51 protein-coding genes (2 of these 51 running past the window's edge) are annotated in these 57,671 nt (G+C 48.3%); 41 read left to right on the top strand and 10 right to left on the bottom strand.

Going from position 1 to position 57,671, the window contains the following annotated elements; all coding sequences use genetic code 11:
- The 6 genes from MHB80_RS21760 to MHB80_RS21735 all read left to right on the top strand — a co-directional run.
- A protein-coding gene (locus MHB80_RS21760; protein ID WP_341278940.1) for a glycosyltransferase family 1 protein crosses the window boundary here: on the top strand, positions 1-860 show its 3' portion. It extends 322 nt beyond the left edge of the window; 860 of the gene's 1,182 nt are visible here — the last part of the coding sequence; the start codon falls outside the window, past its left edge; the stop codon is at positions 858-860.
- A gap of 339 nt (positions 861-1,199) precedes the next feature.
- Positions 1,200-2,438 (top strand): glycosyltransferase family 2 protein, encoded by a 1,239-nt coding sequence (locus MHB80_RS21755; RefSeq protein ID WP_341278939.1) that lies wholly within the window; start codon positions 1,200-1,202, stop codon positions 2,436-2,438.
- A 240-nt stretch (positions 2,439-2,678) separates the two neighbouring features.
- Entirely contained in the window at positions 2,679-3,260 is a 582-nt protein-coding gene (gene infC, locus MHB80_RS21750; protein ID WP_341283046.1) for a translation initiation factor IF-3, read from the top strand.
- Positions 3,261-3,280: 20 nt separating this feature from the next.
- Positions 3,281-3,481, top strand: coding sequence for a 50S ribosomal protein L35 (gene rpmI, locus MHB80_RS21745; RefSeq protein ID WP_046232963.1), 201 nt, complete (start codon positions 3,281-3,283; stop codon positions 3,479-3,481).
- A 50-nt stretch (positions 3,482-3,531) separates the two neighbouring features.
- A complete protein-coding gene (gene rplT / locus MHB80_RS21740) occupies positions 3,532-3,891 on the top strand; it encodes a 50S ribosomal protein L20 (protein WP_338552495.1) in 360 nt (119 codons plus the stop codon).
- A 192-nt stretch (positions 3,892-4,083) separates the two neighbouring features.
- Entirely contained in the window at positions 4,084-4,431 is a 348-nt protein-coding gene (locus MHB80_RS21735; RefSeq protein WP_341278938.1) for a hypothetical protein, read from the top strand.
- Positions 4,432-4,464: 33 nt separating this feature from the next.
- Here MHB80_RS21735 and MHB80_RS21730 read toward each other — a convergent pair whose 3' ends face one another.
- Positions 4,465-4,911 (bottom strand): GNAT family N-acetyltransferase, encoded by a 447-nt coding sequence (locus MHB80_RS21730; RefSeq protein WP_341278937.1) that lies wholly within the window; start codon positions 4,909-4,911, stop codon positions 4,465-4,467.
- A 508-nt stretch (positions 4,912-5,419) separates the two neighbouring features.
- On the opposite strand from MHB80_RS21730, the gene ilvB reads away from it, so the two are divergent.
- From ilvB to MHB80_RS21645, 17 genes are all read left to right on the top strand, one after another.
- Complete coding sequence (gene ilvB / locus MHB80_RS21725) at positions 5,420-7,165, top strand: biosynthetic-type acetolactate synthase large subunit (RefSeq protein WP_341278936.1); 1,746 nt, start codon at positions 5,420-5,422, stop codon at positions 7,163-7,165.
- Positions 7,162-7,647, top strand: a complete 486-nt coding sequence (gene ilvN, locus MHB80_RS21720) for an acetolactate synthase small subunit (RefSeq protein WP_341278935.1) — start codon at positions 7,162-7,164, stop codon at positions 7,645-7,647. The genes ilvB and ilvN overlap by 4 nt, the downstream gene beginning before the upstream one ends.
- 141 nt (positions 7,648-7,788) lie before the next feature.
- Positions 7,789-8,781, top strand: a complete 993-nt coding sequence (gene ilvC / locus MHB80_RS21715) for a ketol-acid reductoisomerase (protein WP_341278934.1) — start codon at positions 7,789-7,791, stop codon at positions 8,779-8,781.
- Between the two features lie 177 nt (positions 8,782-8,958).
- Positions 8,959-10,503: a 2-isopropylmalate synthase gene (locus tag MHB80_RS21710; RefSeq protein WP_341278933.1), complete on the top strand. Its 1,545-nt coding sequence runs from the start codon at positions 8,959-8,961 to the stop codon at positions 10,501-10,503.
- A gap of 196 nt (positions 10,504-10,699) precedes the next feature.
- A complete protein-coding gene (leuB, locus tag MHB80_RS21705; RefSeq protein WP_341278932.1) occupies positions 10,700-11,782 on the top strand; it encodes a 3-isopropylmalate dehydrogenase in 1,083 nt (360 codons plus the stop codon).
- A gap of 143 nt (positions 11,783-11,925) precedes the next feature.
- Entirely contained in the window at positions 11,926-12,471 is a 546-nt protein-coding gene (locus tag MHB80_RS21700) for a peroxiredoxin (protein ID WP_056043169.1), read from the top strand.
- A 173-nt stretch (positions 12,472-12,644) separates the two neighbouring features.
- Positions 12,645-13,061, top strand: coding sequence for a hypothetical protein (locus MHB80_RS21695; protein ID WP_341278931.1), 417 nt, complete (start codon positions 12,645-12,647; stop codon positions 13,059-13,061).
- Positions 13,062-13,184: 123 nt separating this feature from the next.
- Entirely contained in the window at positions 13,185-14,033 is an 849-nt protein-coding gene (gene sigI / locus MHB80_RS21690; RefSeq protein ID WP_341278930.1) for an RNA polymerase sigma factor SigI, read from the top strand.
- Positions 14,030-15,466 carry an anti-sigma factor domain-containing protein gene (locus MHB80_RS21685; RefSeq protein ID WP_341278929.1) on the top strand — a complete coding sequence of 479 codons (1,437 nt, stop codon included), beginning with the start codon at positions 14,030-14,032 and terminating at the stop codon, positions 15,464-15,466. Before sigI ends, MHB80_RS21685 begins: the two co-directional genes overlap by 4 nt.
- A 132-nt stretch (positions 15,467-15,598) precedes the next feature.
- The gene (locus MHB80_RS21680) at positions 15,599-16,978 is read left to right on the top strand and encodes an ATP-binding protein (RefSeq protein WP_341278928.1); all 1,380 of its coding nucleotides are present in this window, start codon (positions 15,599-15,601) and stop codon (positions 16,976-16,978) included.
- Between the two features lie 81 nt (positions 16,979-17,059).
- Complete coding sequence (locus MHB80_RS21675) at positions 17,060-18,577, top strand: leucyl aminopeptidase (RefSeq protein ID WP_341278927.1); 1,518 nt, start codon at positions 17,060-17,062, stop codon at positions 18,575-18,577.
- 308 nt (positions 18,578-18,885) lie between these two features.
- A complete protein-coding gene (locus tag MHB80_RS21670) occupies positions 18,886-20,241 on the top strand; it encodes an MFS transporter (protein ID WP_341278926.1) in 1,356 nt (451 codons plus the stop codon).
- A gap of 174 nt (positions 20,242-20,415) precedes the next feature.
- Positions 20,416-22,248 carry a PAS domain S-box protein gene (locus tag MHB80_RS21665; protein WP_341278925.1) on the top strand — a complete coding sequence of 611 codons (1,833 nt, stop codon included), beginning with the start codon at positions 20,416-20,418 and terminating at the stop codon, positions 22,246-22,248.
- 209 nt (positions 22,249-22,457) lie between these two features.
- A complete protein-coding gene (locus MHB80_RS21660; protein WP_341278924.1) occupies positions 22,458-23,486 on the top strand; it encodes a helix-turn-helix domain-containing protein in 1,029 nt (342 codons plus the stop codon).
- Positions 23,487-23,694: 208 nt separating this feature from the next.
- Complete coding sequence (locus MHB80_RS21655; RefSeq protein WP_341278923.1) at positions 23,695-24,489, top strand: SDR family NAD(P)-dependent oxidoreductase; 795 nt, start codon at positions 23,695-23,697, stop codon at positions 24,487-24,489.
- Between the two features lie 755 nt (positions 24,490-25,244).
- Positions 25,245-26,225 (top strand): aldo/keto reductase, encoded by a 981-nt coding sequence (locus tag MHB80_RS21650; RefSeq protein ID WP_341278922.1) that lies wholly within the window; start codon positions 25,245-25,247, stop codon positions 26,223-26,225.
- A gap of 73 nt (positions 26,226-26,298) precedes the next feature.
- Positions 26,299-26,700, top strand: a complete 402-nt coding sequence (locus MHB80_RS21645) for a MerR family transcriptional regulator (protein ID WP_341278921.1) — start codon at positions 26,299-26,301, stop codon at positions 26,698-26,700.
- 66 nt (positions 26,701-26,766) lie between these two features.
- Here MHB80_RS21645 and MHB80_RS21640 read toward each other — a convergent pair whose 3' ends face one another.
- The gene (locus MHB80_RS21640; RefSeq protein ID WP_341278920.1) at positions 26,767-27,114 is read right to left on the bottom strand and encodes a metalloregulator ArsR/SmtB family transcription factor; all 348 of its coding nucleotides are present in this window, start codon (positions 27,112-27,114) and stop codon (positions 26,767-26,769) included.
- A 133-nt stretch (positions 27,115-27,247) separates the two neighbouring features.
- Between MHB80_RS21640 and MHB80_RS21635 the strand changes: the two genes are divergently transcribed.
- Positions 27,248-28,309, top strand: a complete 1,062-nt coding sequence (locus MHB80_RS21635; RefSeq protein ID WP_341278919.1) for an NAD(P)/FAD-dependent oxidoreductase — start codon at positions 27,248-27,250, stop codon at positions 28,307-28,309.
- A 132-nt stretch (positions 28,310-28,441) separates the two neighbouring features.
- Here MHB80_RS21635 and MHB80_RS21630 read toward each other — a convergent pair whose 3' ends face one another.
- Positions 28,442-29,455, bottom strand: coding sequence for a LacI family DNA-binding transcriptional regulator (locus MHB80_RS21630; protein ID WP_341278918.1), 1,014 nt, complete (start codon positions 29,453-29,455; stop codon positions 28,442-28,444).
- Between the two features lie 219 nt (positions 29,456-29,674).
- On the opposite strand from MHB80_RS21630, the gene MHB80_RS21625 reads away from it, so the two are divergent.
- The 16 genes from MHB80_RS21625 to MHB80_RS21550 all read left to right on the top strand — a co-directional run bounded on the left by MHB80_RS21625 (position 29,675) and on the right by MHB80_RS21550 (position 48,097).
- Positions 29,675-31,465, top strand: coding sequence for an L-fucose isomerase (locus MHB80_RS21625; RefSeq protein WP_341278917.1), 1,791 nt, complete (start codon positions 29,675-29,677; stop codon positions 31,463-31,465).
- A gap of 194 nt (positions 31,466-31,659) precedes the next feature.
- Entirely contained in the window at positions 31,660-32,319 is a 660-nt protein-coding gene (locus MHB80_RS21620; protein ID WP_341278916.1) for a class II aldolase/adducin family protein, read from the top strand.
- A gap of 39 nt (positions 32,320-32,358) precedes the next feature.
- A complete protein-coding gene (locus tag MHB80_RS21615; RefSeq protein ID WP_341278915.1) occupies positions 32,359-33,885 on the top strand; it encodes a rhamnulokinase family protein in 1,527 nt (508 codons plus the stop codon).
- A 28-nt stretch (positions 33,886-33,913) separates the two neighbouring features.
- A complete protein-coding gene (gene fucU, locus MHB80_RS21610; RefSeq protein WP_056043218.1) occupies positions 33,914-34,342 on the top strand; it encodes an L-fucose mutarotase in 429 nt (142 codons plus the stop codon).
- A 322-nt stretch (positions 34,343-34,664) separates the two neighbouring features.
- Positions 34,665-36,353 carry an S-layer homology domain-containing protein gene (locus MHB80_RS21605; RefSeq protein ID WP_341278914.1) on the top strand — a complete coding sequence of 563 codons (1,689 nt, stop codon included), beginning with the start codon at positions 34,665-34,667 and terminating at the stop codon, positions 36,351-36,353.
- Positions 36,354-36,515: 162 nt separating this feature from the next.
- Entirely contained in the window at positions 36,516-37,181 is a 666-nt protein-coding gene (locus MHB80_RS21600) for a polysaccharide deacetylase family protein (protein WP_341278913.1), read from the top strand.
- A 236-nt stretch (positions 37,182-37,417) separates the two neighbouring features.
- Positions 37,418-38,308 carry a LysR family transcriptional regulator gene (locus MHB80_RS21595; RefSeq protein ID WP_341278912.1) on the top strand — a complete coding sequence of 297 codons (891 nt, stop codon included), beginning with the start codon at positions 37,418-37,420 and terminating at the stop codon, positions 38,306-38,308.
- A 230-nt stretch (positions 38,309-38,538) separates the two neighbouring features.
- Positions 38,539-39,399, top strand: coding sequence for a transporter substrate-binding domain-containing protein (locus MHB80_RS21590; RefSeq protein ID WP_341278911.1), 861 nt, complete (start codon positions 38,539-38,541; stop codon positions 39,397-39,399).
- 48 nt (positions 39,400-39,447) lie between these two features.
- Complete coding sequence (locus MHB80_RS21585; RefSeq protein WP_341278910.1) at positions 39,448-40,215, top strand: amino acid ABC transporter permease; 768 nt, start codon at positions 39,448-39,450, stop codon at positions 40,213-40,215.
- 5 nt (positions 40,216-40,220) lie between these two features.
- Positions 40,221-40,931: an amino acid ABC transporter permease gene (locus MHB80_RS21580; RefSeq protein ID WP_341278909.1), complete on the top strand. Its 711-nt coding sequence runs from the start codon at positions 40,221-40,223 to the stop codon at positions 40,929-40,931.
- Entirely contained in the window at positions 40,928-41,680 is a 753-nt protein-coding gene (locus MHB80_RS21575) for an amino acid ABC transporter ATP-binding protein (protein ID WP_341278908.1), read from the top strand. Before MHB80_RS21580 ends, MHB80_RS21575 begins: the two co-directional genes overlap by 4 nt.
- 40 nt (positions 41,681-41,720) lie before the next feature.
- Positions 41,721-42,737, top strand: coding sequence for an LLM class flavin-dependent oxidoreductase (locus MHB80_RS21570; protein ID WP_341278907.1), 1,017 nt, complete (start codon positions 41,721-41,723; stop codon positions 42,735-42,737).
- Between the two features lie 89 nt (positions 42,738-42,826).
- The gene (locus MHB80_RS21565; protein ID WP_341278906.1) at positions 42,827-44,002 is read left to right on the top strand and encodes an amidohydrolase; all 1,176 of its coding nucleotides are present in this window, start codon (positions 42,827-42,829) and stop codon (positions 44,000-44,002) included.
- A gap of 208 nt (positions 44,003-44,210) precedes the next feature.
- On the top strand, positions 44,211-44,741 hold the full coding sequence (locus MHB80_RS21560) for a GNAT family N-acetyltransferase (protein ID WP_341278905.1): 531 nt from the start codon (positions 44,211-44,213) through the stop codon (positions 44,739-44,741).
- Between the two features lie 25 nt (positions 44,742-44,766).
- Positions 44,767-46,098: an LLM class flavin-dependent oxidoreductase gene (locus MHB80_RS21555; protein WP_341278904.1), complete on the top strand. Its 1,332-nt coding sequence runs from the start codon at positions 44,767-44,769 to the stop codon at positions 46,096-46,098.
- A gap of 229 nt (positions 46,099-46,327) precedes the next feature.
- The gene (locus tag MHB80_RS21550) at positions 46,328-48,097 is read left to right on the top strand and encodes a glycoside hydrolase family 2 TIM barrel-domain containing protein (RefSeq protein WP_341278903.1); all 1,770 of its coding nucleotides are present in this window, start codon (positions 46,328-46,330) and stop codon (positions 48,095-48,097) included.
- Positions 48,098-48,817: 720 nt separating this feature from the next.
- Here the strand turns inward: MHB80_RS21550 and MHB80_RS21545 are convergent.
- The 6 genes from MHB80_RS21545 to MHB80_RS21520 all read right to left on the bottom strand — a co-directional run bounded on the left by MHB80_RS21545 (position 48,818) and on the right by MHB80_RS21520 (position 54,158).
- Positions 48,818-49,303, bottom strand: coding sequence for a hypothetical protein (locus MHB80_RS21545; protein ID WP_341278902.1), 486 nt, complete (start codon positions 49,301-49,303; stop codon positions 48,818-48,820).
- Between the two features lie 86 nt (positions 49,304-49,389).
- Positions 49,390-49,587 carry a DUF6199 family natural product biosynthesis protein gene (locus MHB80_RS21540; RefSeq protein WP_341278901.1) on the bottom strand — a complete coding sequence of 66 codons (198 nt, stop codon included), beginning with the start codon at positions 49,585-49,587 and terminating at the stop codon, positions 49,390-49,392.
- A 155-nt stretch (positions 49,588-49,742) separates the two neighbouring features.
- Positions 49,743-50,825 carry a Gfo/Idh/MocA family oxidoreductase gene (locus MHB80_RS21535; protein ID WP_341278900.1) on the bottom strand — a complete coding sequence of 361 codons (1,083 nt, stop codon included), beginning with the start codon at positions 50,823-50,825 and terminating at the stop codon, positions 49,743-49,745.
- Between the two features lie 219 nt (positions 50,826-51,044).
- Entirely contained in the window at positions 51,045-52,136 is a 1,092-nt protein-coding gene (locus tag MHB80_RS21530; protein ID WP_341278899.1) for a Gfo/Idh/MocA family oxidoreductase, read from the bottom strand.
- An 18-nt stretch (positions 52,137-52,154) separates the two neighbouring features.
- The gene (locus MHB80_RS21525; RefSeq protein WP_341278898.1) at positions 52,155-53,102 is read right to left on the bottom strand and encodes a helix-turn-helix domain-containing protein; all 948 of its coding nucleotides are present in this window, start codon (positions 53,100-53,102) and stop codon (positions 52,155-52,157) included.
- 54 nt (positions 53,103-53,156) lie between these two features.
- Positions 53,157-54,158: a Gfo/Idh/MocA family oxidoreductase gene (locus tag MHB80_RS21520; protein ID WP_341278897.1), complete on the bottom strand. Its 1,002-nt coding sequence runs from the start codon at positions 54,156-54,158 to the stop codon at positions 53,157-53,159.
- A 273-nt stretch (positions 54,159-54,431) separates the two neighbouring features.
- Between MHB80_RS21520 and MHB80_RS21515 the strand changes: the two genes are divergently transcribed.
- Positions 54,432-57,137: a P-loop NTPase fold protein gene (locus tag MHB80_RS21515; protein WP_341278896.1), complete on the top strand. Its 2,706-nt coding sequence runs from the start codon at positions 54,432-54,434 to the stop codon at positions 57,135-57,137.
- Positions 57,138-57,211: 74 nt separating this feature from the next.
- On the opposite strand, the gene MHB80_RS21510 is transcribed toward MHB80_RS21515, so the two are convergent.
- Positions 57,212-57,671, bottom strand: partial view of an AraC family transcriptional regulator gene (locus MHB80_RS21510; RefSeq protein ID WP_341278895.1) — the 3' portion only. Its footprint extends 392 nt past the window's final position; the window shows 460 of its 852 coding nt (coding positions 393-852); its start codon lies off the right edge, out of view; it ends in the stop codon at positions 57,212-57,214.

Genomic DNA, 57,671 nt, shown 5'->3' with positions numbered 1-57,671 from the left:
CCCGCAGACATCAAATTCCGCTGATCGCATCGTATCACACTAATTTTGATCAATATTTGCCGTTTTATAATTTGCAATGGATGGTAAAGATGTTAAGTAGGTATATGGAATGGTTTCATCACGACTGCAAAAAGATATTTGTGCCTTCCACATCTACGCTGCAGGATTTGACCAGGAAAGGATGGGATGCGGAGCGGCTTTCCGTGTGGAGCCGGGGCATAGACACGAGCTTGTTTCATCCCCGGGTTAACCGGGAGCAGCTGCTGGCGCAGCATGACATAAACAACGAATGTTTTGTCGTTTTTTATGCAGGAAGGCTTGCGCCGGAGAAAGATGTCGAAACAGCAATTGAGGCTTTCTCCTCATTCCAAAAGCAAACAAATGCACAAGTAAAGCTGGTGCTGGCAGGTGATGGTCCTTCGTCAGAGGCGCTGCAGCAGCAATGTGCAAGAAGCGGCGTAGCTGCAACCTTCCTTGGCTTTCAAACGTCAGAGGAGTTGCAGAGGTGGTACGCCGCTGCTGATCTTTTTCTATTTCCGTCGGCGACGGAAACGTTCGGCAATGTTGTGCTTGAGGCGATGGCATGCGGTACACCTGTCCTTTGTGCGAACAAGGGCGGCGTGCTCGATTCCGTCTCTCATGGACTGAACGGCATGCTGTGCGAGGCGGGAAGTCCGGCAAGCTTTGCTGCTGCACTTGCGCTTCTGCACGTGGATGAGGAGCGCAGAAGAAATTTGGGCATCAGTGCAAGATTGTTCAGTCTCCGAAAGTCTTGGGATACGATTTTTGATGGTCTTCTTGCGGAATGCGAGTGGCAGTCCGCGCAGGGGAGTTCACCAGTCAGCCACATTATGAGATAAATTTAACGGAAACATTTTCGCGTTTTTTATCGTAAGTAAGGTCAGAAGTGCTAAAAATTCAGCAAATGGATGAAAATAAGGGTGACGCGCCGCAAAAGGAGGTAATGCAGTCATTGGTTAACCATGGTAGCGCTTTTCCGGCTGGAAAACGCTCAATTAAGCTTTTGACAAAAGGAAGCAATGTGTGGAGAATCAAGTAAGGTCAGGGACGCTTTCAGAAAAGCGCCCGTAAACAAGAGAGATATAAAATAACCGCCTGAACGATGAACGTATGCTTGGTCGGCTGCGCCACTCAATTTGGCAAATCAAAAAAAGGGGTCTCAAGGGGGCAGTACCTAAATGTTCAATTCAATTATGTTTGTTGTGCAAATTTTATTTGCAATGCTTGGCCTGTATCAATTGTTTCTGACGTTTTTCGGATGGCATCGCAGAAAAGAGGATTTGTCGCATAAGCCGCAAAAGTCTTTCGCTTTGTTGATCGCCGCTCATAACGAAGAGCAAGTAGTTGGAGCCTTAATCGAGAATTTGCAAAAAATGAAATACCCGCGCGAGCTGTACGATATTTTCGTCATCTGCGACAACTGCACGGATGGAACCGTCGACGTTGTAAAAAGCTATGACGGCGTATACGCCTGCGTTAGGGAAAATCCGACCCAACGCGGTAAAGGCTTCGCGGTGGAATGGATGCTTAAAGAACTGTGGCAAATGCCGCGCAGCTATGATGGCGTTGCGATTTTCGATGCTGACAATCTGGTGGCAACGGACTTCCTGCAATATATGAACAATGATCTGTGCAACGGCTTCCAGGTTGTACAAGGTTATCTGGATACGAAAAATCCGAATGATTCTTGGGTCAGCTCGGCTAATGCCATCAACTACTGGTTCTGTAACCGTCTATGGCAGCTGCCGCGTACGAACCTAGGGCTTGCGAACTTTCTCGGCGGTACGGGCATGGTGTTTGATTCCAAGCTGCTGCAGGAAATGGGCTGGGGAGCTACGAGCCTTGTTGAAGATTTGGAATTTACCGTTCGCTGTATTAAGCGCGGCATTTACCCGAAATTCAACTTTGAAGCTAAAGTATTCGACGAGAAGCCGATTACGTTCCAAGCTTCTGCCCGTCAGCGCCTGCGCTGGATGCAAGGCCACTTTGATGTAACGCGCAAGCATATGCTGCCGCTGCTTTGGCAGGGCATCAAGGATCGCAGCTGGACGAAGATTGACGCTGCTTTGTATGTCTTTAATGCTTACAATTATCTCGCGGGCTTCTTTATAGCCGCTATCATTTGGGGCGACATCTTCCTTTCGGGAGGAGAGCGGGTAACATCCGTTTACAATATGCTGCCGATTTGGGTGTCCATCCCGTATATGCTTTACATTTTCATTCAAATTCCGCTTTCTATGTATTTGGCCAAAGTAAACTGGAAGCTGTACCTGCGCATTCCGACGTTCTTGCTTTTCACCCTGTCGTGGTGGCCAATTACGGTTCATGCCTTCTTTACGCAAAACAACAAGAAGTGGAGCCATACGCAGCATACCCGCGTCATCCGGCTTGAGGAAGTGCAGAGCAAGCAGCTTTAAAACCGCATTTGTGTATGAGGGTCACAATAAGACTTTAAAAGTGTTGACACTGCACTTTCGGCTGTGATATAGTAAGTCGGTAGTGTTTAGGAAACAAATGATGAAATACTGTAACGCACAAGCAGAAGCACCCGCTTCTCACCTTTCGGCTCGCGCTGACCGGTTTGCGATAATCGACTAAGCTTATCTTTTGTGTCTCCTTGTGAGATGAAGGGAATAGCAGCAAACAACGGTTATGGGATGCGGGTTCAATTGAGCCTGTATCCCTTTTATTATGCAAGTATACTCTTTTGGAGGTGGCACGTTATTAGCAGAGAACATCAAATCAATGATGAAATCCGGGCCAGAGAAGTACGTTTAGTTGGTGCGGAAGGCGAGCAAATCGGTATTAAACCCATTCGTGATGCCTTGCAAATGGCCATAGACTTAAGCCTGGATCTGGTGAACGTAGCACCGACGGCTAAACCGCCGGTATGCCGGATTATGGATTACGGAAAATTCCGCTATGAGCAGCAAAAGAAAGAAAAAGAAGCTCGGAAAAACCAAAAGATCGTTGATCTTAAGGAAGTTTGGTTCCGTGCAAACATCGATGAGCACGATTATCAAACGAAATATCGCAATGTTGTGAAATTTCTGGGTGAAGGCGATAAAGTTAAAGCTTCTGTCCGGTTCCGTGGTCGTGAAATTGCGCACGCGTCGCTTGGTCAAAAGATCTTGGATCGTCTCGCTCAAGAGGTTGCCGAAATATGCAGCGTAGAACGCGCTCCTAAGCTGGAAGGCCGGAGCATGATTATGATTTTGGCACCAAAAAGCAACACTTAATTTAAGGGAGGATAATTGACATGCCTAAAATGAAAACACACAGCAGTCTGAAAGACCGTTTCAAAATTACGGGTACTGGTAAAGTAAAGCGTTATAAAGCTTACAAAAACCACTTGCTTTCCCACAAATCCGGACGCCAGAAGCGCGTTCTTGCTGGTCAACCACTGATGGCTGCTGGCGACGTTAAACGCCTGCAACAAGGTCTTAACAATCTTAAATAAGCACGTTTTGCAATAAATACTAATTAGAAACTTTCAGGAGGTCAACACTCATGGCAAGAGTTAAAGGCGGATTTGTCCGCACTCGTCGTCGCAAAAGAATTTTGAAACTGGCAAAAGGTTATTTCGGCTCGAAGCATCGCCTGTTTAAAACAGCGAAGGAGCAAGTAGGCAAGTCCTTGATGTATGCTTACCGCGACCGTCGCAACAAAAAACGTGACATCCGCAGACTGTGGATCGTTCGTATCAATGCAGCAGCTCGTATTAACGGACTGTCATACAGCAAATTCATGTACGGTTTGAAGCTTGCTGGCGTTGAAGTAAACCGCAAAATCCTTGCTGACCTGGCTGTTAACGATCTCGCTTCGTTCAACTCCCTTGCTGGCGTGGCTAAACAAAAAATCAACGCTTAGTAACTGAAGCGTTATAGATGAGGCTGTCCCTTAGGGGGCAGCCTCATTATGATTTATAAAGCTTATTCGTTCCTTGCTTCGATTGGAGGGGTGTACATTTAAGCGTCTAATTCCGGCGGCAGAGGACAAACAAACAGGCGGCTGCTTCTTTCCTGAATAAACTAAAGAACAACGGGAAAGGAGGGATTTTGCATGGGTAACATTACCAAAGAGCAGGCGCGTAAGCTCGCGGGCAAATCCATCTATGCAGTACGCAAAGACGGCTCTGTCGTTACGGGCAAGCTCGTTCGGATCCAGGGCAACAAGCTGACGCTTGCGCCAATTGGCAAAGACAAGGGCAAGTCGGTCAAAACAAAGGCGCTGCTGCCTCTAGTTCTGTTTGATTTGCTGGCAATCGGCACACTTCCATTCTTCGGAGCAGGCTTCGGTGGCGGCTACGGTGGAGGATATGGCGGTGGTTACGGAGGTGGCTATGGTGGCGGTTACGGCGGCGGCCAATGCTGTCCGAACCAAGGCTACAACTATGGTGGCTACTACTAAGTATTTAGTGGAAGAGAGCTGCTGTTTTCAGTATTAAGCAAGCTCTTTGATCATTTCGTAGCAGCGAAGCTCGGGATAATATCGGATGGTCTGATATCCGAGCTTCGTATAAAAATGGCGGGCCTTATCGTTGATTTGATCAACGAACAGGCGGCCCATCGTACAGGAAGCTGCCAAGCCATGAGCTTCGGCTGCTGCCATCAGCTTTGTGCCGCAATGGCGGTTGCGATGCTGGGGGTGCACGGCAAGCATGGAAAACATCAGAATGTCGCCCACCGTTTCAAAATGGATAAAGCCATAGGGCGCAGCTGTTTTTCCTGCTGCCGCAACATAGGTTACGCCGCGGCGAAGGCGCAGAGGCAGCTCGCGTATGACTGTGGCGTCATGTTGATGAGTCGTCCATGATAATGGCATAAGCTCTGACTTGATGAGTCTGATGATTTCTTCATCATCGGTTCGGGCGTTGCGCTCTCGTATCATTAAGATCATTCCTGACTGCATGAGTTTGCCGAATGGTGGCTATTCTAATATATGAAGCGGGGCTGTGCCGTGCGCCCTATTTTTGCTAATATGCTGTTACGGTTTCTTCTTGACTAACGAATAATGTCAGCTTATAATAAAGAAAGTCTTATTCAAACATATGTCATCAGCAATGATGAGGACGAAGTGTTAAGGGCTCTTTTGCTCAGAGAGCGGATGGATCAGCTGCAACCATCGCCAAAACCCCTTTTCTACGAGCTCACCTCGGAGCTGTTTTCCTGAAAAGCACGTCAAGTGGTTATTAGGGAAAATCGCAGGGCACGCGTTACAGTGCTAAAGGTATGGACGGTCAGTGCGCACACGTTCTTACCTGTGGAGGTTATACATCGCAAGATGTGTAACGAATTTGGGTGGTACCACGGAAGTTAAACCTTTCGTCCCTCGATGCTTCTTCTAGAAGCAGGAGGAGCGAAAGGTTTTTTTGTTGTTTTCGAGAGGAGGATGACCGATGGTCACGCAAAATGCAACACTGAAGTCAAAAGAAGAATTAATGGAGAAGCTGAGGCAGCCAGAAGTAATTACGGGTTCTGAAATTTTACTTCGCAGCTTGGTGCTGGAAGGCGTCGATTGCGTATTCGGGTATCCGGGTGGCGCAGTGTTGTACATTTACGATGCGATGCACGGTTTCTCTGATTTCAACCACGTGCTTACCCGCCATGAACAAGGTGCAATTCACGCAGCCGATGGTTATGCTCGCGCAAGCGGCAAGGTAGGGGTTTGTATTGCTACCTCGGGCCCTGGCGCCACCAACCTGGTAACGGGTATTGCTACCGCTTATATGGATTCGGTTCCGTTGGTTGTCATTACTGGTAACGTCATATCGAGCCTGATTGGAACCGACGCGTTCCAGGAAGCTGATATTACAGGCATTACGATGCCGATTACGAAGCACAGCTATCTGGTACGGGATGTAGATGATCTGGCCCGTATTATTCATGAAGCTTTCCATATTGCTAATACAGGACGCAAAGGACCTGTTCTTATTGATATACCGAAAGATATTTCCGCTAACAAGACGCTGTTCAAGCCAGTAACGGATGTCAGCATTCGCGGTTATAGCCCAACTGTATCGCCGAACAAGCTGCAGGTGGACAAAATGATTAAAGCGATCACGGAAGCGGAGCGTCCGCTTATCCTTGCAGGCGGCGGCGTTATTTACTCCGGTGGACATGAAGAGCTGCATGAATTTGTGAAGAAAACCGATATTCCGATTACGACAACGCTGCTTGGCCTAGGGGCGTTCCCAAGTGGAGAAGACTTGTTCCTTGGCATGCCAGGTATGCACGGCACCTATACAGCGAACAAATCGATTCAGAAGGCCGATTTGCTGATTAATATCGGCGCTCGTTTTGATGACCGAGTAACGGGCAAGCTGTCTGGGTTTGCGCCGCATGCGAAGATCATTCATATCGATATCGACCCTGCCGAAATCGGCAAAAACGTGCCAACGGATATTCCGATTGTAGGCGACGTGAAGACAGTGCTGCAAATCGCTAATTTGCAGGCCAAGCGTGCTGACAAAGCGGATGCATGGCGCGCTGAGCTGCTGGCTTCGAAAGCACAATATCCGTTTAGATACAAGGATTCGGAAGATGAGCTGAAGCCGCAATGGGTCGTGGAAATGCTGCACGAGACGACGAACGGCGATGCTATTGTAACAACGGACGTTGGCCAGCATCAAATGTGGGCAGCACAGTTTTACAAGTTCAACAAGCCGCGTTCATGGGTAACCTCCGGCGGCCTTGGAACAATGGGCTTTGGTTTCCCTTCGGCAATCGGTGCTCAGATGGCGAACCCTGACCGCCTTGTTATTTCAATCAATGGCGATGGCGGCATGCAGATGTGTGCGCAGGAGCTGGCGATTTGTGCAATCAACAAGATCCCGGTCAAGGTTGTTATTTTGAACAATCAGGTGCTGGGAATGGTGCGCCAGTGGCAGGAGCTGATTTACGATAATCGCTACAGCCACATTGACCTTTCGGGCAGCCCGGACTTTGTGAAGCTGGCGGAAGCGTATGGTGTGAAAGGCTTCCGCGCGACAAACAAGGAAGAAGCAAAAGCAGTATGGGAAGAGGCACTGCGTCACCCTGGTCCTGCAGTTGTGGAGTTTGTCGTTCGCAAAGAAGAAAATGTATACCCGATGGTCGCACAAGGTAGCACGATCGACGAAATGATCATGGGGGATGCGGAATGATTAAACATACAATCGCAGTAATCGTTAACGACCAGCCTGGCGTTTTGCAGCGTGTGTCCGGTTTGTTCGGCCGCCGCGGCTTCAATATTGAGAGCATCACAGTGGGTACGAGCGAAGAGGTTGGCCTGTCCCGCATGGTCATCGTCACATCTGGCGATGAGCAGACGCTTGAGCAAATTACGAAGCAGCTTTATAAGCTTATTGATGTTATCAAAGTCATTCATCTTAGCTCTAACCCTATTGTTGCCCGCGAGCTGGCGCTTATTAAGGTAAGCGCTGAGCCTGCGACGCGTCCGGAAATTTTCGGAGTAGTCGAAACATTCCGCGCAGCAGTTGTGGATATTGGCACTCATTCCGTTATGGTACAGGTTGTTGGCGATACCGAGAAGATTGATGCAATGGTTGAATTATTGAAGCCTTACGGTATTCGCGAGCTGTCCCGCACCGGTGTAACGGCACTGAACCGCGGCAACAGCCGCTAGCGCTTGAACGCAAGCTTTACTGAAAAATATGGATTCACCCCGCTTTGAGCGGGAGTTTAAGCGGAGAACCGCGGATTAACGCGTCATTCTCTACTTAAACACCCGTTCAAAAGGGTCAAAATAAAGGAGGCAATTATTCAAATGGCAGTTACAATGTATTATGAAAAAGACGCTGATCAAAGCGTACTTCAAGGTAAAACAATTGCAGTAATCGGTTATGGTAGCCAAGGTCACGCACAAGCGCAAAACCTTCGCGATAGCGGACTTAAAGTTATCATCGGTCTGCGCCCAGGTAAATCCGCTGACGCAGCAAAAAAAGACGGTTTCGAAGTATTGACCGTTGCTGAAGCAACTAAAGTAGCAGACGTTGTTCAAATCCTGCTGCCTGATGAAACACAAGCACAAGTATACAGCGAGGAAATCGCACCGAACCTGAAAAAAGGCGCGGCGCTGATGTTCTCCCACGGCTTCAACATTCACTTCGGCCAAATCAAGCCGAGCAAAGATACAGACGTATTCCTGGTTGCTCCTAAATCGCCAGGTCACATGGTTCGCCGTACGTATGAAGAAGGCTTTGGCGTACCAGGCTTGATCGCAATCGAGCAAGATGCTTCCGGCAATGCAAAAGCAATCGGTCTTGCTTATGCTAAAGGTATCGGCTGTACACGTGCAGGCGTTATCGAAACAACTTTCAAAGAAGAAACAGAAACAGATCTTTTCGGTGAGCAAGCTGTTCTTTGCGGCGGCGCATCCGCGCTTGTACAAGCTGGTTTTGAAACGCTTGTTGAAGCTGGCTACGCTCCAGAAATGGCTTACTTCGAGTGCTTGCACGAGCTTAAGCTGATCGTTGACATGATGTATGAAGGCGGCATCTCCTCGATGCGCGATTCCATCTCCAACACAGCTGAATACGGCGACTATGTAACGGGTCCTCGCATTGTAACAGCTGAAACGAAAAAAGAAATGAAGCGCGTATTGGAAGATATCCAATCCGGCCGTTTCGCTCGCGATTTCATCCTGGAAAACAAATCAGGACAAGCAATGATGAACGCTACTCGTCGCAACGAGGCAGCTCATCCAATCGAGCAAACAGGCAAACAGCTTCGTGAGCTTATGCACTGGATCAAGAAGTAATATCTTTTAACTTGGGCGTATCTTCAAATAGGTGTTTAACCTTGCGAAGATGCGCCCCCATAGCATGAAGCGATGAAGACATAATCCCGGTTCACCGGCGGAGGAGCTGCGCGCAGGCGCAGTCTCAGGGCTGTCCGTGCGTACCGGGATCATTCTGTTCCCGGAGGTGCAAGGAAAATGCGTAAAATTTATATTTTTGACACAACATTGCGTGATGGGGAGCAGTCTCCAGGCGTCAACCTGAACACGAAGGAAAAGGTGGAAATCGCGCTCCAACTGGAAAAGCTGGGCGTTGACCGGATTGAAGCTGGTTTTCCTGCGGCATCGCCCGGTGATTTGGCAGCGGTTAATGCGGTAGCGACAGCTATCAAAAATGCAACGATTATCGGCCTGTCGCGCTCGCGCGAGCAGGATATTGACGCGGTACGTGAAGCGCTTAAAGGCGCGCAGGACCCGTGCATCCATCTATTCCTGGCGACAAGCCCGATTCACCGCAAGCACAAGCTGCGGATGGAGAAGGAGCAAGTGCTGGAAACAGCAGAGTGCGCTATTCGTTATGCGAAGAAATATTTTGATAAAGTCGAATTCTCGCCTGAAGATGCTGGGCGCACAGAGCTTGATTTCCTTTGCGAAGTAACGGATATGGCGATTCGCGCGGGAGCGACAGTCGTTAATATTCCGGATACCGTCGGTTATTTGAATCCACAGGAATTCGGCAACATCTTCAAAACGCTGAAGCAAAACGTTCCGAACATCGAGACGATCCAGCTCAGCGCGCATTGCCATGATGATTTGGGCATGGCAACAGCCAATGCACTGTCTGCTATACTTAATGGCGCCGATCAAGTAGAGGGTACGATTAATGGTATCGGCGAACGCGCCGGAAATACCGCAATCGAGGAAATTGCCCTTGCGCTTGCAACGCGTGCCGATTATTTTGGCGCGACGACGACACTGAACCTGAAAGAAATTGCCAAGACGAGCCGCTTGGTGAGCAAGCTGACGGGCATGGTTGTACCAGGCAACAAAGCGATTGTAGGCGCCAATGCCTTCGCGCATGAGTCCGGCATTCATCAGGACGGCATGCTCAAGGAAAAAACAACGTATGAAATCATCTCGCCTGATACAATCGGCCTAAGAGAGTCCTCGCTCGTACTAGGCAAGCACTCCGGCCGTCACGCATTCCGCGAGAAGCTGATTGATATGGGCTATGAGCTGAATGAAGAAGCGGTGAACGTGGCCTTCGCCAAGTTCAAAGACTTGGCTGACCGCAAAAAGAATGTCACCGACGAAGATATTCGTGCATTTTTAGAAGAAAAGCTCATTGATACGCCGGAAGTATTTACGCTTGAGACGATTCAAGTGAGCTACGGCAACCAATCGACGCCTAGCGCTTCGATTATTATCCGCCAAGCGGATGGAAGCGTTAGCGAAGGAACAGCGGAAGGCAATGGCTCGGTTGACGCCATTTACAATGCGATCGATAAAGTGACTGCGGAAGCTGTGGAGCTTGAGGATTATTCGATCAAATCGGTATCCCAAGGCAAGGATGCGCTTGGCGAAGTGCATGTTGTACTGAATCAAAACGAAGTATCTGCGCAGGGCCGCGGCCTTAGCACCGATATTTTGGAAGCGAGTGCACGTGCCTACATCGACGCGCTCAACCGACTCATTGAGAAACGCAAATCGCCAGGTCGTCGCGATAAAATGAGCTTGATTTAGTTAGCTTAGGGGGAGCGGAAGCTCCTCCTTTATTTGATTCTGGCATGCGCGATATGTGTGTCCAATAGCCTTTATAAGCAATGCCTATAAAGACCATAGATTTTATATCTTTGTTTTCGGCTCTGAAATATGGTACAAATGATAACAGAATGAGAATAGCTCATCCGAGCTCAAAAATAAGGAGTGTTACACAACAATGTCAGAAGTTAAAAAAATTGCAGTAGTTGCCGGCGACGGTATTGGTCCAGAGGTTGTAGGCGAAGCGCTTAAAGTATTGAAAAAAGTAGAAGAGCTGTATGGCTATCAGTTCGAAACCGAGCACGGCCTGTTCGGCGGAATTGCCATTGATGAAAAAGGAACACCATTGCCGCAGGAGACGCTTGATCTTTGTAGAAATGCTGACGCTGTATTGCTCGGCGCTGTTGGCGGCCCGAAATGGGACAACAACTCGAAGGAGCTTCGTCCTGAGACTGGCCTTCTCGGCATTCGCAAGGCGCTGGGTCTGTTCTCCAACATTCGTCCGGCAACTGTATTTGACTGCTTGAAAGAGGCTTCCACGCTTAAGCCAGAAGTGCTGGAAGGCACTGACCTGATCGTTGTGCGCGAGCTGACAGGCGGCATCTACTTCGGCGAGAAATTCCGTCGTGAAGGCGCAGGCGGCGAAGAAGCGGTTGATACTTGCGTATACAATGTACAAGAGATTGAGCGTATCGTTCGTCAAGCGTTTGACATTGCGATGACTCGCAGCAAGCGTCTGGCTTCCGTTGATAAAGCGAACGTGCTGGAAACTTCCCGTCTGTGGCGAGAGGTGGTTAACCGGATTGCGCCTGAATACCCAGAGGTTGAGCTGGAGCATGTGCTTGTAGACAACTGCGCGATGCAATTGCTGCGCCGTCCATCGAGCTTTGACGTTATCGTAACGGAAAACATGTTTGGCGATATTTTGAGCGATGAAGCAGCCATGCTGACAGGTTCTATCGGCATGCTTTCCTCCGCTTCGCTGGGCGAAGGCAGCTTCGGCCTTTACGAGCCGGTACACGGTTCCGCACCTGACATTGCTGGACAAGGCATTTCGAACCCAATCGCAACGATTCTTTCGGTTGCATTGATGTTCCGTCTGACTTTCGGCTACCACGATGCAGCGAAAGCGATTGAGGATGCTGTTAAAGAAGTGCTGGATGCAGGACACCGCACAGGCGATATCGCGGTTGACAAGAGCAAAGCTATTGGTACAACGGCAATGGGCGATTTGATCATTGCAGCACTGAAAAAAGCTTAATTATAATAATTATAAAAAAATATTGAATACAATCTTGACTTCAATATAATCTAGTGATAATATTTATCAATAGATAGCGATATTCACCGATGTTAATGCATCGATACATGCTCATCATTAAAACTCAAGGAGGATTTCAAATTATGGCAGAACGTTTGGTAGGTTACCCAGCTCCAGATTTTACAGCAGAAACAGCAATCGGTGATGGTTCCGGTTTCGGCAAAGCATCCCTTGCAGACTACAAAGGCAAATGGTTGGTATTGTTCTTCTATCCACTTGACTTCACTTTTGTTTGCCCAACTGAAATTACAGCTTTGAGCCTTGCTGCTGATGAGTTCAAGAAGCTTAACACTGAAATTCTTGGTGTGAGCGTAGACAGCCAGCACAGCCACAAAGCATGGATTAATACATCCGTTAACGATAATGGTCTTGGCAAGCTTGAGTTCCCTCTTGCTGCTGATATCACGAAGAAAATCGCTAAAGATTATGGCGTTCTGATTGAAGAAGAAGGCATCGCGCTTCGCGGCCTGTTCATCATCGATCCAGAAGGCGAAGTTAAATACCAAGTCGTTAACCATAACGATGTTGGCCGCAGCGTAGACGAAACGCTTCGCGTATTGCAAGCTTTGCAATCCGGCGGACTTTGCCCAATGAACTGGAAGCCAGGTCAGCAAACGCTGTCTGTTTAATCCAAATCGACTTCTCATTAGCAGAAGCCTGAGACGAAGAGCCCGTGCCAAATATTGGCAGGGGCTTTTCTATTTCGCAAAAAGCAGGAATTGTACAGGTATAAAGCGAATAAGTTTATGTCAAACGAAACGTGCTTGCTGCGAACTGGCAACAGCTAAGGAGGTCGTCGTCGATGAGTTTTTGTTGTGGAGCTAGTATGATTGGTACCAAAGGGACATTAAAGCATTTTCGGACACATATCCATAACGTGCCTATTTTGTTCTGCCCGGTATGCAACCGTGTGGAAATTCACCACTTGGTAGAAAATGAGTATGAAATATTGGCTGAATACGCACATGGAGACGGCGCCGCTGAGGTTGATTTTCAGGAGTATGTGGAGCAAGAAGGCAAGGCACTGCGGGAAAATTGCGTGAATCATGAAAGTGAAGATCCGATGGACGTCGTACTGAGTCAAATTGACATATCGCTTGATTTGCTCAGCTTTGCGAAACAAATTGACGACATCGCATGGCAAGGTGAATTAAAGAAGCGTCTGGCTATATTAAGCAGTCGGCGCAATAAGCTTAAAGAGCGGCGAACATCAGTCTAAAATGAATCATTTTATGAAATGTGGCCTCCGTTTGGGGGCTTTTTCATTTTTCTCATAAATTTCGGGGCCTACCCCCTCAAGCAACACAGATTGACCGAAAACTATGAATGAGAGGTGGAACGGTTGCTACTTGTATTATTCAAGCGTTTCTTGCGGAAAACCGTGCCCACCGACACCGTAGAAGCGAACACGAAGGAACCATTATTCAAAAATACGAAAACAAAGCCATCCCTGTCGCCGGAGCAGACGGTTCTGCAAATTCAGCAAGGAGACGCGCTGCTGCGGGAGCGGTTTATTGCAAGCTATAAGCCATACATTGCAAAAGTGACAAGCCGCTTCTGCAAACGTTATGTCCATGCGAGCAGGGATGATGAATATAGCGTGGCCTTAATCGCCTTTAACGAGGCCATTAATCAATTTTCGCCGGAGTCTGGCAGATCCTTTCTCGGCTTTGCCGAGACGGTCATCAGACGCCGTCTAATTGACTATGTGCGCCGTGAGCAGCGGCATCTATCCTCAGTTCCATATAGCACATTCGAGCGTTTAGACGATGAGGAGCAGCTTTACAACCCTGTTGAGCTGAAGCAGGCGATGGCTGCATATGAGCTGAACAGTACGGCGGATGAGCGCCGGCTGGAGATGGGCGAATTTAATCAGGAGCTGCTGAAATACGGCGTATCGTTCGCCGAGCTGGTCGAAGCTTCACCCAAGCATGCGGATTCACGCAAAATGCTGATGCGTACAGCAGCAATATTAGCAGAGGATGACGCGATGTTTGGCCAATTAAAGCTGACGGGCAAGCTGCCGGTCAAAGCATTGACGGAGGCGAGCGGCTTGTCCCGTAAGACGATTGAACGCAATCGCAAATATATGATTGCCATTGCATGTATTTTACGGGGAACGTACCCGTTTTTGAAAGATTACCTGGATCTGGACGATTGGCAGCGAGAAGCGAGCAAGGAGGCAGAATGATGAACCGTGGCGTCGTAATGCAGATACAAAAGAATAGGGCAGTTGTGCTGACGGCGGATGGCAGATTCATCAATACCGAGCTTCCTCGCAACGTTCAGGTTGGCGATGAAATTGTGATCCAGCAGGAGGAGAGGGCAAGGCGCAGGAGACCCAAAGCGCTGCTGTGGAGAACCGGAGTGGCTGTGGCTATCGTGCTGCTTATTTTGCCTGTGCTGCTGTATGTTCAGAGCGGCAAACATCCCGTAGTGGCTTATTTCAGTATGGACATCAATCCAAGCATTGAAATCGGCATTGACAGCCGTGAGCAGGTGCAGGAGCTTCATGCGTTCAATGAGGCGGGCAAGCAGGTCATCGCCGGAGTGTCCTACAAAAATAAATCGCTTGCGCTGGTTACAACGGCTATTATGCAAAAAATTGCCGGCATGCACTATTTTGACGATAAGGTGCAGGATATTGTAGTTACGAGCGTAGTCGTTGGCGGTGATGATCCGCAGATGGATGTGTTATTTTCAACTAAGCTTAATAAGGCTTTGACAGATATGGTCGCGGAAGGGCATATGCAGGCGGCTGTAGAAATTCTGACGCTGTCCGCCCCGGTAGAGCTGCGGGATGCGGCGGAGGCATACGGCTTGTCCTCTGGCAAGATGGCGGTTTATTTGATGGCCAAGGATGAAGGTTATGCTCTTGAGCTGGAAAACTTCCAGCAGCATTCCATCAGCATGATAGCCGAGCCGCTTGGCGGTGTAAAAACGATTGTGAAGCATGCTGATAAAACGACCAAAGAAAGCCTGAGAAGCTTGCTTGAGGCGGAGACAAAGCAAGATGCGGTGCAATCCTCCTCCGTACCGGTTGTGGATAGCGCTTCTGCTGAGCCAGCAGCTACTCCAACTCCAACTCCAACTCCAACTCATGCGCCTGTGCTTGTAAGCTCAGTGACGAACGCTGAGGCTTCTTCGAAGCCCGCAGAGACAGCTACCCCGGAGCCTAAGCCGACTGCTGGGACAGCTGTCAAGGAGACGCCAGCGAAACAAAAGGATAACGAAAAAAACGGGCAGCATGGCAAGGATAATGAGAAAGACAAAGTTAAGGATAAGGATAAGGATAAGGATAAGGATAAGGATAAGGATAAGGATAAGGATAAGGATAAGGATAAGGATAAGGATAAGGATAAGGATAACAACAAAGACAAGGAAAAAATTAAGAATAAAGACAAAGATAAGAACAAAGATAAAAACAACGATAAAAATAAAAACGATGGCAGAAACAATACCCATAAAGACGTTAAAGACAGGGATACGGGTAAAAATAAAGACAAGGACAATTGCAAGAAGAACAGCGGGAAAAATAAAGGGAAGACCATTTGGGACGACCAAAAACGTTTTAGCTATCGAACAAACGTGGAAAATACATACAGCTGGCAGAGGTCTGCTTAGGATTCGTCCAAATCATTGCAAAAATACCATTTTTCGACAAATATTCTCATTGACATGAAGGACATCCAAAATCTATGATGAGTATAGCTTGAATTAGCGTTGTCCATTGATGCTGCCGGGGGGGAGTAGAGGATGCAGATGATGCGAAAGCGTTATTTCCCGGCACTTGCCGAATACATACGAAGTGATAAGGAAAGTTCTCTTTATCAAGCAGCAGAGCTAGGCAAAGAGTTAACGGGAATTCAACTTGATGATGTCATTGCGATCCATGAGGATTGCATGCAGACATTAGTATCGAATGTGGACTCGGAAGAAGCAGTCAAATTGTACAATCGTTCGTTCATTTTTTTAATCGAATTTATGGTTGCTTATCGTTCTCATTTGCTGGCGAATCAAACCAATGATCAGAAGTTTACGGAAATGAGGGAAATGCTGCTACGTTCCAATCGTTCATTTGAAATGGTCAAAAATAAGTATGAAAATGTGCTGCAGCATATGGACAGCGGCATCGCATTATTTGACAGTGAAGGCATCTTGACATTCATTAATTTGCAAATGGCGAAGCACCTAGACATTCCCCGCAAAACGCTGGTGGGCTGCAATTTGCCTGAAATTTTGCGGCATCCGCAGCTAAGCAGGTATACCCGAAAAATGGTTTTACGACTGTACAAGGAAATGCTGCTTCGGCGCATGCGGAATTATGAGTTTCAGGATAGGGATGGCAATCATTTACTCGTAACGGTCACCTACGGCGATCAGCTTGAAGGTGATTTTCTATTCAGCGTCAAAGATGTGTCGGAGTATAAACAGATTGAGCAAACGGCTTTGCAAAATGACAAGCTAGCCATGCTTGGCCGAATTGCGGCTGCCATCGCGCATGAAATTCGCAATCCACTGACGTCGATACGCGGTTTTATCCAGCTGCTGCGCCCGTATTTGCTGCAAATGGGCAAAGAGGAATATGCCCGAATTATTTTAGCCGAAATCGATCGTGCCAATGATATTATTTACGAGTTTTTGAACTCGTCCAAGCCGTCAGCTCCATTAAAGAAAGCGTTTTCTATTAATTTACTACTTAAAGAAGTTGCGCTGCTTACGGAGAGCGAGGCGCTTATGCGCAATTGCCAGATCGAGCTGCAGCTCGAAGGGGATGAATATGCACTCGTCGCTTCGATCGACATGAAGCAGATTAAGCAGGTCATTCTCAACATTGTGAAAAATTCACTCGATGCGGTAGCGGAACGGAAAAGCGATGATATCGGCATTATTGAGCTGTCAACGAGAGCCGATGGTTCTTATGTGGAGATTACGATGAAGGATAACGGGAAAGGCATGGATAAGGCAACGCTGACTCGATTGTTTGATCCTTTTTTTACGACCAAGGAAGAAGGGACGGGCCTTGGCTTATCCGTCAGTTACCGGATTATCCGCAATCATGGGGGCTCTATTCGCGTCGAAAGCGTCGTAGGCAGCGGCACATCATTCATTATTTATTTGCCATTAGCGGAATAAATGATTAAAATCGGGGGTATGCCCCCCGATTTTTTTTCATCTTTATGGCGGGAGGCGCCAAAAGGAGAGGAATGATTAACCATGAGTACATTATTTACATACGGAACGCCAGGTGCTGAACCAATAGATGCAGTCGTTCGTTTCATTAGCGCGCGTGAGCTTAGCGATGCTTCAGCCGAATGGCTGCTGCCGCAAATTGATCAGGCTATTCGCAGCCTATTTACCAAAGGGCTGTTCAAGGGAGAGGCGGAGCAGGCTCATGTCATGCAGACGCTTAGCTTGTATCCTGCTGCCGAGCATGTAATAGCGGTCGGCTATGAGGAGCAATCTGGCGCAGACGGCTTGCGTCTAGCAGCAGCAACTGCGGCAAGAGCATTGAAGCGCATAAAAGCGCAGTCGGTGCATGTGGTGCTGCCGCTGTCAGCGGTGAAAGCGGAAGGACTTTCCCAGCAGCAAGCGGCTCAGGCGCTGACTGAAGGGCTGAAGCTGGCGGTGCATGACCGCCTGCCAGAGAAACGTGAATCGAAGACGCGTTATGCAATCGGTAAAGTGTATTTCTCCATCGCGGGGACTGAAGCGGAAGGTGCTGCTTCTGATTTCAGCGAGCAATGGATCGCAGGGATTACACGCGGCGTTGCCTGTGCCGATGGCGTAATCAGCGCCCGTGATTTGACGAATATAGCGGGCAATAAGCTCGTGCCGGAAGGTCTTGCTGCGTATGCTGAGGAGCTTGCCCGGCAGTATGATTTTGACATTGAGATTATCGACGAGTGGACGGCAGCCGAGCAGGGCATGGGCGGCTTGCTTGGCGTTGGCCAAGGCAGCATCAACCCGCCGCGCATGATTGTGCTGCATTATAAGGGTGCGCCAGGCGATCAGGCAACTTGGGGCCTAATTGGAAAAGGCATCACCTTTGATACTGGCGGCATTTCGCTCAAGCGGGCGCCTGGCATGGAGGAAATGATTGCCGATATGGGCGGCGCAGCGGCCGTGCTTGGCGCTATGCAGGCGATTGGCGAGCTCAAGCCGGCAGTAAACATTATTGCGGTCATTCCATCGGCGGAAAATATGCCTTCGGATCGCGCGCTTAAACCGGGCGATGTCATTACGATGATGAACGGCCTGACGGTGGAAGTGGTGAATACCGATGCCGAAGGCCGGCTGGTGCTTGGCGACGGGCTCACGACGGCCATTCGCCGCGGAGCAACGAAGCTGGTGGATGTCGCGACGCTGACAGGAGCGGTATCGGTGGCGCTCGGCTCACAAGCGACGGGAGCGGTGACGAACCATGATGGGCTCATGCAGCAGGTGCGCGAAGCATCTGAGCGGGCAGGCGAGCGCGTATGGCAGCTTCCGGCCTATCCGGAATATAAGAAGCAAATTCGGAGTGAAGCGGCCGATTTGAAAAACAGCGGCGGCCGTGAAGCGGGTACCATTACCGGCGGATTGTTCATTGGCGCATTCGCTGAGGAGCTGCCTTGGGTTCATCTCGATATAGCGGGCGTGTCGTTCCGCGAGTCGGCGAAGGTGCTGGAGCCGAAAGGCGGCACAGGCGTTATGGTGCGTACGCTCGTCGAGCTGATGTACGCTAAGGTGTAAGTAAAGCGGCAGATGAAGCGGGTATCGATGGACAGCAGTAAATGGGCTTAAACTAAAGCAACGACCGAAGCAGAGGGCGATCCTCGGCTCCGGTCGTTGCTTCTCTTTTTCCATCCTCCTGCCTTCCAAAAAATAAATAGCATGACCAACTACGTAAATGTTACTATATACAAGGTGAAACGGCTGTCGCCATCCTCTGGCGGCGCGGCGCGTTTCAGTCCAAGAAATATAAGCCTAATATAAGAGTAGACCATATACATGCTTATATTTTAAAAAATAAAGCAGTGGATGAGGAGTTTTGAAGCAGCATGAATAACGGAGAAGCAGGCCTGAAAAAAGAAGGTCTGGTCATTTTAATACTTAGCTTTGCTTTAACGCTGGTTGTTATGAATACAATGATGTTTAATCTTGCGCTGCCGGATGTGGAGAAGCAATTTTCCCTCACAGCGATTGCGACCTCATGGATCGTAACCGGTTATTCCATTATGTTCGCGATTGCTTCCATTACGTACAGCAGGCTTTCCGATTTTATACCGATGAAGCTATTGTTTCTCATTGCGCTTTCTTCCCTTAGCGTGGCTTCGATTATCGGATTTTTCAGCAATAGCTTTATATTGCTTATGGCGGCACGTCTTATTCAAGCTACTGGAGCAGGAGCGATTGCCGCGCTTGGCATCGTGCTCGTTACACGGTTTATACCCGCTGACCGCCGGGGCCGGGCAATGGCGCTTATTATGTCGGCAACGTCGCTTGGGCTTGGACTGGGGCCGGTTATCGGCGGTGTTATCGTCGAATATTTGGGCTGGCATTATTTATTTGCGGTTACGGCTATTATGATTGTGCTCATTCCCATGTTCTACAAAATGATTCCGGCCGAAAGCCGCAAAAGCGGCACATTCGATGTAGCGGGAGCCTTGCTCATCGGGATCGGAACGACGGGACTCCTGCTCGCCTTGACCAGCAGAAGCCTGATCGCCTTAATCATTGGTGTTGTCGCCGTGGCCTTATTCTGGTGGCGAATCCACAAGGCTAACGATCCATTCGTTCAGCCGGATCTGTTCCGAAATAAGCCTTACATGCTGCTCGGCATGCTGGGCGTTACCTCATACATGAACAACTTCGCCGCGTTATTTCTCGTTCCGCAGGTGCTCGCTGGCGTGTATCATTTAACACCTGCCCAGTCCGGCTTGATCGTATTCCCAGGCTCGCTGGCGACGATGGTTGCCTCAAGATACATTGGCAGTACGATCGACCGCCTTGGCAATCGTTTCTTTATTCGTCTGGCGCCGATCGGTCTGCTCATCGCCTCGCTCGCCCTAGCTTTTAGCGCGGTGCATTCGTATTGGGCGATTCTCATTATCTATATGCTGCTTAGTGTAAGTTTCTCTGCCTTAACGAGCAGCGTATCCAATGAGATGTCGAGGCTGCTGCCGCAAAAGGAAATTGGAGCGGGAATGGGATTGTTCCAGCTTGCCCAGTTTTTCAGCGGCGCATTGACTGCCGCTTTGATAGGCAGCGCCATCGTATGGCAGGCACAGCTGGCGAAATCAGAGGCCTTCAATCATATTTTATGGGGTATGTCCGTTATTGTCCTGTGTACGGTCGTCAGTTCGCTGCTTTACACACGCAGTGCTGCTCGAAAGGCATCACGTCAAGCAGCATAATACGTGTCGTGAAACCTATCACGTCTTTCTAATTTTTTATAAAAGAGTAAACGTATTACAGGGAGGAATATATTTATTTTCCAATAAATCTAGATGTACTAGCAGGGAAGTTAACAACCAATGTTGAATTTACAAATTATGAGGACGGAATAGGGCTGAAAGTGGAGGGTTCGGATGAGCGACTATGTAAGTGCGGACTTGTATCATACCTATATGAACTCCATTTGGGAAGAGACAACAGATGGTATTGTTATTGTCGATTTGCAGCGCATCGTGCTGGATGTCAATCCAGCTTTTGAACAGATGTACGGCTGGACGAAGGAGGAGCTGGTAGGCAGGAAGCTTCCCGTCGGTCCAGCTCATCTGTATAAGGAGTTTGCCAGGCTATACGATCAGGTGATTGAGGGCAAGAAGGCAGCCGCAGCGGAATATCCAAAGCTATGCAAGAACGGCAAGCATCTGCATGTGAGCATTACCCTGTCGGCTGTTCGAGACAGCAGCGGCAAGATAACCGGAATCGTGGCCATTGAGCGGGATATTACGAAACGAAAGCATACCGAGAAGGCGCTTCGGGAGACGGAGCAGCTTTACAGCCATCTGACGCAAAATGTGCTAGCCGGCGTTTTTGTCAGGCAGGATCGCAAAATTGTATATATTAACTCGTATATGTCGGCCATGCTCGGCTACACGAGAGAGGAATTTGTTACGCTGAAAACCGCCGACTACATTGATGCGATTGAGCTGTTCACCATTAAGCGGCAGGTAGCGGAAATTTTGATCAAAAAGCGTGAGCCACGCTATACCGTTACCGTACGCGGCAAGAAGAAGGATGGCGGCTTCGTTTATTTGGAGGTCAATCTCTCGCTCATTATGTACAAAGGCAGAACCGCGATGCTGGGCTCAGCCAAGGATGTGACCTCATCGGTTGCGCTTGAGCGTTCCTTGCGGGAAAGCGCCGAGATGTACCAGCGTGTCATGAAGCTGCTGCCAGAGCCGATTGTGCTAAGCGATCACGGGATTATTATTTACGCCAACAATTCAGCAATCAAGCTCGTTGCGGCCGATGACAAAAACGAAGTGATTGGGCACTCGATATTTGAATATATTCATCCTGACTATCATGAGGAATCGCTTAGAAAGATGGACCTCATTATGTTCGAGGAGGAGCCGAGTCAGTTTGAGGAGCGGCAAATTATATGCAGAGATGGGCAAACGATAGATATTGAGATGTCGAGCATTCGTGTCAATAACTATATGGGAAAACGGGTTATTTTAACGGTAATCCGGGATTTAACTGATCGCAAGCGATCCGAGGATATGCTGGTGCGCTCCGAGAAGCTGTCGGTTATCGGCCAGCTTGCGGCGGGCGTTGCCCATGAAATTCGCAATCCGCTAACGGCGCTCAAGGGTTTTACGCAATTGCTGAAAACCAAAAACGAAGGTTATGGCTCGTATCTCGATATAATGTCCAATGAGCTGGATCGAATTAACTTAATCGTCAACGAATTTATGACCTTAGCGAAGCCGCATTTTACCAGATTCAACGATGAGAATTTGGTACATATTTTGCGCGGCGTTATTTCGGTGCTGGAAACACAGGCGATTATGACGAATGTGGATATTGAGACGCAGGTGGAAGACAGCCTAATGATGATTCATGCGGATGCCAATCAGCTCAAGCAGGTTTTCATTAATGTCATCAAAAATGCGATCGAAGCGATGCCAGATGGTGGCCGCGTTACGATTGCGATTCGCTCAAACGTTCCTGACAGCGTTTGCTTGACCATCCGCGATGAGGGGATCGGGATGACCGACTCTATTATTGGGAAAATTGGACAGCCCTTTATTACGACAAAAGAAAAAGGCACGGGCCTTGGGCTGATGATCAGCTCCAGAATAATTGAGGCCCATCATGGTACACTACATATCGTTAGTCGACATGGCGAAGGCACGGAGGTACAAATTACGCTGCCGTTGGCTAAGCCTGCAATCGCAGAAATCAATTAATTTTGCCCTGTTCCCTCATTCATACTAAGCGCAGCTTGCTTGGCTAATGCTGTTCTTTGTAACCTTCAGTCTCGCGCCTACCCGCGAGGTGCTGAAGGTTTTTGTCTATATGGGGGCTGCATAGGCAGATTAGACGGAACAGTCTCAAGTGTTGTTTAATGTACTTAACATAGTTTGAGCAGGTAAGCAGTTAAAGGAGTGCCCTATTAATGAAGACTGAGATCTCAAACCGCATTAAAATCCCGCCAGGCTTTTGGGAGGGGGTGCATCAACTGGGGATCGCCGCCCAGGATATAGCACGCATAGCGCGACTGCCGCTCAGCATAAGGACTGAGCCGTTCGTTACTACAGATCAATATTTCGCGATTTGGCGGGCTTATTCCGATCTCATTGGTGACACAGCGATAGGAATCATTAAGCTTGCGACTGCCTTTGAAACAGCGAAGTATCCACCGACTGTCCTAGCCCCTTACCATGCTCGCGACTATCGCGATGCTCTAAACCGAATGGCTCGGTACAAGCAGCTTTGTCCCCCTGAAAGCTTGCGTATGGCCGAGGAGGGAGAGCGCTGTACAATCGAACTGGAATGGCGAAATGCGGAGCAAGTCGGCCCGCCGATGCTGGTTGGTGTCACGCTGGCCTTTCTTCTGGAGCTTGGGCGCCGGGGCACAGGCCAGCCTTTGACGGCGCAGCTTGTCGAATTTTCGAGCACAATGGGCGATGTACAGGCGCTAGAAGCTTATTTCGGCTGTCCAATCCGGATTGGTGCTGCAGGCAATCGATTGACGCTGCATCGAAAAGATTTGGACCGTTCCTTTATATCGTACAACGAAGAGCTGTTGGAGATTCTGACCCCTGCACTAGATCGTTCGCTTGATGAACACCAGCATAGCCAGTCCATGACCAAGACGGTCAAATGGATCATGAAACGCAGCCTCACAGGAGGGCGTCCCGATATTCAGGCTGTTGCGAAGGAGCTTAGCATTAGCGAGCGTACCTTGCAGCGCCGGCTAACAGATGAGAACACGAGCTTTAAGCAGTTGTTGACACAAGCTAGACATGAGCAGGCACGAGAGTACTTGGCAGACCCATCGCTCGAAATTAAAGAAGTGGCTTACTTGATTGGCTATGAAGACCAGAATTCGTTCTACCGTGCCTTCCGCCTTTGGGAAGGGGATACGCCTTCAAATTGGCGTGCCGAACATCTAGGTTCAAATGCACTATCTTTCCATACCTGAACCATGCTCCACCATTTTCTCCAGAAAGCTCGCAAATACTGGGCTTTTATCATTTGGCGTGTTAAGCAAGAAGGTTGGCGCAATAGGCTAGTTACTGAGCAAATCAGACAAGGTAATATAATGACTATCCGTAAGCAAGGGATTGTTGCAAAAATGACTGCTGATAAGCTCGCCAACATAATACGTAAATGAAATGGAGAAATGCAAGATGGATATGGGATTAAACAATAAGACAGCTTTAGTAACAGGATCAACGAAGGGCATCGGCAAGGCCATTGCCATTGAGCTTGCCAGGGAAGGGGTTCATGTCCTCATTAATGGACGCAATGATGAGGAGGTAGAACGAACGGTAGATGAAATAAAGTCAGCTTTCCCGGCTACCTCTCCTCAAAATGCTACAGCCGATATTGTGGACAGTGGGCAGCGAGAGGCTTTGTTTGAAAAATACCCAAGCGTTGATATTCTGGTCAATAATATGGGTGTTTATGAAATCATGAAATATGAGGACGTCAACGATGAGGTTTGGGAAAAATACTTTCGTACGAATGTTCTTGCAGCAAATGGCTTAACCAAATTTTATTTGCCTAAAATGCTGGGAAATAATGACGGCCGCATTATCTTTATTGCGAGTGAAGAAGCCGTCATGCCTTCAGGCCTGATGCCTCAGTATGCGATGACTAAATCCATGCTGTTATCATTGTCCAAAAGCTTGTCTAAACTAACGACAGGAACAGAAGTTACGGTCAATACGATAATGCCAGGACCGACACTCTCTGAACAAGTGCATCAAATTATTGATAGCATGTACCCTGACGAAGGCTTGACCTTTTCAGAAAAAGAGAAAAAATTTATGGCAGGTTTTTTGCCTCAATCGGAAATACAGCGATTTATTAGGCCTAATGAAATTGGCAGGCTAGCTGCATTTGTATGCAGTCCTTATGCATCTGCCTTTAAAGGTTCCCCGATCCGCATGGATGGGGGAATGGTGCCGACTATTTTTTAAAAATGGCCTAGCCGAGAACTGATTTTCATAGTGAATAAAATCAAAGGAGCTGCGTGCGCAGCTCCTTTTCCAATCTATTGCGTTCCAATTATTCCATTCCAATCTTGAAAATTCCTGATATCAAGGGACGCAGACACTCGAGTCCACAAATCTAAGATCAAGCCCAAAATTTATCCAGCCAACTCCGGGTCCTACCCAGCGCCAGCCAGCGATTGAATTTGGCCCAACGAAAGTAATAAACATCCAGTAGGAAGCGCCATTGCTTTGCCAAATATACGTGAATTTGTTTCGACAGCCAGCAATTGCACCTGAATCTATTAACGCGGTAGCTCCCGGTGGCAATTGTGGTGGTCTTGGTGGAATCGTAGAAGGCGGAGCGAAAGCAGGAGGACCTCCTTGATTAGGTGGTTGAACGGGAGGCTGCGTGCTTGGGAATGTTGGCATGCCTGGTTGAGGGAAAAAAGGAGGAACGATTGGCGGTGGCATTGAAGGCCCTGGAATTCCAAACGGTCCAAACGCACGAGAATAAAAATCAGGAACATAAACCCACATGATGTATAACTCCTTTTACATTTCATTGTTCAAAGCATTCATGGAAACTTATATGGCAATGTATGATGCACATTAGCCTAGTGATACTAGGTTAAGTGCCCAATTTTTGGGCCGCACATATAATCGCTTGACTTGGAGCTAACTCCAGAGGTTAAACTACATACGAAGGAAACAGTACTTTATTGAAAGTGAGGAACGATCAAATGGAATATGTGAAGCTTGGAAATACGGGCTTGGATGTATCTCAGCTTTGTCTTGGCTGTATGAGCTTTGGTGAAGCAGAGCGGTGGGTTCATCCATGGCTGCTTAATGAAGAGCATAGTCGTCCTATTATAAAAAAAGCGTTAGAGCTTGGTATTAATTTTTTTGATACAGCCAATGTGTATGCAGACGGAACGAGCGAGGAAATTGTTGGACGGGCTCTGAAGGATTATGCGAATCGTGATGAAATTGTGCTGGCTACAAAGGTGCATTTCCGTATGCATCAAGGACCAAACGGTGCAGGTCTTTCTCGGAAGGCCATCATGAGTGAAATAGACAAAAGCCTTAAGCGATTGGGAACCGATTATGTAGACCTTTATCAAATTCATCGCTGGGATTATAATACGCCTATAGAAGAGACGATGGAAGCTTTGCACGATGTGGTGAAAGCCGGGAAGGCAAGATATATTGGAGCTTCCGCGATGTATGCATGGCAGTTCCAGAAGGCTCTATATACCGCTGAGAAAAATGGGTGGACGAAGTTTGTATCGATGCAAAATCATCTAAACCTCATCTATCGTGAAGAGGAAAGGGAAATGCTCCCCCTTTGCAAGGAAGAAAAAATCGGTGTCATTCCTTATAGCCCGCTGGCATCGGGAAGATTGACGCGTGATTGGTCGGAGAAGACACATCGCTCCGAAACCGATCAAGTTCAGAAATCGAAATACGATGCGACAGCAGATACGGATCGATTGATTGTGGAGCGCGTTGCAGCCATCGCCGAAAATCGCGGTGTTCCCCGTGCTCAAATCGCGCTTGCTTGGGTGGCGCAGAAAGAACAAGTCACGGGTCCGATTGTCGGCGCTTCGAAAATATCTCATCTCGAGGATGCGGCAGCTTCTCTATCCATTAAATTAACGCCAGAGGAAATTGCATCGCTGGAAGAGCCATACGTTCCTCATCCGGTCATTGGTGCCGTTTAATATTAGTAGGGGATAAGAATACCTGACTATTATCAGAGTTGTTCTTTTTTTAAAAGGAGGAGGGGCGAACGTCATGTTTATACAAGAAGTAAGCGAAAAATTTGAGCTGTCACAGGATACTCTGCGCTATTATGAACGAATTGGGCTTATCCCACGAGTGAATCGCACTAAAAGCGGACTTAGAGACTACACCGAGGAGGATTGCCGGTGGGTTGAGTTTGTCAAATGTATGCGTGGCGCAGGTCTTCCGGTTGAGGTATTGATTGAGTATTTAGGATTGTTTCAACAGGGTGATGAAACGCAAGAGGTGAGAAAAGAGCTGCTAATCGATCAACGTAAGCTGCTCAGAGCACGAATGGAAGAAATGAAGAGGGTGCTTGAACGCATGGATGATAAAATTGAAAGATATGAGCAGACGATCGTGAAAAAAGAAAAAACACTAAGCAGAGCGCAAAACATAGAGCTATCGCACTAACTGCCTATGTTCAGGTCAACTAGATTTACGGGTTGGCCTTTTTTTTTGCGCTCATGTTGCTGCAAGCTATTCCTGACTATGTGCTGACGCAATCTGAACGAGTTGGCGTATGTGATCATCCTTCAGGGAATAAAACACAAGCTTTCCTTCCTTCCGAAAGGTGGCTAATCCAAGCTGTTTTAGCGTTCGCAAGTGATGAGATGTAGTTGCGAGCGAGGAATTGATAATATTTGCCACGTCACACACACACAGCTCATCCTCCTCGCATAATGCAAAGACGATTTTTAGCCTCGTCTCATCGGCCAGCGCTTTAAAAATCTTAGCCATTTCCTGAATGTTTTGCTGCACTAAAGCATGCTGCACCTTACGTACTTTGGGCTCGTCGTAACAATATATTTCACAGCTATCTTTCATTCCGCGCCCACTTCCTTATTCAAATTAATGTTTGATTGTTGTTAGCTTATCATATTATAATTAAACAATCAAACACATGTTTGAGTGTTTGTTCGGTGTTGGAAGCAGGATGCTCAAATGAGTAACTGGAAGGATGATACATATGTATGATGTATTGATTATAGGGGCAGGACAAGCAGGGCTGGCTACAGGGTATTATTTGAAAAAGAGCGGTTTAAGCTTTATCATTTTGGAAGCAGCAGCATCCATCGGGGGTTCTTGGCGGCGGCGCTATGACTCGCTTCAGCTCTTTACACCACGGAGGTATGACGGATTGCCTGGCATGCCTTTAGAAGGAAATCAGAATGGTCTGCCGAGTAAAGATGAGATCGCAGACTATCTTGAAGCCTATGCGTCAAAAATGGTGTTGCCGATAAAGCTGAATAGTCGTGTTAAACGACTTTGGAGAGAGGGGCATTTCAAAGCGGAAACAGCAGATGGAGTAATCGAGGCTAGTAGCGTTATCGTGGGAACGGGTCCATTCCAAGTGAAAAATGTTCCTTCCTTTTCGAGCTTATTATCAGAGAGTGTCACTCAGCTGCATTCCTCAGAGTACATCAACCCTAATCAACTAATTCCAGGGAATACAATCGTTGTAGGAGGCGGAAATTCAGGTGCTCAAATAGCGGTCGAGCTAGCCAAGGATCGGGCGGATGACAGAGCCGTTTATCTATCTATTGCTCGCGATATTTCTTTCAAACCCTTGCATGTGATGAATCGAAGTATTTTCTGGTATTTTGAAAAGCTCGGATTTCTTCGTGCAAGTACGCAGAGCCCGATTGGTAAATGGTTGAAAAAACAGCCCGAGCAAGTATATGGCTTTGAACTGAAACAGCTCATGAAAAAGGGAGAAGTAAAGGTTTTTTCTCGTATAAAGAATGCGAATGGTAACCGAGTTATAGGTGAGGATGGAAATGAAATCGAGGTGAAAAATGTCATCTGGGCTACTGGTTTTAAACGAGACGATCAGTGGATTGATATTCCGGATGCCTTTGATTCACATGGTCAGATTAAGCATAATGAAGGAGTATCGCCGGTAAGAGGGTTGTATTTTGTCGGATTGCCATGGCAAACCTCTAGAGGGTCGGCACTGCTGGGCTGGGTAAAATATGACGCTCAAAAAATAGTAGATCATCTAGCTCTGACTAATAATTAAAGCTTATTTACTAACATAGCGGAGGCTGAGGACTAAATTTCCTGTCCATGGCCGCCGCTATTTCTATTCACTCCTAACTCACTGTATATTTTTATCCCATAACGGCTTATTTCGGCTGCTTAACTGAGCTGCTTAATCGAGCTGCTTGACGGAGCTTCTTACGATGAGCTCCGCAGGCAACACGACTTTCCGCCACGGCCCGGAGGCGCTGCCATTCTGGATGCGGTCAATGAGCATTTGCATGCCGAGATAGCCGAACTGGTAGGCTTGCTGGGCGACAACGGTCACAAATGGATTAATCTCCGCATAAGGGCCAAAATCATCAAAGCATACGATAGAAATATCGTCTGGTATACGCAGGCCGCGCTGCTGGAGCAGGCGAATCAGCTCTATGGCAATGACGTTGTTTCCGGCAATGATTGCGGTCGGAAGCGGGTTTATGCTGTCGATCCAGGCATTCATGGCAGAAAGATCATTTTGCGGGCCGAAGCTGGTCTCGAATAAATAATCAGGCTCATAGGACAGCCCATTGAGCTGAAGCGCCTCCCTGTAGCCTTGCAAGCGAAGGCGGGCGCTGGAGCTCGACAGCGAGCCGTTGACCATCATAATTCGCGTATGCCCCTGCTCCACAAGATGATCCACAAGCTGGCGGGCGCCTTCCTTGCTGTCCCCAAGAACGATATCGCATTCAACCCCTGGCACTTCGCGGTCAATAAGCACGAATGGGGTCTGATGCTGAAGCAGCGACTCCAGATTGGGCAGGGAAGGGTCGCCAGTTGGCGCCATCATCACGCCGTCGACCCTCGTCGTTAGAATCGTATGGATATAATCCGATTCCTTCTCTAAATTTTCATCGCTGTTGCCGAACAGCAGCTTGTAGCCATTTTTTGTAGCGGCATCCTCTGCTCCTCGTGACAGCGTCGTATAAAACGGATTCGTAATATCGGCAATAAGCAAAAACAGCAGGCGGGTATGCTGGAGCACTAGACTTCTCGCCATCTGGTTCGGCACATAGTGCATGTCCTCCATCACTTTCTTGACCTTTGCCCGCGTCTTGTCGCTTATTCGGCCTGTGTTATTGATCACTCGCGATACGGTCATCGCCGAAACCCCGGATCGCTGAGCGATATCGTAAATCGTAACCATGCGGCTTGCTCCTTATCTATTCAGCCCAATCGTTTTGTATTCTACCATCTTACAAAAGAGAGCCATTGACAGCAACCCTCAAGCTTGATAAATTAGAGTTACCGATAACTCAATACTAACTCAAGCAGCTGGTTATGCACTTATATTTCACCCACGAAACGGAAGCTTTGCCGCCAGAGGATGGCAAAAGCCGTTTACGCTTGTATTGGAGGGATAATAGTGACACAAGAAAAGCATCGTTTTGAAAGCGGTTTCCCTAAAATAGGTATTCGTCCTACGATCGATGGACGCCGTAAGGGCGTTCGCGAATCGCTCGAAGAACAGACGATGAATATGGCAAAATCAGTAGCGGCGCTCATCGGCGAGCATTTGCGTTATCCGAACGGTCAGCCGGTTGAATGCGTCATTGCGGACAGCTGCATCGGCGGCGTAGCGGAAGCGGCAGCTTGCACGGACAAATTTGCCCGCGAGCGCGTAGGCGTATCCATCACCGTAACGCCATGCTGGTGTTATGGCACCGAGACGATGGATATGGACCCGTCCATTCCGAAAGCGGTTTGGGGCTTTAACGGCACAGAGCGTCCAGGCGCCGTATATTTGGCCGCTGTACTATCCGGCTATGCACAGAAGGGCCTTCCGGCCTTCGGCATTTATGGCGAGGAAGTACAGGATTCTGGCGACACGAGCATCCCTGAAGATGTGAAGGGCAAGCTGCTGGGCTTCGCGAAAGCGGGTCTTGTTGTAGCTTATATGCGAGGCAAAGCGTATTTGTCGATGGGCTCCGTATCCATGGGAATCGCGGGCTCGATCGTAAGCGATGCTTTTTTCCAAGAATATTTGGGCATGCGTACCGAGTATGTGGATATGTCGGAATTCGTCCGCCGCTTCGAAGAGGAAGTTTATGATGGTGAAGAATTTGCCCGTGCGCTCGCATGGGTGAAGGAAAACTGTCCAGAGGGAGCAGACAACAATCCAGCGCAAATCCAGACCTCCAGAGAGCAGAAGGACAAGGATTGGGAAACCGTTGTGAAAATGACGATGATTGCCCGTGACCTGATGGTCGGCAATCCGCGTCTTGCTGAGCTTGGCTTTGGGGAAGAGGCGATGGGCCACAATGCGATCGTATCCGGCTTCCAGGGGCAGCGGCAATGGACGGATCATTTTCCAAACGGCGATTTCATGGAAACGCTGCTTAACTCCTCGTTCGACTGGAACGGCATCCGCGCACCTTACACGGTAGCAACGGAAAATGACAGCTTGAACGGCGTTGCGATGCTGTTCGGCAATTTGCTGACGAATACGGCGCAAATTTTCGCCGATGTGCGGACGTATTGGAGTCCTGATTCGGTAGAGCGCGTAACGGGCCATAAGCTGGAAGGCCATGCAGCGGGCGGTATTTTGCACCTAATCAACTCCGGTTCGGCGACGCTTGATGGCACAGGCGAGCAGCAGTTGGAGGGCAAGCCTGCGCTTAAGCCGCATTGGGAAATTTCTGAGCAGGAGGCGGCGGATTGCCTGAAAGCAACGTCGTGGCGTCCGGCATCGGTCGAGTATTTCCGCGGCGGCGGCTATTCCTCCGACTATTTGACCCGCGGCGGCATGCCGATGACGATGTCCCGAATCAATTTGGTTAAGGGCATTGGTCCCGTTCTGCAAATTGCCGAAGGTTATTCGATTGATCTGCCAGAAGGCGTTCATGATGTACTCGACAAACGGACAGATCCGACTTGGCCGACGACGTGGTTCGCTCCGATTTTGACAGGCAGCGGTGCATTCCGCAGCGTTTATGAAGTGATGGACCAATGGGGCGCAAATCATGGCTCTATCAGCTACGGGCATATTGGCGCGGATTTAATTACACTTGCGTCGATGCTGCGTATTCCAGTCAATATGCACAATGTGGCAGAGGAAAAGCTGTTCCGTCCACGCGCTTGGGGCCTGTTCGGCACGAGTAATGCGGAAAGCGCAGATTACCGCGCTTGCGACAACTTCGGGCCATTGTATAAATAACAAGGTGAAACGGTTGCCCTCCGTCCTCTGGCGGCGCGGCGCGTTTCAGTCCGAGAAATATAAGCCTATTTATACGTGAAAAACTTATAAATTCTTATATTTTGAATAATTGAATGAGTCATCTACAAGCTGCCGTTCCGATCATTTGGGGCGGCAGCTTCATGGGTTCAATCAGAAAGAGGAGGAATAGAGAAATGAGCAGCATGGAAATTAGAGAGGAACTATGTAAATACGCAAAAAAGACGGTAGCGAACCGTCTGGTGGTTGGTCCAGGCGGCAACATTAGTGCGAAGCATGAGGGCAAAATGTATCTTTCTCCGAGCGGCTTTGCACTGGATGAAATTGAGCCGGAGCAGTGGGTAGAGGTCGATATTGAGACTGGAGCCGTAACGGATACGGGCTTCCGTCCATCGTCCGAGGTGCTGATGCATCTATATGCTTACCGTGCGAACCCGAATATCGGAGCCATCGTGCATACGCATCCGCCTTATTGCATCGCTTTTACACTTGTGGAGCAGGAGCTGCCGATTATGTTCCCCGATCAGGCCGCGCTTGTAGGCAAGACGGTATATATTCCATATGTTCTGCCTACTACAGATAAGCTCGCTGATGCGCTAGTGGAGAAAGTGAATGCTGCGAGCTCGATTCTGCTAGGCAATCATGGACTGGTAACGACAGGACGCAACCTGCGTGAAGCCTACTACCGCACGGAGGTTGTAGAGGAAAGCGCAAAAATCTTCCTGATCGCCAAAGCCATAAAAGAGCCTAAAGTGCTGACGACGGAAGAATTTGAAGAAATCGCATCGCTGGAGAGCGAGGCCTACCGCATTTTGCTGCTGCAAAAAATGCAGTAGTTTTGCGTTGAATCCGCTAGGCAGAGGAGGAATGCAGGGATGGCAAATGCAGCGAAGACGGCGGCGACCGTGCTTGCCTTTGATCTGGGCGCAAGCAGCGGCAGGGCGCTAATCGGCAAGCTTGCTGTGCATGCAGAGGGCAAGCGCAAGCTAGAGGTGACCGAGCTTCATCGTTTTCCCAACTATGCGGTACAAGTAGGACAGCATTTGCACTGGGATATTTTGCGTCTGCTGCAGGAGATGAAGGCTGCCATTCGCAAGGCATTCCAGCAGGGCTATCAGCCGGCCACCTTTGGCGTGGATACATGGGGAGTGGACTTTGGCCTGCTGGATTCGCAAGGCGAGCTGCTGGGCAATCCGTATCATTACCGTGATCCGCAGACGGAAGGCTTGATCGAAGAGGTAGAGCAGCTGCTGAGCCGAGAGGAGCAGTACCAGCAGGGTGGACTCCAGTTCATGCCCTTTAATACGATTTATCAGCTGTATGCGATGAGCAAGGCAGGCTCGCCCAAGCTGGCGGCCGCCGAGACGCTGCTGCTGACACCGGATTTGCTCGTTTATTTTTTGACAGGCAAGAAGGTATGTGAATTTACGATGGCGACTACGACGCAGCTGTTTCATCCCGAGCGGCAGCAGTGGAATGAGCCGCTTATGCAGCAGCTCGGCATTCCAGCGAAGCTGTTTCTTGCGCCGATTCATCCGGGACAGCGCATTGGGACGCTTACACCGGAAGTATGCGAAGAGCTGGCTGTACCGCCGATTGAAGCGATTGCCGTAGGCACGCATGATACGGAATCAGCGGTTGCTGCTGTGCCAGCGGCAGGCGGGAAAGCTTTTGCCTATTTGGTATGCGGCACGTGGTCGCTGCTCGGCACCGAGCTTGCGAGTCCGCTGCTGACGCCAGAGGCGCTGGCGCTCGATTTTTCCAATGAAGGCGGAGTCGGCGGGACCTATCAGCTGCTCAAAAATATTATGGGCCTGTGGATTTTGCAGGAATGCCACCGCGAATGGGAATCGCAAGGGCAAGAGCTTTCATTCGCGCAGCTTGTAGTGGAGGCAGAGCAGGCGGAGCCATTCCGCAGCCTGATTCACCCGGATGATTTGCGTTTTTACAGCCCGTCCAGCATGATTGGGAAGGTGCAGCAATATTGCGAGGAGACGGGGCAGCCTGTACCGCAGTCGCGGGGCGAAATCGCAAGATGCATTCTTGAAAGTCTGGCGCTGAAATACCGTTACGCGCTGGAGCAGATGGAGCAGCTAACCGGAGAAGTGTATTCTGGTCTGCACATGGTTGGCGGCGGCATACAGAACAAGCTGCTCTGCCGCTTTACGGCCAATGCGCTTGGCCGCTCGGTATGGGCAGGCCCAGTCGAAGCGAGTGCAATCGGCAATATGCTCGTGCAGCTCATTGCCCAAGGGGAATGTGCGGATTTGCAGGAGGCGCGGCAGCTAGCGGCGGCATCGTTTGAGGTGGATGCCTATGAGCCGGAGCCAGTGGAGCAGCAAGTGTGGGAGCAGGCTTACGAAGCTTACCAGCGGTTAGTCGCTTTACAGGTGAAGTCTTAATTTCAATCATACTAAGGGAGTGTTTAAGGTGCTGCATGGGATATCCAAATTAATTTCACCAGAGCTTCTGAAAATATTAATGGAAATGGGCCACAGCGACGAAATCGTGCTGGCCGACGGCAATTTCCCGGTCATGAGCCACGCGCAGCGCGTTGTCCGGGCGGACGGGCACGGCATTCCGGAGCTGCTGGAAGCGATATTGCCGCTGTTTCCGCTGGACCAATATGTGGAGCGCCCGGCGGCGCTCATGCAGGTTGTTCCTGGCGATACGGTACAGACGCCAATCTGGGAGCAGTATCAGCTCATTATAGAGCAGCATACGCCCGTACGCGAGAAGCCTGAGGAAGTGGAGCGCTTCGCTTTCTATGAGCGGGCGAAGAAGGCTTATGCCATTGTGGCAACTGGCGAGCAGGCGCTGTATGCGAATATTATTTTGAAAAAAGGCGTTATTAAATAGCCTATTCAGGCGTCAAAACGGCACGGGAATGTTTCGTTACATTCTGTGCCGTTTTTTTGTTGGGAAAGCCTATATGCATGTCAGGAGTAGTTAATTGGAGGAATAGTTTTTGCTTTTTGTATTTGCAAATTATTTCTCAGGATGCACATAACGAGTTGAGTAAGAAATAAGCATTTGAGAAGCCTATAAGAGGAGGGAAGAGAAAAAAATCATGCCATTATGAAAGGGACCATTTTTGTAGTATTCAAATGTTCCAATATATGTAATAATAAATAGGTCTGTTTGATGGATCAAGTATATTTCGAAGGAGTAGGTTTCAATTATGTTAAAAGGATTATTGGGATGTCTTATTACTGTATCGCTTTTTTTCTCTCTAGTTCCTTCTAATGTAATCGCGGCAGAAAGAAAATTCGGGGATACGATTGCTAGTGCCAACGGACGTGTACTTGCAATCCAAAAAGATGGGAGTCTATGGTATTGGGGAAAGGGCACATTTAATGATTCTAGAGGTGATCAATCTCCTCAACGAGCAAGCAAATCCAAATTAATGGATGATGTCATAGCCGTATATGGGAATTGGTGGAGTAGTTTTGCCATTAAATCAGATCACAGTCTATGGTCTATACAAAGTGATGAAAACGACCAAGGCGTTACAAAACCCATTAAAGTAATGGAGGGGGTTCGAGAAGCTACTGCTTCGTACGATCAAGTGTTAGTACTGAAAACAGACGGAACCGTTTGGGTAAAGCCAGTATATGCAGACAATAAGAGTTTCAAACAAGTTATGTCTGGAGTAAAACAAATCAGTGCAAATCTTAATTGCTATTATGCGTTGAAAGAGGATGACTCACTCTGGGGATGGGGAGATAACTATTCTGGCGGATTAGGAATTAAGACGCAAGAGGTTGATATAATCGCACCAGTTAAAATAATGATGGATGTAAAAAGTGTTCACGGGATTGGCAGTAACGCATTTGCAATTAAGAAGGACAGCACCCTTTGGGGTTGGGGCGAGAATGAAGACGGTCTCCTATTTACAGGTAAAGTAGAGACGTGGGCGTTTAAGCCCTATGCTGATGGAAGTCAAAGTATAGTGAAGGCACAGTTTACACCTGTTAAGCTTATGAGTGATGTTATAAAGGTCGATGGACGCAACCACATAGCTGTCATTAAAAAGGATCATAGTCTATGGACCTGGGGCGGTAATCAAGAAGGACAGTTAGGGGATGGCTCAACAGAGTCGCGCTATACACCTCAGAAAGTTCTCGATGATGTCATAGATATTACGGCAAAAGCGGCTTTTACGTTCGCATTAAAATCCGATGGTACCCTGATGGGCTCAGGATCTAATGGTGTGGGAGAATTAGCTCTTGACACATTCGATTACGATCCTCATCCTACACCTATTCAGATAATGGATAACGTCGCAATCCCTTATACGACGGCTTCCTTTCCGTCGGTTTGGGCCAAAGACGATGTATCTTTTGCGATTAAAAATAAACTATTACCTTTGTCGATGCAATCTGGATATGAAAAAAATATAACACGAGGCGAATTTATATCCTTAATTGTCCCATTAATAGAAACAACAACAGGCAAGAAATTAGATACGATCATCAATGAGAAAGGCTTGAAATTGGCAGAGCCCTTTAATGATACAGACGACAATAACATTTTAAGTATTGCTGCATTCGGTATTATTACTGGAGTTGGAGATGGTAGGTTTAATCCAAATGGTCTTATAACTAGAGAACAAGCGTCACTTATTTTAATGAAAACGTCAAAATTTCTCGGAATAGGCAGCGAGAATAGGGTAGATTCCAATAAATCCTTCACCGACCATAATCAAATAGCTGTGTGGGCGGAAGAATCAGTTTATTTTTGCATAAGACATGAAGTCATGAAAGGCACAGGGAATAATAATTTTAGCCCAAAGTCTCATTATACAAGAGAGATGAGCATAATTACGATCGTCCGATTGTACGGACAAATTTCAGGTCAAGTTACCTAAACTGCATCGTGATACTCTGACATAGCTGCACCTAGGGTGTGCTGAAGATTACCAAGGTATAGATGTGGGGAGTCTTCCAAATGAGGATGCGAAATCATTCTGTTTCTGTCAAAATGATAGAGAGTGGACAAGTTATAATTATGAAGAGGAGTCGGTCATTTCATGAACAAATTATCCATGATACATCAGGTTTCTGTAAGGGAAAAGGTAGTGGCCTTCACATTTGATGATGGTCCGAATCCGGTATATACGAGCCAATTGCTTGATATTTTTCGCAGTGTGGGAGGACGAGCAACCTTTTTTATGATTGGTCAGGAGATGGAAGCGCATCCAGAAATGGCGGCCGTTGTGCATCAGGAGGGCCACGAGCTCGGGAATCATACATATTCCCATCCAGACCTTACTGAACTGACGTTGGAGGAAGCTAGTGGGGAGCTGCAGCGAACAGATGTCCTTATGCGGAAGGTTACAGGGCAACAGGTACGTAGCTTCAGACCGCCATTCTTTGGCGTGAATGACAGCATTCTGTCTCTGGCTGCAGAGTACGGATACCGGTCAATCGGCACGGTAAATGGAGCGGCCAAGGACTGGGAAACGCCAGGCGTTGATTATATTCTGGAGCATACACGGCAGGCGATCGCGCCCGGCAGTATCTTGCTGTTTCATGACGGGTACGGGGACCGTTCCCAGACCATAGAAGCGGTTCGGGTGCTGGTGGAAGAACTGGCTGCAGAAGGCTATCGTTTTGTCACCACCAGTGAACTGCTGGATATGGCCGATCCGGATGAGAGCGGTCTGACGATGAGCCCAGAGGAGTTAGAAGGATAGGCCTGAAGCTCAGGGCCTTCCGTTTTTATCGGATCATAGTAACTCCAATGACGGACACCCGCGAGGTGTCCGTTTTTCTTGCATCCACAAAACCGCGGGCGATGAATGGTCCGGCTATGGGGATATTTATTTCTCTTTCGCCCATTGACACCTAGGTAGATGTGGATTACCATTATCACAACATAATTCCAAGTTAACAAGTTGGTTAAGTTGTATTTTGCGAGGAGGCCCTCCCGGTGAATATCGAAAATATAGAAGCATTCGTCTATGTCATTTACTACGGCAGCTTTAATAAGGCTGCGGAAAGCCTATTTCTTTCCCAGCCGTCCGTAACGGCGAGAATTCAGTCGCTGGAGCGGGAGCTTGATTGCAAGCTGTTCGACCGCATGGGCAAGCAAATTCAATTGACCGAGGAAGGCAAGCGGTTCCTGCCGTACGCCCAGCAAATTTTGCAGACGCTGGAAAAGGGTCGCAAACAGCTGCATCAGAAGCAGGAGATGCCTGCCCAGCTGAGAATTGGCTGTACTGTGTCAACGGCAAATTATTTGGTGCCGAGGCTGCTGCCAGCGCTGAAGGAGAAGCATCCTGGCATTCGCTTCAAGACGGTGACCGCTCCGACGGATGATATTGTGGAAAAGGTGCTCAGCAAAGAGGTCGATATCGGCTTTGTCCGTCAAACGACCCATCCCGGCTTACGCTCGGTTAAGCTGCTGGATGACGCCATTCGGCTGCATGTGTATGAGGGCCACCCTTTTCTGAAAGAAAAGCAGATTACGCTAAGGGCGATAGGCAACCAGCCGCTGGTGTTTTTTGAATGTGGAGCGCTGGACTGGGTAAGGCTTCAGCGGGTTTTTGAATCGCTTAATGAACCGCCGGAAATGTCCTGCCACACAGATAATTTGGAAACCGCGAAGAGGCTCGTGCTGCAAAAGCTGGGGATCTGCTTCCTGCCAAGTCTGTCTGCCTATGACGAGGTTCAGGCTGGCCAGCTTTTCCCGATTACGATTCCGGAAGTGGAGGGACTGTCGCTGGATACGAACCTGATTATGCTTAACGGGGAGAGCAGTCCTTTTTTCGAAAGCTTGGTGAAGCTTGTCAAAGCACTGCCTTTCGTCAGCGGGGCGTAAACGTAAAACGTAAAACATAAAACGAGAAAATTCGACATACGAACAGAGCTGCCCTGAAGCCGACCTATCGAATGTTTAGATAAGAGTATAGAAAAACCCTATTATCCGAGGCATTGACGGTTTGCTGGGCGGATGATAAATTAGTGACAGAACAATTCTTACTTAGTAGGTAGGAATTATAGGTTTTATAGTATTTATAAAAAACGAGAAAATATGGGGGAACGATTTTTATGAAAAAAAGAACTTTTTTAGCTACGCTGCTGGTATTGTCCTTTACGCTGACGGCGTGCGGAGCTGCAAATAATGGCGCGAATGAAACAGCAAACAGCGGTGCAGGGGCAAGTGCTAGCCCGGCTCAGGAAGTGAAGAAAATTATTGTCGGCACGGGTACCCAGTTCCCGAATGTATGCTTTATCGATGAGGACGGCAAGCTGACAGGCTTCGACGTTGAGCTGGTTAGAGAAATCGATAAACGCCTTCCGGAATATGAGTTTGAATTCCAAACACAAGAATTTTCAAGCTTGCTGCTAAGCCTTGAGACGAAAAAAATCGATTTTGTCGCTCACCAAATGGAGAAAAATCCAGAGCGTGAGGCCAAATTCCTTTTTAATAAAGAGCCGTACAGCATTTTCCTTTCCAAAATCGCAGTGTACAGAGACAATACGACGATTCATTCAATCGACGATTTGACAGGCAAAAAAGTGTTCACATCGCCAACGAGCAATCAGGCCTTTTTCCTGGAGCAATACAACAAGGATCACAACAATCCGTATGAAATTGTTTACTCCAGCGGCGCTGCCAACGACCGAATTGCCTTGCTCAAAAGCGGCCGCGTAGATGCAACGCTTGCTACTGACTTCTCGCTTCCGTTCTACCCTGACACAGATGGCAAACCTGCGATGAAAACGGTAGGCGACCCGCTCATTCAATCCGACGTGCTGTTCGTGCTTCGGAAAGACAGCCAGGAGCTGGCAGACAAGCTGGATGCAGCAATTAAAGAGGTTAAAGCAGACGGAACGCTGTCGAAGCTGAGCGTAGAGTGGCTTGGCGAAGACTACACAAAACCGCTTGATGAAGTTGTAAAAAAATAAATGGTGCTACTAACTTGCTGGTCAAGGGTGTAAGACGGAGGGAAACCTATGGGCAGAAAATTTGATATTCATTACTTGCTAGATTTCATACCCAAATTGCTGTCTTACCTGCATATCACCTTGTTTATTGTAGCTGCATCCATTTTGCTGGGCATCGTGGTTGGTTTTATAATCGCGCTGCCCCGGCTTTACAAAACTCCCGTATTGCAGCGGTTTTCGCAGGTGTATGTATCCTTTTTCCGCGGAACGCCCATATTGATTCAGCTCTTTCTCATTTATTACGGCCTTCCGGAATTGCTTAAGCTGGTTCATATCGATGTATCACGGGCCAATGTGCTCGTTTTCGTTATTTTGGCTTATGCTCTCCATAGTGGCGCTTTTATATCTGAGGCGATTCGGGCGGCGGTCAATGGGGTGGATCGTGGGCAGGTAGAGGCGGCCTATGCGATTGGAATGAGCGGCTATCAGGCGTTTACCCGAATTGTACTGCCGCAGGCGCTGGCGATATCGATCCCGATTTTGGCGAATCTCGTCATTGGCAACCTGAAGGACACGTCGCTGGCGTTCACGCTGGGCGCCATGGAAATGACGGGCAAGTCGCAGACGCTAGCCTCGGCAACTCAGCATTTTATCGAAACCTACATTGCTTTGTCCCTTATTTATTTTGTAATCAGCACGATATTGGAGCGGACCTTCCATTATTTAGAGCGCAGGCTGCTGCGTCATGAGAAACAAGTGGCCGAACCGGCGGAGCGTTATGGTAAAAGAAGGCTGTGGAAGCGGACGCTCATCGCGCGCTTTGAGAAAGGAGGCTGAGCCTGATGTCACTAGACCCTGGATTTATATGGACGGCCTTTCTCAGCTTGTTCAAGGCGCTGCCGAATACCCTTTATATTACCATCGTCTCGGTGTTCGTCGGTTTCATTATTGGTACAGCAATTGCCCTTATTCGTATTTATCGCATTCCGGTTCTATACCCGCTGGCTAGCGCTTATGTGTTATTCATTCGTGGTACGCCGATGCTTATGCATTTGCTGCTTATCTATTTCGGCCTTCCGATCATAATCGATGGGCTGGCAAGCGCACTCGGACTTGGCTTTAATTCAACGGTTATTCCGTTAATCGGATTTGCTTATATTTCTTTCTCGATTACTGCAGGCGCCTATATGTCGGAGGTTGTACGCGCAGGCATTCTTGCGGTGAACCGCGGACAGATGGAGGCCGCTTATTCCATTGGAATGACGACGCCGCAGGCGCTGCGCCGTATCGTACTGCCGCAGGCGCTCGCCGTCTGCTTGCCGAATCTATCCAACAATTTGATTGGCATGCTGCACGGTTCAACGCTCGCTTTTACCGTATCTGTTGTTGAAATCAATGCCCAAGCGCAAATTGTCGCTGCCACAAACTGGAAGTTTCTTGAAGCCTACATTGCAGCAGCGGTGCTGTTCTGGGGCATGACCATATTAATCGAGCAGGCTACAGCTTGGCTGGAGCGGAGAATTAATAAATACAATCGAGGTGGCGTAGCATGATTGAACTGAAGCAGATTTCCAAGTCGTTTGGGAAAAATCAGGTGCTTCAATCCATCGATCTGACGGTGGAAAAAGGCGAGGTCGTTGTCATATTAGGCCCAAGCGGGTCGGGTAAAACAACCTTGCTGCGCTGCATCAATTATTTGGAGAAGCCCGATAATGGGCAAATCCGCATTGGGGATTTCGAGCTGGACTTCAAGGCAGCAGGGAAAAAAGATATTCATAATCTGCGCCAGCGCTCGGCTATGGTGTTCCAGCATTACAATTTATTCAAGCATAAGACGGCGCTGGAAAACGTCATGGAAGGGCTGCTCATTGTGCAAAAGCTGCCCAAAGACGAAGCAAGGCGGCGCAGCACGCAAATGCTGGAGAAGGTAGGGCTTGCGGCGAAGCTTGACGCTTACCCAAGCGAGCTATCCGGCGGACAGCAGCAGCGGGTAGGTATCGCCCGGGCGCTTGCGCTGAACCCGGAAGTGATTTTGTTCGATGAGCCGACGTCGGCGCTTGATCCGGAGCTTGTTGGCGAGGTGCTTGATGTCATTCGCAAAATCGCTGGAGAAGGCATTACGATGATCGTCGTCACGCATGAAATGGGCTTTGCCCGCGATGTCGCAAGCCATGTCGTCTTTATGGACGGTGGTGTTATCGTCGAAGAAGGCAAGCCGAGCGAGCTGTTCGGCAAGCCGAAGGAAGAACGGACCAAGCAGTTTCTGAAGCGAATCGCGCCGGAACCTAGCTATAGCATATAAACGAGCGTTGCAAGGCAACCGACGATGGGAGAGAATGAAAATGGCGATTAAGCTTAGCATTTTAGACCAAAGCCCTGTTTTTCCTGGCAGCACGCCGGCAGAGGCTTTTCAAAATACACTCACACTGGTGAAAAAGGCGGAGCAGCTCGGCTACAACCGCTTCTGGGTATCCGAGCATCATGATTCGGCGCAAGTTGCCGGCTCCTCGCCTGAGGTGCTGATTTCGTTTTTGCTTGCTCAAACAAAAAGTATTCGCATTGGCTCAGGCGGTATTATGCTCCAGCATTATAGCCCTTATAAAGTAGCGGAAAACTTTAATTTGCTGGCGACACTTGCTCCAGGCCGTGTCGATCTAGGAATCGGCCGCGCGCCGGGCGGGCTGCCGCGTTCCACGCAGGCTTTGCAGAAAGGCATTTCACAGGAGCAGTCGCTGCAGGATAAGCTGGTGGAATTAGAGCATTTTGTGAAAAATACGCTGCCCGCGGAGCATGAGCTGGCTGGGCTGCAGGCTTCCCCTGTGCCAGAGCAGCCAGCCGAAATCTATGTGCTTGGTGCCAGTGTAGCCAGTGCGAAGCTGGCAGCTGAAGCCGGTTACCCGTATGTGTTTGCCCAATTTATTAACAGTGATGCAGCTATCGCGGAAGAGGCGCTGACCGCTTATCATGCGGAGTTCCGCTCGGATAAAGGCAAGCAGCCGCAGGCGATTTTGGCGCTGTCGCTCATTGCCGCTAATACCGATGAGGAGGCAGCACTGCTGGCCTCTGATCATAAAAACGTTAAAATTCATTTGGAAAATGGCAAGACGCTAACGGTCGGAACCGTCGAACAGGCGGAAGAATTCGGCAGACAATCGGGCCAGCCTTATAGGGTTGAAGTGAAGGAAGCCGAAATTACGAAAGGCTCGAAGGAGACCGTTCGGAGGCGGCTGCTGGAATGGCAGGAGAAGCATCACGTCAATGAGTTTATTATAACGACGGCGGTTAAGGATTTTGAAGCTAGAATTCATTCCTATGAGCTGCTATCGGAAGCTTTCGCTGAGCTTGCTGTAGAAAGCTAGAAGGTTTAAAGTGGACTGTGAAAGGCAAGTAGTAGGGCAGGCAGCATGAATAGGCTGGAGCGAAAGCACGATGCGGGGGAGGACTTGGCATGGCGGATACACAGGCGGCGGAGAGGACGCAGCAGCTAGGCGCAAAGCTGATTGAAATACGGCGCCAGCTGCACCAGCATCCCGAATTATCAAATGAAGAGTTCGCCACGACGAAGGCGATTCAAGGCTGGCTTACGGAAGCGGGCATTCGCATCGTCGATTATGGGCTGAAAACGGGTGTAGTCGCCGAAGTAGGCGGCAAACGCAGCGGGCCTGTTCTGGCTTTGCGGGCCGATATTGATGCACTGCCGATCCAAGAGGAGACGGGGCTGCCTTATGCATCGCAAGTGGCGGGAAAAATGCATGCTTGCGGGCATGATTATCATACCGCTTCGCTCATCGGTGCAGCTTTGCTGCTCAAGCAGCGCGAGGAGACGCTGGCGGGAACGGTGCGCCTTATTTTTCAGCCTTCTGAGGAGAAGGCGACAGGCGCACAGGTGGTCATTGCAAGCGGCGCGCTTGAAGGTGTAGGGGCGATTTATGGCATTCATAATAAGCCGGATCTGCCCGTCGGGACGATTGGCATAAAGCCGGGACCGATAATGGCAGCAGCCGATGGTTTTGTTGTTGAGGTGACGGGCAAAGGCAGCCATGCGGCTGTGCCGGAAGCAAGCATTGATCCGATTGTGACGGCGGCGCATATTGTGACGGCGCTGCAATCGATCGTCAGCCGCAATGTCAGCCCGCTGCTGAGCGCGGTCGTTAGCGTGACGCGCATTCAAAGCGGAACCGCTTGGAATGTCATAGCGGAAAAGGCTGTCTTCGACGGGACGATTCGCACCTTTGATGAGCAGGTGAGGCAGCATGTGCTGGAACGTTTCAAGCAGGTGGTGGAAAATGTAGCAGCAGCGTTCGGCGCAACTGCGACGGTGCGCTGGATTAAAGGGCCGCCAGCGGTTCAAAATGACCCGGCTTTAGTAGAAGCAGCAGTCGCAGCAGCTCACGAAACGTTGCTGCAGGTCGTAGAGCCGCTTCCGTCTTCTGCCGGAGAGGATTTCGCTTTTTATCAGAAGCAAGTGCCGGGTTTGTTTTTTTTCATGGGAACAGCGGGCCCGCAGGAATGGCATCATCCGGCTTTCGATATCGATGAGCAGGCGCTGCCGCTGACCGCTGCTTATTTCGCCAATCTGGCCAGCCTTTATTTGGAGCCGTTCGGTGAAACGAATAAGCAATAAACGAAGCGAATAAGGTGAAACGGCCGTCGCCGGCCTTAGTCGGCGCGGCGCGTTTCAGTCCGAGAAATATAGGCTGGTTATAAGAATGAAACTTATAAATTCCTATATTTTAACAAAAGGGCTCCTAGACGTCATCTTATAGATGAAGCGCTCAAGGCTCTTTTTATTCTATAATTCCGATAAAAATCATGCGAAAGGTGTGTATAGTGTGGCGAATATCAAAGTTGAAGTTCGGGATGCGGTAGCGGAAGACCGCGAGGCGATTTTGCGCATCGTCGTAGCTGCTTATTCGCAGTACGAGGCTGTTATGTCACCCGATCGCTGGGCCGATTATAAGGCTTCTATTATTGAATCGGTTGATAAGGAAGGACCCCAGGCGCGCATAGTTGCGGAGGTGAATGGGGAGATCGTCGGCAGTGTGCTGCTGTTCACTTCGTCGACTACCGCCTATGGGCGTCCAGAGCTGCAAATCGATTCACCGATTATTCGCTTGCTTGGGGTAGCGCCAGAGGCCCGCGGGCTTGGCGTGGCGACAGAGCTGATCAAGGAAAGCATTCGCCGTTCGCTCGCGCTTGGGGCTTCCACGCTGCATCTGCACACCTCTGATTTAATGGCGTCTGCCATTAAGCTTTATGAGCGGCTTGGCTTTGAACGGGCAACGGATAAGGAAATGTACAATGGCGATGTTTTGGTGAAATGCTACAAGCTGCAGCTTCAGGAAACGGCATTATTGTCTTAATAAACATTCGGAGGAGGAATTGGTTATGGCTAAGCGGAAAAAAATCAAATTTGGTGCGATTGTTCATGGGGTTGGCGGTCATGTTGGGGCTTGGAGACATAAGGATGCCGTGACGGATGCCAGCGTTAATTTTGAATTTTACAAGCAGCAGGCGCAGAAGGCTGAGGCGGGCAAATTCGATCTTGTATTTATTGCAGATGGGCTCTACATTACCGAGCATTCGCTGCCTCATTTCTTGAATCGCTTTGAGCCGCTGACTATCCTTTCCGCGCTGGCGGCGGTTACTTCGAAGATCGGCTTGGTTGGCACGCTGTCGACGTCCTACAGCGAGCCGTTCACCGTAGCCCGGCAGTTTGCTTCGCTCGATCATATTAGCGGCGGGCGCGGCGGCTGGAATGTCGTCACGTCACCACTTGAAGGCTCGGCGAAAAACTACAGCAAGGCGGATCATCCAACGCATCCGCAGCGCTACCGCATTGCCGAGGAATATTTGGAGGTAACGCGCGGGCTTTGGGATTCATGGGAAGATGATGCTTTTGTGCGGGATAAGGAATCGGGCGTGTTTTTTGACCCGGAGAAGCTGCATCGTTTGAATCATAAAGGCGAGTTTTTCTCCGTGCAGGGGCCGCTCAATATTGCCCGCTCGAAGCAGGGTCAGCCGGTTGTTTTCCAAGCGGGCTCCTCGGAGGATGGACGCAACTTGGCAGCGAAAAGTGCCGATGCGGTATTTACGGGGCATGAGTCCTTGGAGGAAGCGAAAGCTTTCTATCTCGATGTGAAAAATAGAGCGGCAGCGTATGGCCGGTCAGCAGATGAAATTGGCATTTTCCCAGGCATTTCTCCCATTATCGGACATACGCAGGAAGAAGCAGACCGCAAATACGAGGAGCTGGCGAGCCTCGTGTCTATTGATAAGGCGCTGCAATTTTTGGGCCGCTTCTTCGAGCATTTCGACTTCTCGCAGTTTCCGCTCGATGAGCCATTCCCGGACATTGGCGATCTCGGCAGCAACAGCTTCCGCAGCGGCACGGACAAAATCAAGAGCAAAGCTCGGGAGCATGGCTTAACGCTGCGCCAGGTCGCGCTAAGCGTAGCGACACCGCGCACCGACTTTATCGGTACGCCGGAGAAAATCGCTGACTTAATTCAGCAGTGGCATGAGGAAGAGGGTGCCGACGGCTTCATTATTCATTCTTCTGTGCCGAAGGGGCTGGATGACTTCGTCGATCTAGTTGTGCCGATTTTGCAGGAGCGCGGCATCTACCGGACAGAGTATGAGCATGATACGCTCCGCGGCAATTTGGAGCTGCCGATTCCTGAGAATCGCTATGCCGCAAAAGCGCTAAGCAAAGCTTAAAACAGCATTTCTGAGCTATTGATCGAACAAAAAAGAATAGTAATCGCGTTTGTATCATACACGGGTACCGGCATTCTGGACATTTTTTAGAAATGTTCACTGCACGGGCCCGTGTATTTGCTGTTTGCATACATATGCCATGCAAAGGGCGCCTTGCAAAAAACGGAAATAGTGATAAAATAATAGCGTTTACAATAGGGGCGTTAAAGCCATATTGGGGAGGCAAAGCATGTCCAGATTATTTCAGACTAATACAATTCGAAAAGTAAGAGACCTCGGCGGTATGTGGGATTTTGTCACGGTTCCGGATGGAGAAATTCAGCTGGAATCGCTTCAATATCGATATAGGCTGGCGGTTCCGGGCTGCTGGGAGACGCATCCGGAGCTGCTGACATACAGTGGCAGAGGTGTTTACCGCACCAAAGTGACCTTGGAGAAACGGACGTCGCTTCGTCTTATTTTTAAAGGCGTGAGCCATACAGCCAATGTGTTTTTTGATGGAAAGCCGGTTGCCCGCCATTATAATGCGTATACGGCATTCGATGCCGTCATTCGCGATGTTGAAGCGGGTACACATGAGCTTGCCGTGCTCGTGGATAATTCTTTTAGCGAAGCATCGTCGCTTCACGTCCCTAACGACTATTATACATACGGCGGAATTATTCGTCCTGTCATGCTGGAGGAAATTCAGGAGCTGTTTGTTGAGCGCATATCTTTCACCCCTTTGAAAAATTTAACTTCAGAAACAGAAACAGAAACAGAATCGGAAGCAGGACAGCAAAGTGCTGGCAGCTGGCAGGCAGAGATTCGCGCTTGTGTGCGCTATCCAGCGCTATCGAAGAAGCATACGCAGGTGCAGTTGGATACTAGGCTGACGGCGACGATTGCAGGGCAGACGCTGGAGCTTGGCAGCGTGAGCTTGCAGCCGGGAGAGACGGCGAGTGTAGGCGGCATTTTCAGCATGGATCAGGTGCAGTCTTGGTCGCAGGAAAATCCGGCTTTGTATTTACTGCAGGTTTTGGTGCAAATCGAAGGCCAAGCGGCTCCCGTCGATGATTTGGTGGAGCGCGTAGGCTTCCGAACGGTTACAACGGAGCGTGGACGCATTCAATTGAACGGCGAGGATATCGTGCTGCAAGGTTTTAATCGGCATGAGGATCATCCGCTGACAGGTTCAGCTTTACCGCTGCCGCTTATGGCACACGATTTACAGTTGATGCTGGATATGGGCGCAAGCGCGGTGAGAACTAGCCATTATCCGAATGATGAGCGTTTTCTCGATTTATGCGATGAGCACGGTGTGCTGGTATGGGAAGAAAATCATGCCCGCGGCTTGTCAATTGAGCAAATGCGCAATCCAAATTTTATTTGGCAGTGCGAGCAGGTTAATCGCGAGATGGTGGAGCAGCATTTTAATCATCCCTCGATTGTCATTTGGGCGATTTTGAATGAATGCGCCAGCGATTTGGAGGAAGGGCGCGTTCACTACAAGCGGCAGCTGGAGCAAATTCGGGCAATGGACAGCAGCAGGCCGCTAACGTTTGCTTCCCATCACCGCGAGAAGGAAATTTGCTTTGACCTTGCCGACATCGTGTCCTGTAATTTGTACCCGGGCTGGTATGGCGATGAAGATCCAGGCGAGCTATGCGATGCGGCGCGAGGCTGGGCCGATGCCGCAGGCGGTGCGGGCAAGCCGATGATTATGAGCGAGTTTGGCGGCGACGGCCATTACGGCTTGCGCGACCCGAACCGGGTACGCGGCACAGAGGAGCGCCAGGCAGATATTATTGAAGCGAATTTGCAGGCGTACACGTCGAGGGAGTACATGTCCGGCATGTTCATCTGGCAGTTTTGCGATTGCCGGGTAACCGAAGGCACAGGCTGGCTGCTCGCCCGCGCCGGAACGCAGAACAGCAAAGGCATTGTGGACCGCTATCGCAGGCCGAAGCTGGCTTATGAAGTGGTGAAGAAATATTTTCGAGGCAAAGCTCGGTTGTAGGGAAATTTGGACTTGTAAATGAAAGGGATTTAGCACAAGGGTGGAGTAGTCTGGCTAAATATATTAAGCATAGAAGCGATGGGATTAACGGCGTGCTGCCGTTTGCTCCATCGTTTTTTTATGTGATTAGGCGTGTGTGCAAATGTAAGCGAGCCAGAAGCTGATCCATTTTAGCATCTAATATCTTCCCGCCGCAGTCTCACAACCGACTCCGGTTTACTCCCTGCACGATGATGGACTTGGCGGACACAGCAGCCGCTATTTCAATAGGATCACGGGTTATGGCACCGGCTGCGGACTGAGGAGCAGCTAATGCACCGCCTGATTCCATTTTTAGGGAATAATGAGGGAGATAGCGGATTTCCTGTCCGCTTACGGCCTGAAATCGGAGTAAAACCAAGAATAACGGAACCTCAGTCCGCCAAAAAAAAGGGAGCGTTCCCGAGCTGCGGGGTCTCATCCATAGTGGTTTCAGTAACAGTGATCTGAGCAACGCACCTATGCGGTTGCCCCCAGCCTTAACTCGTTAGATAAGATTTACCTCGACTAAGATAAGAACAAATCGCTTTCTACTGGGACGTGGCATCATGACGCTGCTCCTTTTGTTCGTTAAAGTGCAGCAAATGATAGGTGGGAGGGGAGTGGGAGATTCAAGCCTATAGTAAAATTGGCGCGGCGATGAATGTGAGTGTAAGGGCAGGGCTGCTCTAGCGCTCAGGCCTACAGCTGCTGCAAATCCTTCATCAACCACTCGTCTGATCCATCGCGCGATAAAAACCATACATGAGTAAACCGGCCTTGCGGCTTATAAATGAGCTCCTTGGCACGCAAAATGTCGGACATGCCGAAGGCGGGGGAAGCATTTCGAATGATTAAGGCAATTGGATACGCGGTCGCGTAATTGTTTATTTTCATTTCCTTCGTCTGGATGCGTTTGTTCAGCTCAGCAATCAGCATTTCGACTACCTCTTGATTAAGATTGCGTAATTGGGAGCGGCCTAGCAGCCTTTTCGCCTCTTCGGAATCATAGAACAGATGAGTAATTTCAACGCCAATGATGTGATGATTCCGATGCTGAAGCACGGCATCCGGGCGTTCACGCTGATAGAGCAGCCGGAGCCTATTGGCATAATTTTGGTTGTAGAGACGGATGAAAATGCGGACAGCTGTGCGTTCTAGATCTCTTTTTTCCTGATAGCCCTGCAACGGAATTCCCCTATCTGCGTACCTTTCCGAGCTGCTAGCCTTCCTTCGGATCGGTTAAATTTGTGTGCATGATTAACGAATATCCCCTAAAGCCAATAAGCAATGATAGCTGCAAGCCCTGCTAGCGTGCATAATACGCCACCTAGTCTTGTAGATAAAAGATATAGGCTTGACGCCTCTGTACCGTCATTTGATTTCCAGCTCTCGGTCAGTGCCCATACGAAAGCAGGTCGCACCACCAACAATACTCCAATGCAGATTAGTAAAATCCCAATAAAAAGCATGAGCTCGCTCCTCTTTTAACGATGAGTATAGATCTATAATAACATGATCGATGACCATAACTGTAATCGTTTAGTGAAAAAAGCCTGCTCCCTCCGCGTTCGGATGGGGAACAGGCTTATAGGTTTTAAGTTGTGCTTTATGAAGCAGCTCGCTGTTACAGATAAACGGCTTTGCCCGTGCGTGCGGACTCATAAATGGCTTCCAAAATTTGCGAAACGACATACGCTTGCTCTGGTGTTACAACCGGATCAGTGTCGTCCTCAATTGCTTTCAGCCACATTCTCATTTCCAGATCGGAGTCGCGGCCGGAATCTGCGCCATCGAAGAAAGCGACGCCGCCGGATTTCAGCTCAATGTCCGTCGTGTAAAGACGGCTATGATTTTCGCCATTGATCCGCAGGCCGCCTTTCATATCAGCTCCGCCTTCTGTACCGGACAGCGAGCATTTTGCTTCGTCAATATCCAGTGTGTTCAGTGCCCAGCTGGACTCAAGGGAAATCGTAGCGCCATTTTCCATAACGATCATGCCGAAAGCGGAATCTTCAACGGTAAACTTGGCAGGGTCCCAAGGGCCCCAAGCGTTGGCTGCATTTTCACGCTGCGACAGCTTGTGGTAGGCCGTTCCAAGTACAACCTTTGGCTTATAGTTGTCCATCATCCACAATGTCAGATCCAGCGCGTGAGTACCGATATCGATTAGCGGGCCGCCGCCTTGTTTTTCTTCATCAAGGAATACGCCCCATGTTGGTACGGCGCGGCGACGAATCGCATGTGCTTTCGCGTAATACACTTCGCCCAGCTCGCCATTAGCACAAATTTTCTTCAGCTGCTGGCTGTCTGGACGGAAACGGTTGTTGTAGCCGATCGTCAGTTTTTTGCCCGTACGGCGTGCCGTTTCCATCATAAGCTTCGCATCTGCTGCTGTTTTCGCCATTGGCTTCTCGCACATGACATGCTTGCCAGCTTCCAGCGCAGCAATCGCGATGACCGCATGGGAATCATTCGGCGTACAGACGTGAACGATTTCAATAGATTCGTCCTTCAAAAGCTCAGTATAGTCGGTGTAAACGCGAGCGCCTTCCGCACCATACTTCGCTGCAGCCTCCTGTGCGCGATGCTCCTCGATGTCGCAGAAAGCGACGATTTGTGCGCTTTTAATCGTGCTAAGGCTCGGCAAATGCTTGCCATTAGCGATACCGCCACAGCCGATAATCGCAATACGATGAGTTGTAGACATAATAAAATCCTCCTCTAATTTTGGTTTGCAGCGCTTCCGCTCATGCTTTAAGAAGTTGTTAAATAGGTGAGCGGAGTGAAAGGTTTGGATTTGAGAAGCGACAGCGCTCGCATTTGCTAGTGTATTTCCACCGCTGAAGCGGTCTAATCAAAGAAATCCAATAGTAACAGCGATCGAAAACCAAATCTTTCACGCAGCGATTTTCATTTTAAAATCCTCTTATGCAAACGGGGAAGGTAAAAAGATATCGACTTCCTTTTTCGTCTGAGCAGAACGGATAATGCCGTCGATAACCGCTTGATTGCGAACGATTTGGCTGCCAGGAATAGGGGCCGGTCTGCCGTCGCGCACCGCTTCGGCAAAATCCCACACCTTGGCGTGAAACAGATCGGTTTGGTGCTGAATAACCGGAATCGGGCTTTCCGTATGATGTCCTTGTACATCATGGAACATCGTGATGGAGCCTACACTGCCATCGAATACGCCGCTCCAAGGGCCTGAGCCGGAAGGCGTAACCTTGAGTCCGGCATTGGTACCGAGGAATAGGGCGGCGCCGAGCGAGTCCATATGCATCGCCCAAGAAATTTTGAAATTGAGCACAATATCGCCTTCGAAACGAATCATCGCCACGCCGAAATCCTCAACGTCAAACTTGTCTGCTTCCTTATGATACAGCGGGTTCGTGCCAAAATGGTTAGACGTAAACGCTGATACCGTGAGCGGCTTCGGATAACCAAGCGCATTCATCGCCATGTCGAGCGAGTAGCAGCCAATGTCGGCCATGGCACCAGCTCCGGCAATGTCCTTGCGGATAAAGGTTCCGCCCGGCATGCCGCGGCGGCGTCCGCCTCCCGTTTCTACATAATACACTTTGCCTAGCTCGCCAGACGAGATGAGATCACGAATGATCGCCATATTCGGGTCATAACGCGGCTGGAAGCCGATGTTGAGCATATAGCCTGTTTTGAGCGCTGTTTCCGCCATCGTTACCGCTTCTTCAAGCGTGACCGACATTGGCTTTTCCAGCATGACATGCTTGCCTGTATTTAGCGCATCGACCGTCGTTTGGTAGTGGGCAACATTCGGCGTACAGATGCTGACGCCATCAAGCTCTGTATCGAGCAATTGGCGATAGTCGTCATAGGCTGTCGCCTGGGGCAGCTCCCAATGCTCAATAAATTGCTGGGCGCGGCCTGGAATAATATCGGCTACAGCTGCAACTTCTACACCGAGCATCTGCTTATACGCTCTGGCATGGGCGCCTGCGATGCCGCCGCTGCCGATAATTCCGATTTTTAGCGTCTTGGACATTGCGATTATCATCCTTTACTACATGATGGACATCTGCTGCGCGCGGTATTCAGAAGGGGTCATATCAAAACGTTTGCGAAACACCGCATGCAAATAGTTGGCATTGGCAAAGCCCGTTTGCTGAGCGATTTTTTCAATCGACTGCGTGCTTTCCGCAAGCGCATGGCATACCGCCTTGAGGCGCATGTTTTCAAGTGTTGCACTGAAGGACTGGCCATCCCCGGCTTCCTTGAACACCCGCTGAATATGCCGCGAGCTTAAATTCAGCTTGTCGGCTACATCCTCAAGCGTGACCTCGCCGGAGTAGTTGGCCTGTATATATTCCATAGCGAGACGATAGCGGTAAGCCTTCATATCCCGTGTGGGCCAGTGGGCCTGTTCCGGCTCCTTCACCGTGTCATAAGCACGCACTGCCCGCAGCAAGATTTGAATGACATTTTGTCTGATCGTCGTATAACTGCCTGTATAATGCCTTGAGCAAGCTTCATAAGCTTCCAAAAACAAAGGCATAGCCTGATGCACATCTTCTGCTGGAAACAGAGGCAGCGTGCGCAGCTTGCTGATGCAATCATCTGCCTCTGCCACTTCCCAGTCATCCGCTTCCGTAGCAGGGGAGGAGCCGGGCAACAATCTGCGATCGATAATATCGACATGCAGGCACAGCTCATCCATAATGTCATCCGGACTTGCCTCCTGATAATGAAGCACATCAGGTCCCGTCAAATAAAACATGCCCTCGTTCAGCGCATACGGCATATCGACCAGAATAACAGTCCCCTTGCCCTGCGGTATAAAATGAAACTCAAACTCGGCATGCTTGTGAAAGTTGACGATTTTACCGGGAAGAAACTGGGTCAGGTGAAAACGGAGCACATGAATATCGTAATATCCCCAGCGGATGCGAAGATCAAGCCTCTCAAGCGCATCCTGGCGCTCACGCATCACTTCATATGGAAAAGACTGCAATCGCGCCAAACCTCCCTTCAAGCCGTTATTGCTGAAAAATAATTCAGTAGTCTATTATTGCGCCAACTCATCGATACGAATCGATTTGCCTTCGCGCACGGAACGGTTCGCCGCTTCAACCAGCTTCGTTAATTCAACAGCAAGCTGTACATTTTCCTCAGCCTTCGTATCGTTAACAATATGATCGGCGAATTGGTTGAAAGCGCCTGGTCGCGAGTTTGGAAGCACCTGCTCCTGCCACTGCTTCGCAGCGTCTTCACCGTTCAAGTTCGTCCGCAGCAATAAGCGGTCATCCGGTGTGCCGTACATCAATGTGCCTTGCGTGCCGTGAATTTCGATCGTGAAAGGCGAGAACGCGTTGACGAAGCCCGCTTCAACGATGCCGACAGCGCCTGATGCTGTTTTAAGCAGTACGACCGCGTTATCTTCTACTTCTTTTCCTGTTACATAGCCATATTGCGCAGATGCTTCAACAGGCTGCTCACCGAGGAACAGGCGAGTCAAATACATCGGGTGGCAGCCCAGATCGATCAAGGCGCCGCCGCCACATTGCTCCAAATTGTAGAAATGCTCCGGCAGCCAGTTTTTCGTAGCGCCATCATGCGACAATCTAACCCGAACAAGTGTTACTTTGCCAAGCAGGCCTTGTGCCAAAATGTCCTGAATCGCCAGCGTGTAGCCCGCGTTCAGCCTTGGAAGGGAAACGGTAAGCTTCACATTATTCGCGGATACCGCTTCGATGACTTCATTCACTTCTTTAAGCGTAGGAGCGATAACTTTTTCCGTGAAAATATGCTTGCCCGCACGAGCTGCCGCAATAATAACGTCGCGGTGGATGTTGGACGGAGCGTCTACGATAACGGCGTCAATGTCGCTTGCGAGCATCTCGTCCAAGTTGCTGTAGAAGGGAACGCCTAGCTTGTCAGCAGCCGCTTGGCCGCGCTCTGGAAGCTCATCCCATACCGCTGTAATTTCTGTACCCGGATGCGCCTGCGCTTCCTTCGTATAATCCCAAGCATGTACATGCCAGTAGCTAATTTTACCAATTTTAATCATTTCATCACTTCTCCCAACCTAGTATACAAAATTGAGACATCACAGTAAATTTATCATAGGGATTTTAATTTTATTAGTCTAATTAAGTGACTTTGTATGTATAAGATTACGACGTTATTTTGTTGAATGGCTAGAATGGTAATTAAAAGAGAGAGGGTGGTCGTGCTCCAGAAGTAATTCAGTGATGATTTATCATTAGAATGGGGATTATTGCTATGGTAGAATAATATTTGAATGATTAAGGAAGAAATTTGGGAGGAGTATTTTTAGAGAATGAGTGAGAGCGAAAATTGGTTTAAAAAAATGTTAGCTTTTTTGAAAGTGAAAAAAGTTGTCTCTGCTAAAAAAGTCCTTTTTACTTTACTGAGTATAACAGTATCATATGCAGTGCTCTTAAGCATTCGTACTGGATTTAGTTCTGTTTTAAATACAAACCCTACAAGTTATGTAAAACAGCTTTTTGTTATCATGTATGTAGGAGTTTGGTTCGCAATTTTATATTGGGAAATTGTAAGTGAGTTTAAATTACATATATTTAAAATAATTCGGCAAAGTTTACTCCCGGCAGGGCTAGCTTCTATTGTATTGGATTATAGTTTTAATGATCAAAATCGGATGTTTTCAGGTGGTTTTTGGTCTGATTTATATGATGCGAATCTATTTGTAATCTTATTGTATTCAATTTTTTTATTAATTCGGAAGGCATACTCTTTAAGAAAAGAGAAAAAACGGAAGGAACGACAGCAGGAACAACAGCAGGAACAACAGCAGGAACAACAGCAGGAACAACAGCAGGAACAACAGCAGGAACAACAGCAGGAACAACAGCAGGAACTACCACCAACTGCTGAAGTGTCTAATTTTTCTTTTTATACCAGCCCTTCACTAGGAGTTGGTGGAGTCGATCGTCTTGGGCGCGAGAAGTTCGCGAATGATTTGACTAAAATATTAATAGACCGTACTCGTATTCCTACAAAACATGCTTTAACGATTGGTTTGTATGGGGCATGGGGTTCAGGGAAATCCTCAATATTTGATTTGGTCGAAGAAAAGATTAAAAATCAAGATGAACAGAATACTGCAGGCCAGATTGAAATCATTCGTTTCCATCCGTGGTATATGGGGAAAGACCAGAATAATATTATTCCCGAATTTTTAAAGAAATTACTATCACATATAGAAAATCGTAAGCCAGCACAAGAACTTATTAATCAATTGAAGAAATATTTGAAATATATGACTTCTATTAGTGTTAGACCACCTGGTCTTATTGTGAACTTGAAAGAAATTAAGAGTAATTCCGAGTTTTCAAAAGATTTTGAAGATGCTCAGGGATTACGAGAACAAATTATTGGTTTATTGAATTCAGAAAAAATACCACTAGTCGTGTTTATAGATGAGATTGATAGATTGGATAATAAGGAAATTCAAATGATTTTTAAATTAGTCCGACTCATCGGAGATTTTCCTAATATAACTTATATTATCGCAATGGATGAGAAGAATGTAGCAAAATCTCTTTCTCAGCTATATTCAAAAGATTATGATTTAAAAGTAGGCCTAGAATATTTAGAAAAGTTCATTCATGTGCCACTCTATCTACCAAAGGTAGAACCTAACCTGCTATCAGCATATTTTAGAACAGCAATGTTAGAGATTATACAAAATCACGAGGTTGAAGTTGACATTGATTATTTAGATTATATTTATAATGAGTTTAAATTCACCCCAAGAAATATAGACAGACTAGCTAATATTTTTATGGTTTATTTATCAATATTAAAAAGCGAAACGAACGTGAATGATCTCATTACTTTACTAGCTATCAAAATTGATAATTCAGAATTATTTGAGTTTATTTATAGTCATTCAAGCCTTTTCCTTAGTCGAAAAGAAGATAATTCAGAATATAATGAACAAAGGGAGATATTAGAGGAGCAGTTTCCAAGCTATATCCCTCTGTTAAAAAAGCTATTTCCACAGTTTAATTCTGTGACTATTCATAGCCTTGAAAAGAATAGGATCAAAAGTATTTGTTTTATAGAACATTTTCATACTTATTTTTTATATCTGGTTCCCTCCACAAATGTTTCAAATAAGCAACTTCAAGGATTTTATTCTGCTTTGAAACAGAGTGAGGAATTAGGGACGATTGAGTACCATAAAATCGTAAACAAATCTAATTATAACCATTTCTATGTCCAGATAAGGCTAGACTTAAAGCAAAAAGAAGGATTGCGAAATATTAAGTTATTATCTTTCATGTTGCAATTGCATCAAGATTTTCCTCAAGTTTCAAAGCCAGTGAGTACATTTATAATAGAATTAATTCGTATGTTGTTAGTTGAAGATAACAATAATCAGAAAGTTTTTGAAACTCTGTCTTTTCATAAGGATAAACTGTTAATAGCTACAGAAATATATGACAATTCACTAGAAAACTTGGTCCAGAAAAAAGTCATGAGCTATTTAGTTTCACAAGTGGACCCGTCTGACTGGATGAAATATGAAATTGATGATGCTAAGAAAATATATAGAGTATTGAGAAGATTAGACGAAAAAGAACCTATAAGAAAGTGGATTGCTGATTGGGCTGAATTTAATGATATACGGGAGCTAATTAAATTATTAGGTGAAATTTCGTTTGAAAATAAAAATGAGATGTTAATTAAATATGCTGGAATCTTAAGTCTATTTCCTATTCAATATATTGAAAGAAATCTACTATCCAAGTTAAATATAGAGACTAAAGAAGAAGTATCTGCTGCATTAGCGAGAGGAGATTTTTCTGAACAGGAAATAATGTTTTCATATGCACATAACGTGTGCTATCAATATGCGAAAGAAGAATTGGAACTTAAAGATGGTGATCTTTGGAAGAGTGCCTTTTTACATGCCATCGATATTTTAATTCAATATGGAGATCAGGGGAGAGTAGAACCAATTAAAGAAAAGAGGCACAATATTTTGTCTAACTAAGCTCTGAAAAAAACGAGATAGCATCAACTCAACCTATGACTGGAGTTGATGCTTTTTTTTGCAAAATTTAATTACTACAAATGCTTGCGATAATCCCGCGGCGAGAGACGCGTTATTTTTTTGAACGTTTTGCCGAAGTGGGAGAAGTTGTCGAAGCCGGTGGCGGCGGCAATTTCCGTGATCGACTGATCGGTTTCGCGCAGCAGGCGCTGGGCTTCCTTGATGCGGGTAATGGTCAAGTAGGTGGAGAAGGAGAAGCCGGTAATTTCCTTAAAGATGCGGCTTAAATAATACGAGCTGATATAAAACTGCTCGGCTATGGAGCTCAGCCTAATTTCTTCGCTGAAGTGGTGGTTAATGTAACGCACGATTTCGGTAATTTTCGCATGCATCGGTGTAGCATGGGAAAGCGGGACGAATTCGTGCTTTTGCAAATAACGGGCCGCATGCAGCAGCAGCTCGGTAATTGCGATTGGCGGATACAGCTCATAGCCGGGAGGGCGCTGTTGAATTTCCTCCAGCAGTCTGCGAATG

Origin of the sequence: Paenibacillus sp. FSL H8-0537 (assembly GCF_038051995.1) — a bacterium.
Classification (GTDB): Bacteria; Bacillota; Bacilli; order Paenibacillales; family Paenibacillaceae; genus Pristimantibacillus.
The sequence above is the reverse complement of the archived record's forward strand: the minus strand, read 5'-3'. Positions and strand labels throughout refer to the sequence as shown.

Coding starts and splice junctions, on each gene's coding strand:
- MHB80_RS21755 (WP_341278939.1), top strand. CDS start 1,200: ATGTTCAATTCAATTATGTTTGTTGTGCAAATTTTATTTGCAATGCTT.
- infC (WP_341283046.1), top strand. CDS start 2,679: ATGCGGGTTCAATTGAGCCTGTATCCCTTTTATTATGCAAGTATACTC.
- rpmI (WP_046232963.1), top strand. CDS start 3,281: ATGCCTAAAATGAAAACACACAGCAGTCTGAAAGACCGTTTCAAAATT.
- rplT (WP_338552495.1), top strand. CDS start 3,532: ATGGCAAGAGTTAAAGGCGGATTTGTCCGCACTCGTCGTCGCAAAAGA.
- MHB80_RS21735 (WP_341278938.1), top strand. CDS start 4,084: ATGGGTAACATTACCAAAGAGCAGGCGCGTAAGCTCGCGGGCAAATCC.
- MHB80_RS21730 (WP_341278937.1), bottom strand. CDS start 4,911: ATGATACGAGAGCGCAACGCCCGAACCGATGATGAAGAAATCATCAGA.
- ilvB (WP_341278936.1), top strand. CDS start 5,420: ATGGTCACGCAAAATGCAACACTGAAGTCAAAAGAAGAATTAATGGAG.
- ilvN (WP_341278935.1), top strand. CDS start 7,162: ATGATTAAACATACAATCGCAGTAATCGTTAACGACCAGCCTGGCGTT.
- ilvC (WP_341278934.1), top strand. CDS start 7,789: ATGGCAGTTACAATGTATTATGAAAAAGACGCTGATCAAAGCGTACTT.
- MHB80_RS21710 (WP_341278933.1), top strand. CDS start 8,959: ATGCGTAAAATTTATATTTTTGACACAACATTGCGTGATGGGGAGCAG.
- leuB (WP_341278932.1), top strand. CDS start 10,700: ATGTCAGAAGTTAAAAAAATTGCAGTAGTTGCCGGCGACGGTATTGGT.
- MHB80_RS21700 (WP_056043169.1), top strand. CDS start 11,926: ATGGCAGAACGTTTGGTAGGTTACCCAGCTCCAGATTTTACAGCAGAA.
- MHB80_RS21695 (WP_341278931.1), top strand. CDS start 12,645: ATGAGTTTTTGTTGTGGAGCTAGTATGATTGGTACCAAAGGGACATTA.
- MHB80_RS21685 (WP_341278929.1), top strand. CDS start 14,030: ATGATGAACCGTGGCGTCGTAATGCAGATACAAAAGAATAGGGCAGTT.
- MHB80_RS21680 (WP_341278928.1), top strand. CDS start 15,599: ATGCAGATGATGCGAAAGCGTTATTTCCCGGCACTTGCCGAATACATA.
- MHB80_RS21675 (WP_341278927.1), top strand. CDS start 17,060: ATGAGTACATTATTTACATACGGAACGCCAGGTGCTGAACCAATAGAT.
- MHB80_RS21670 (WP_341278926.1), top strand. CDS start 18,886: ATGAATAACGGAGAAGCAGGCCTGAAAAAAGAAGGTCTGGTCATTTTA.
- MHB80_RS21665 (WP_341278925.1), top strand. CDS start 20,416: ATGAGCGACTATGTAAGTGCGGACTTGTATCATACCTATATGAACTCC.
- MHB80_RS21660 (WP_341278924.1), top strand. CDS start 22,458: ATGAAGACTGAGATCTCAAACCGCATTAAAATCCCGCCAGGCTTTTGG.
- MHB80_RS21655 (WP_341278923.1), top strand. CDS start 23,695: ATGGATATGGGATTAAACAATAAGACAGCTTTAGTAACAGGATCAACG.
- MHB80_RS21650 (WP_341278922.1), top strand. CDS start 25,245: ATGGAATATGTGAAGCTTGGAAATACGGGCTTGGATGTATCTCAGCTT.
- MHB80_RS21645 (WP_341278921.1), top strand. CDS start 26,299: ATGTTTATACAAGAAGTAAGCGAAAAATTTGAGCTGTCACAGGATACT.
- MHB80_RS21640 (WP_341278920.1), bottom strand. CDS start 27,114: ATGAAAGATAGCTGTGAAATATATTGTTACGACGAGCCCAAAGTACGT.
- MHB80_RS21635 (WP_341278919.1), top strand. CDS start 27,248: ATGATACATATGTATGATGTATTGATTATAGGGGCAGGACAAGCAGGG.
- MHB80_RS21630 (WP_341278918.1), bottom strand. CDS start 29,455: ATGGTTACGATTTACGATATCGCTCAGCGATCCGGGGTTTCGGCGATG.
- MHB80_RS21620 (WP_341278916.1), top strand. CDS start 31,660: ATGAGCAGCATGGAAATTAGAGAGGAACTATGTAAATACGCAAAAAAG.
- MHB80_RS21615 (WP_341278915.1), top strand. CDS start 32,359: ATGGCAAATGCAGCGAAGACGGCGGCGACCGTGCTTGCCTTTGATCTG.
- MHB80_RS21605 (WP_341278914.1), top strand. CDS start 34,665: ATGTTAAAAGGATTATTGGGATGTCTTATTACTGTATCGCTTTTTTTC.
- MHB80_RS21600 (WP_341278913.1), top strand. CDS start 36,516: ATGAACAAATTATCCATGATACATCAGGTTTCTGTAAGGGAAAAGGTA.
- MHB80_RS21590 (WP_341278911.1), top strand. CDS start 38,539: ATGAAAAAAAGAACTTTTTTAGCTACGCTGCTGGTATTGTCCTTTACG.
- MHB80_RS21585 (WP_341278910.1), top strand. CDS start 39,448: ATGGGCAGAAAATTTGATATTCATTACTTGCTAGATTTCATACCCAAA.
- MHB80_RS21580 (WP_341278909.1), top strand. CDS start 40,221: ATGTCACTAGACCCTGGATTTATATGGACGGCCTTTCTCAGCTTGTTC.
- MHB80_RS21575 (WP_341278908.1), top strand. CDS start 40,928: ATGATTGAACTGAAGCAGATTTCCAAGTCGTTTGGGAAAAATCAGGTG.
- MHB80_RS21570 (WP_341278907.1), top strand. CDS start 41,721: ATGGCGATTAAGCTTAGCATTTTAGACCAAAGCCCTGTTTTTCCTGGC.
- MHB80_RS21565 (WP_341278906.1), top strand. CDS start 42,827: ATGGCGGATACACAGGCGGCGGAGAGGACGCAGCAGCTAGGCGCAAAG.
- MHB80_RS21555 (WP_341278904.1), top strand. CDS start 44,767: ATGGCTAAGCGGAAAAAAATCAAATTTGGTGCGATTGTTCATGGGGTT.
- MHB80_RS21550 (WP_341278903.1), top strand. CDS start 46,328: ATGTCCAGATTATTTCAGACTAATACAATTCGAAAAGTAAGAGACCTC.
- MHB80_RS21540 (WP_341278901.1), bottom strand. CDS start 49,587: ATGCTTTTTATTGGGATTTTACTAATCTGCATTGGAGTATTGTTGGTG.
- MHB80_RS21535 (WP_341278900.1), bottom strand. CDS start 50,825: ATGTCTACAACTCATCGTATTGCGATTATCGGCTGTGGCGGTATCGCT.
- MHB80_RS21530 (WP_341278899.1), bottom strand. CDS start 52,136: ATGTCCAAGACGCTAAAAATCGGAATTATCGGCAGCGGCGGCATCGCA.
- MHB80_RS21520 (WP_341278897.1), bottom strand. CDS start 54,158: ATGATTAAAATTGGTAAAATTAGCTACTGGCATGTACATGCTTGGGAT.
- MHB80_RS21515 (WP_341278896.1), top strand. CDS start 54,432: ATGAGTGAGAGCGAAAATTGGTTTAAAAAAATGTTAGCTTTTTTGAAA.